Annotated in this window: 39 protein-coding genes, 1 pseudogene and 1 riboswitch; of the genes and pseudogenes, 18 read left to right on the forward strand and 22 right to left on the reverse strand. The window is 72.9% G+C overall.

Annotated elements, in window-relative coordinates:
* Positions 1-328: 328 nt before the first annotated feature.
* Both AB0E02_RS34270 and AB0E02_RS34275 read right to left on the reverse strand, forming a co-directional pair.
* Positions 329-826, reverse strand: coding sequence for a hypothetical protein (locus tag AB0E02_RS34270; protein WP_362147004.1), 498 nt, complete (start codon positions 824-826; stop codon positions 329-331).
* A 680-nt stretch (positions 827-1,506) separates the two neighbouring features.
* Positions 1,507-1,761, reverse strand: a complete 255-nt coding sequence (locus AB0E02_RS34275) for an acyl carrier protein (RefSeq protein WP_362147007.1) — start codon at positions 1,759-1,761, stop codon at positions 1,507-1,509.
* Between the two features lie 377 nt (positions 1,762-2,138).
* Between AB0E02_RS34275 and fabI the strand changes: the two genes are divergently transcribed.
* Genes fabI through AB0E02_RS34290 form a run of 3 tightly spaced genes read left to right on the forward strand, consistent with a single transcriptional unit; the run spans position 2,139 to position 5,311 of the window.
* Positions 2,139-2,909 carry an enoyl-ACP reductase FabI gene (fabI, locus tag AB0E02_RS34280; protein WP_362147010.1) on the forward strand — a complete coding sequence of 257 codons (771 nt, stop codon included), beginning with the start codon at positions 2,139-2,141 and terminating at the stop codon, positions 2,907-2,909.
* A 6-nt stretch (positions 2,910-2,915) separates the two neighbouring features.
* Entirely contained in the window at positions 2,916-3,758 is an 843-nt protein-coding gene (locus AB0E02_RS34285) for a MaoC family dehydratase (RefSeq protein ID WP_362147012.1), read from the forward strand.
* Positions 3,755-5,311: a class I adenylate-forming enzyme family protein gene (locus tag AB0E02_RS34290; protein WP_362147015.1), complete on the forward strand. Its 1,557-nt coding sequence runs from the start codon at positions 3,755-3,757 to the stop codon at positions 5,309-5,311. The genes AB0E02_RS34285 and AB0E02_RS34290 overlap by 4 nt, the downstream gene beginning before the upstream one ends.
* A 314-nt stretch (positions 5,312-5,625) precedes the next feature.
* On the opposite strand, the gene AB0E02_RS34295 is transcribed toward AB0E02_RS34290, so the two are convergent.
* From AB0E02_RS34295 to AB0E02_RS34305, 3 genes are all read right to left on the reverse strand, one after another.
* Positions 5,626-6,186, reverse strand: a complete 561-nt coding sequence (locus tag AB0E02_RS34295; RefSeq protein ID WP_362147017.1) for a DUF6344 domain-containing protein — start codon at positions 6,184-6,186, stop codon at positions 5,626-5,628.
* A gap of 474 nt (positions 6,187-6,660) precedes the next feature.
* The gene (locus AB0E02_RS34300) at positions 6,661-7,089 is read right to left on the reverse strand and encodes a DUF5994 family protein (protein ID WP_362147020.1); all 429 of its coding nucleotides are present in this window, start codon (positions 7,087-7,089) and stop codon (positions 6,661-6,663) included.
* Positions 7,086-7,322: a hypothetical protein gene (locus AB0E02_RS34305; protein WP_362147023.1), complete on the reverse strand. Its 237-nt coding sequence runs from the start codon at positions 7,320-7,322 to the stop codon at positions 7,086-7,088. Before AB0E02_RS34305 ends, AB0E02_RS34300 begins: the two co-directional genes overlap by 4 nt.
* A gap of 662 nt (positions 7,323-7,984) precedes the next feature.
* Between AB0E02_RS34305 and AB0E02_RS34310 the strand changes: the two genes are divergently transcribed.
* The gene (locus tag AB0E02_RS34310; RefSeq protein ID WP_362147098.1) at positions 7,985-8,461 is read left to right on the forward strand and encodes a BlaI/MecI/CopY family transcriptional regulator; all 477 of its coding nucleotides are present in this window, start codon (positions 7,985-7,987) and stop codon (positions 8,459-8,461) included.
* A 388-nt stretch (positions 8,462-8,849) separates the two neighbouring features.
* Here the strand turns inward: AB0E02_RS34310 and AB0E02_RS34315 are convergent, their stop codons facing one another.
* Positions 8,850-9,086 (reverse strand): hypothetical protein, encoded by a 237-nt coding sequence (locus AB0E02_RS34315; protein WP_362147025.1) that lies wholly within the window; start codon positions 9,084-9,086, stop codon positions 8,850-8,852.
* A 106-nt stretch (positions 9,087-9,192) separates the two neighbouring features.
* Here AB0E02_RS34315 and AB0E02_RS34320 point away from each other — a divergent pair, with 106 nt between their 5' ends.
* Positions 9,193-10,524, forward strand: coding sequence for an LCP family protein (locus AB0E02_RS34320; protein WP_362147028.1), 1,332 nt, complete (start codon positions 9,193-9,195; stop codon positions 10,522-10,524).
* Positions 10,525-10,747: 223 nt separating this feature from the next.
* Here the strand turns inward: AB0E02_RS34320 and AB0E02_RS34325 are convergent, their stop codons facing one another.
* Positions 10,748-11,020: a DUF1876 domain-containing protein gene (locus AB0E02_RS34325; RefSeq protein WP_199816264.1), complete on the reverse strand. Its 273-nt coding sequence runs from the start codon at positions 11,018-11,020 to the stop codon at positions 10,748-10,750.
* A 117-nt stretch (positions 11,021-11,137) separates the two neighbouring features.
* Between AB0E02_RS34325 and AB0E02_RS34330 the strand changes: the two genes are divergently transcribed.
* Positions 11,138-12,004 (forward strand): DUF4097 family beta strand repeat-containing protein, encoded by an 867-nt coding sequence (locus tag AB0E02_RS34330; RefSeq protein ID WP_362147030.1) that lies wholly within the window; start codon positions 11,138-11,140, stop codon positions 12,002-12,004.
* A gap of 47 nt (positions 12,005-12,051) precedes the next feature.
* Here AB0E02_RS34330 and cobN read toward each other — a convergent pair whose 3' ends face one another.
* The gene (cobN, locus tag AB0E02_RS34335) at positions 12,052-15,705 is read right to left on the reverse strand and encodes a cobaltochelatase subunit CobN (RefSeq protein WP_362147032.1); all 3,654 of its coding nucleotides are present in this window, start codon (positions 15,703-15,705) and stop codon (positions 12,052-12,054) included.
* A gap of 36 nt (positions 15,706-15,741) precedes the next feature.
* Positions 15,742-15,870: riboswitch (cobalamin riboswitch) on the reverse strand.
* Positions 15,871-16,085: 215 nt separating this feature from the next.
* Between cobN and cobG the strand changes: the two are divergent.
* From cobG to AB0E02_RS34350, 3 genes and pseudogenes are all read left to right on the forward strand, one after another.
* A pseudogene (cobG, locus tag AB0E02_RS34340) lies at positions 16,086-17,312 on the forward strand (precorrin-3B synthase); the annotation flags it as partial.
* A 180-nt stretch (positions 17,313-17,492) separates the two neighbouring features.
* Positions 17,493-18,125, forward strand: a complete 633-nt coding sequence (locus tag AB0E02_RS34345) for a precorrin-8X methylmutase (protein WP_362147101.1) — start codon at positions 17,493-17,495, stop codon at positions 18,123-18,125.
* A gap of 2 nt (positions 18,126-18,127) precedes the next feature.
* Positions 18,128-19,744, forward strand: coding sequence for a precorrin-2 C(20)-methyltransferase (locus AB0E02_RS34350; protein ID WP_362147035.1), 1,617 nt, complete (start codon positions 18,128-18,130; stop codon positions 19,742-19,744).
* A 38-nt stretch (positions 19,745-19,782) separates the two neighbouring features.
* Here AB0E02_RS34350 and AB0E02_RS34355 read toward each other — a convergent pair whose 3' ends face one another.
* Genes AB0E02_RS34355 through AB0E02_RS34375 form a run of 5 tightly spaced genes read right to left on the reverse strand, consistent with a single transcriptional unit; the run spans position 19,783 to position 21,743 of the window.
* Positions 19,783-20,319, reverse strand: coding sequence for a CchlQ (locus tag AB0E02_RS34355; RefSeq protein ID WP_362147038.1), 537 nt, complete (start codon positions 20,317-20,319; stop codon positions 19,783-19,785).
* Positions 20,289-20,519 carry a DUF397 domain-containing protein gene (locus tag AB0E02_RS34360; RefSeq protein WP_362147041.1) on the reverse strand — a complete coding sequence of 77 codons (231 nt, stop codon included), beginning with the start codon at positions 20,517-20,519 and terminating at the stop codon, positions 20,289-20,291. Before AB0E02_RS34360 ends, AB0E02_RS34355 begins: the two co-directional genes overlap by 31 nt.
* Entirely contained in the window at positions 20,516-20,722 is a 207-nt protein-coding gene (locus AB0E02_RS34365) for a DUF397 domain-containing protein (protein WP_362147044.1), read from the reverse strand. Before AB0E02_RS34365 ends, AB0E02_RS34360 begins: the two co-directional genes overlap by 4 nt.
* Positions 20,719-20,925 (reverse strand): DUF397 domain-containing protein, encoded by a 207-nt coding sequence (locus AB0E02_RS34370; protein ID WP_362147047.1) that lies wholly within the window; start codon positions 20,923-20,925, stop codon positions 20,719-20,721. Before AB0E02_RS34370 ends, AB0E02_RS34365 begins: the two co-directional genes overlap by 4 nt.
* Complete coding sequence (locus AB0E02_RS34375; protein ID WP_362147050.1) at positions 20,922-21,743, reverse strand: helix-turn-helix transcriptional regulator; 822 nt, start codon at positions 21,741-21,743, stop codon at positions 20,922-20,924. Before AB0E02_RS34375 ends, AB0E02_RS34370 begins: the two co-directional genes overlap by 4 nt.
* Before the next feature lie 136 nt (positions 21,744-21,879).
* Between AB0E02_RS34375 and AB0E02_RS34380 the strand changes: the two genes are divergently transcribed.
* Positions 21,880-22,101: a hypothetical protein gene (locus AB0E02_RS34380; protein ID WP_362147053.1), complete on the forward strand. Its 222-nt coding sequence runs from the start codon at positions 21,880-21,882 to the stop codon at positions 22,099-22,101.
* 129 nt (positions 22,102-22,230) lie between these two features.
* Here AB0E02_RS34380 and AB0E02_RS34385 read toward each other — a convergent pair whose 3' ends face one another.
* Complete coding sequence (locus AB0E02_RS34385; protein WP_362147055.1) at positions 22,231-23,013, reverse strand: cobalt-precorrin-6A reductase; 783 nt, start codon at positions 23,011-23,013, stop codon at positions 22,231-22,233.
* 170 nt (positions 23,014-23,183) lie between these two features.
* Between AB0E02_RS34385 and AB0E02_RS34390 the strand changes: the two genes are divergently transcribed.
* A complete protein-coding gene (locus tag AB0E02_RS34390) occupies positions 23,184-24,350 on the forward strand; it encodes a cobalt-precorrin-5B (C(1))-methyltransferase (RefSeq protein ID WP_362147104.1) in 1,167 nt (388 codons plus the stop codon).
* A 74-nt stretch (positions 24,351-24,424) separates the two neighbouring features.
* Here AB0E02_RS34390 and AB0E02_RS34395 read toward each other — a convergent pair whose 3' ends face one another.
* The 3 genes from AB0E02_RS34395 to cbiE all read right to left on the reverse strand — a co-directional run bounded on the left by AB0E02_RS34395 (position 24,425) and on the right by cbiE (position 27,199).
* Positions 24,425-24,838, reverse strand: a complete 414-nt coding sequence (locus AB0E02_RS34395; protein ID WP_362147058.1) for a hypothetical protein — start codon at positions 24,836-24,838, stop codon at positions 24,425-24,427.
* 176 nt (positions 24,839-25,014) lie between these two features.
* Positions 25,015-25,821, reverse strand: coding sequence for a precorrin-4 C(11)-methyltransferase (gene cobM, locus AB0E02_RS34400; protein WP_362147060.1), 807 nt, complete (start codon positions 25,819-25,821; stop codon positions 25,015-25,017).
* 109 nt (positions 25,822-25,930) lie between these two features.
* The gene (cbiE, locus tag AB0E02_RS34405) at positions 25,931-27,199 is read right to left on the reverse strand and encodes a precorrin-6y C5,15-methyltransferase (decarboxylating) subunit CbiE (RefSeq protein WP_362147062.1); all 1,269 of its coding nucleotides are present in this window, start codon (positions 27,197-27,199) and stop codon (positions 25,931-25,933) included.
* 283 nt (positions 27,200-27,482) lie between these two features.
* Between cbiE and AB0E02_RS34410 the strand changes: the two genes are divergently transcribed.
* From AB0E02_RS34410 to AB0E02_RS34420, 3 genes are all read left to right on the forward strand, one after another.
* Complete coding sequence (locus AB0E02_RS34410; protein ID WP_362147064.1) at positions 27,483-28,526, forward strand: cation diffusion facilitator family transporter; 1,044 nt, start codon at positions 27,483-27,485, stop codon at positions 28,524-28,526.
* A 125-nt stretch (positions 28,527-28,651) separates the two neighbouring features.
* Positions 28,652-29,287, forward strand: coding sequence for a hypothetical protein (locus tag AB0E02_RS34415; RefSeq protein ID WP_362147067.1), 636 nt, complete (start codon positions 28,652-28,654; stop codon positions 29,285-29,287).
* Between the two features lie 128 nt (positions 29,288-29,415).
* The gene (locus tag AB0E02_RS34420) at positions 29,416-30,393 is read left to right on the forward strand and encodes a hypothetical protein (RefSeq protein WP_362147070.1); all 978 of its coding nucleotides are present in this window, start codon (positions 29,416-29,418) and stop codon (positions 30,391-30,393) included.
* Between the two features lie 16 nt (positions 30,394-30,409).
* On the opposite strand, the gene AB0E02_RS34425 is transcribed toward AB0E02_RS34420, so the two are convergent.
* A complete protein-coding gene (locus tag AB0E02_RS34425) occupies positions 30,410-31,351 on the reverse strand; it encodes an NADP-dependent oxidoreductase (protein WP_362147073.1) in 942 nt (313 codons plus the stop codon).
* 225 nt (positions 31,352-31,576) lie between these two features.
* On the opposite strand from AB0E02_RS34425, the gene AB0E02_RS34430 reads away from it, so the two are divergent.
* On the forward strand, positions 31,577-32,263 hold the full coding sequence (locus AB0E02_RS34430) for a response regulator transcription factor (protein WP_362147076.1): 687 nt from the start codon (positions 31,577-31,579) through the stop codon (positions 32,261-32,263).
* A gap of 89 nt (positions 32,264-32,352) precedes the next feature.
* Positions 32,353-33,510: a betaine/proline/choline family ABC transporter ATP-binding protein gene (locus tag AB0E02_RS34435; protein WP_362147079.1), complete on the forward strand. Its 1,158-nt coding sequence runs from the start codon at positions 32,353-32,355 to the stop codon at positions 33,508-33,510.
* Between the two features lie 123 nt (positions 33,511-33,633).
* On the opposite strand, the gene AB0E02_RS34440 is transcribed toward AB0E02_RS34435, so the two are convergent.
* Genes AB0E02_RS34440 through AB0E02_RS34450 form a run of 3 tightly spaced genes read right to left on the reverse strand, consistent with a single transcriptional unit; the run spans position 33,634 to position 36,034 of the window.
* Complete coding sequence (locus AB0E02_RS34440) at positions 33,634-34,569, reverse strand: ABC transporter substrate-binding protein (RefSeq protein ID WP_362147107.1); 936 nt, start codon at positions 34,567-34,569, stop codon at positions 33,634-33,636.
* A gap of 23 nt (positions 34,570-34,592) precedes the next feature.
* Positions 34,593-35,270: an ABC transporter permease subunit gene (locus tag AB0E02_RS34445; RefSeq protein ID WP_362147083.1), complete on the reverse strand. Its 678-nt coding sequence runs from the start codon at positions 35,268-35,270 to the stop codon at positions 34,593-34,595.
* Complete coding sequence (locus AB0E02_RS34450; protein WP_362147086.1) at positions 35,267-36,034, reverse strand: ABC transporter permease; 768 nt, start codon at positions 36,032-36,034, stop codon at positions 35,267-35,269. The genes AB0E02_RS34445 and AB0E02_RS34450 overlap by 4 nt, the downstream gene beginning before the upstream one ends.
* Before the next feature lie 216 nt (positions 36,035-36,250).
* Between AB0E02_RS34450 and AB0E02_RS34455 the strand changes: the two genes are divergently transcribed.
* Positions 36,251-37,066 (forward strand): polysaccharide deacetylase family protein, encoded by an 816-nt coding sequence (locus AB0E02_RS34455; protein ID WP_362147089.1) that lies wholly within the window; start codon positions 36,251-36,253, stop codon positions 37,064-37,066.
* A gap of 128 nt (positions 37,067-37,194) precedes the next feature.
* On the opposite strand, the gene AB0E02_RS34460 is transcribed toward AB0E02_RS34455, so the two are convergent.
* Complete coding sequence (locus tag AB0E02_RS34460; protein WP_362147092.1) at positions 37,195-38,505, reverse strand: alpha/beta hydrolase-fold protein; 1,311 nt, start codon at positions 38,503-38,505, stop codon at positions 37,195-37,197.
* A 535-nt stretch (positions 38,506-39,040) separates the two neighbouring features.
* Here AB0E02_RS34460 and AB0E02_RS34465 point away from each other — a divergent pair.
* Positions 39,041-40,738 carry a VWA domain-containing protein gene (locus tag AB0E02_RS34465; RefSeq protein WP_362147095.1) on the forward strand — a complete coding sequence of 566 codons (1,698 nt, stop codon included), beginning with the start codon at positions 39,041-39,043 and terminating at the stop codon, positions 40,736-40,738.
* Positions 40,739-40,851: the final 113 nt, after the last annotated feature.

Genomic DNA, 40,851 nt, shown 5'->3' on the forward strand with positions numbered 1-40,851 from the left:
CCGCACCCAACACCCACCCAGCCCGCCGCAGGCGCAACGGCGAACAACACCCGCGGCGCAGCAGACAGCAACGTGCGGCGGCGCCGCAAAGCGCACAACGGCAACCCCCGCGGCGGGACAGACGGCTGCGTGCGCGGCGCCGCAAAGCGCAACGACGAGACGACCCGCGGCGCAGCAGACAGGTACGTGGGAGACGCCGCAAAGCGCGCAACGGCGAGCCCCGCGGCGCAGCAGACGGGTACTTGGGAGGCGCCGCAAAGCGCACAACGGCGAGCCCCGCGGCGCAGCAGACAGGTACGTGGGCGGCACCGCAAAGCGCAGCGGAACGTCAGTGCACACGCCACACGCGGAGGCCCGACGACGGGGCGGGCGTGGCCGCGGAGGCGACCGTGCGTGGGCCCGTGGGGAGGTCGCGCACGTACGCGGTGCCGCCGGGGTGGGCCGGGGACGCCGGGATGACGACCTTGCCGTCGCGGGCCTCGCTCAGCGCGTCGATCTCGTCGGCGAGGGCCAGCCCGCCGCGGCCGGTCAGCCGCAGGGCCGCCTCCTTACGGGTCCACAGCTGGGCCAGCCGGTGGGCCCGCCGGTCCTCCGGGGCCTCCTGGACGTAACGGCGTTCCAACAAGGTGAAGGGCAGCAGCAGTTCGCCGACCGGGCCGCGCGGCACGGTGTGGACGGAGAGCGCCACCGGGAGGTCCCTCGACACGGCGAGGAACTGGCGGCCGGGGTCGGTGGCGAGGCCGAGGCAGAGACGCGCGCCCGGAGGCCAGCCGGCCGCGACCGGGGGTGCGGCGGACACCGGGCGGCCGAACCCGTCGCGGGTCACCGGAATATCCCGTGGAGAACACTGGAGTAACCGGCCGAGAAATTCTGTCAAACAGTGGGGCTGCCGAATGTCTTCGCCGTCGGACCAGAATATGTGTAATGCGCCGTCGGCTAATTCTTCGGTGCGCTCCGGGTGCCAAATCCCCTCGTCAACAGGTACGTTGGACGTTTCGCCGGGGTCGGCAGGTCTGAGCGAATGGCCGCTCGGGTGCGTGTCACAGAAAGGCTCGTCCCCCCGCATACATCCCCTCGCACCATGTCTCCTTTCTGCGGACGGATGACGTCCACAGAAAGCAGTGCACTGAGTCGATTTGATTTACCGTTCGGAGATCCTCAAGGTAACCCTGGTCTATGCCTGCGTCAACAAGCGACGACCGAAAATCAACTCTGGTTTACTCATCGGCATTACCAGATTTCGCCAAGTTTGTGGCCGAGGTGGCGATGCCGGGCACTCCCCAGTCCTGCTCCGGCCAGGCCGGTCGGGGGTGGCTCGCGCGGCGCCTGGACCTGCAGGGTTAACACAACTGCCCTGCATACACTGCCAGTTGTGATGGCTGGCCGATATTCACCTTTGCCACCGTCGTGTGCGACGGCGGCGCGCTCCTGCCGGACGGGACCGCACGCCGGCAGGAGCGCGCGCCGGCCCAGGGAACCGCGTGGTGTACGCGTTCCGGGCGGGGCTCAGGACGCCAGCTGCTTCTCGATCCGGAGCACAATGTCCAAAACCCTACGCATGTCCTTCATTTCCTCTTCGGGCAGTGCGATCCCGAAGCGCTCCTCGGCGACCACGATCACCTCGGCCATGGCCAGCGAGTCCACGTCCAACTCCTCGACCAGGGACTTCTCTTCGGTCACCTCGGCCGGTACGACACCGGCCACCTCGTGCAGGATCTCGGCGAGCTGAGCAACGATCTCTTCTCTGGGCGGAACGGTCATGACGATCACCTCTCTGTCGGACACGGGCGGGGCATGGTTCTTCGACCGGATGGACGGCCGCAGGGGTGCCGGGCGTATGGCCCGAGCGCGGTCCGAGTGCGGCCCGGGCGGGTGGCCGGGCGCGCGGCTGGTTGCACGGCCGGGTGCGCGGCTGGATGCGTGGCGCCGCGCTGCCGTCCACGCGAAGTGACGGAGTGCGGCGGCGCCGGCGCGCATACGCGACGCAAGAGTCATGGTTTTGACTATGCTTGACTATTCTAGTCAACTGGAGGTCGGATAGGTTGTCAATGACGACCTATCAAGACCAAGGCCGGACATTGGCGTTGAGTTTTGTCCGGTGACTCTGAAGTCGAGGACGAGTCAGACGGAGGCACCGCATGAGCGGTCTGCTCGACGGAAAACAGCTGGTGATCACCGGTGTGATCACCGAAAGCTCGATCGCCTACGCGGTGGCCCGGCTCGCCCAGGAAGAGGGCGCCAAGATCGTCCTCACCGCGTACGGGCGGCCGAGTCTGGTGGCCCGGCTCGCCCGGCGGCTGCCGGTGGAACCCCCTGTCGTGGAGCTGGACGTCACCGACGAAGCCCAGCTCAGCACGCTCGCCGACCGGGTCGGCGAGCATCTGGACGGACTCGACGGCGTGCTGCACTCGGTCGCCCACGCCCCCGCCACCTGCCTGGACGGCGGGTTCCTGACCGCCCCGTGGCGCGATGTGTCCGCCGCGCTGCACACCTCCACTTACTCCCTGGTGGCGCTCACCATGGCCTGCCGGCCACTACTGCGCCCGGGCGCCTCCGTCGTCGGCGTGGATTTCGACGCCTCGCGGGCCTGGCCCGGCTACGACTGGATGGGCGTCGCCAAGGCGGGACTCGAAGCCTGTTCCCGCTATCTGGCGCGGGACCTCGGCGGCCACGGCATACGCGCCAACCTCGTCGCGGCCGGCCCGCTGCGCACCCTGGCCGCCAGGGGCATCGGCGGCGACGGCCCGTCCTTCGAGAAGAGCTGGTCGACGCGGGCCCCACTGGGCTGGGACCCGCAGGACGCGGAACCGGTCGCCCGTACCTGCCTGGCCCTGCTCTCGGACTGGCTGCCCGCCACCACCGGCGAGATCGTCCACGCGGACGGCGGCCACCACATGATCGGCGACTGACCCACCATGACGGTCAGAGCGACCTCCGGCCCGACCGGCCACCCGCCGCCCGCCACCCGCGCCGGTGCTGGTGCTGGTGCTGGTGCCAGCTCGGATGGCGGCACCGGCACCGGCACCAGCACCAGCACCGACATTGACTACTTAGGTGGCGGCACCTGTGCCGATACCAGCACAGGTACAGGCACCGGAACCGGCACCAGTACAGGCGCAGGCACCGAAAACTCCGGCACCGGCACCGGCACCGGCACCGGCACTGGCACCGGCACTGGCACCGGCACTGGCACCGGCACCGGCATTGACTCGGGTGGCGGGGCCGGGCGTACCGAGCCCGACGGCGGTGTCCGCACCACCGGCCGGGCGCCGGACGTCCCCCGCTGCGACGCACCGGACGTCCCCCGCTGCGGCGCGCCGGACGTCCTCCGCTGCGGCCCGTACGTCCTGGACCGGGCGCGGATCGCCGAGTTCGCTGCCGCAGTCGGGGACCCGCACCCCGCCTACACGGACCCGGTCGCCGCCCGCGCTCTCGGCCATCCCGACACGCTCGCCCCGCCCACCTACCTCGTCACCCTCGCGGCGCACGCCGAGGACCAACTGCTGCGCGCCCGGCCGGACATACCCGGTCTCGACGGTGCCGTGCACCGCGCCCAGAGCCTGCGGCACGCCCGCCCCGCCCACGCCGGCGACGTCCTCCACGCGACCGTCCGCCTCACCGACGTCGCGCACCTCGCCGGCCGTCGGCTCCTCACCCTCGATTGCGCCTTCCACGACGCGGACGGCCTGTGGGTGGCCACCACCACCTCCACCCTGCTGTGCCGCCCCCTCGACCCCACGGGATCGGAGCACCCATGACCGACACCATCGCCCCTCCGGTCGCCGCCGCCCGGCTCGTCGACGGCACCGCGGCCCCGCGCGGCGGCACCGGGAACCCGTCCGACGCCACCGGCGCCCTCGACGGACCGGCGCTCGGCCACCGGCTGGCGGCCACCGCGCACGCGCTGCACGGACTCGGCGTCCGCGCCGGCGACCGGGTCCTGGTCCAGGGCGACAACAGCATCGACTACGTCGTGACGCTGCTGGCCCTGATGCGGCTGGACACCTCACTCGTCCCGCTCGACCACCGGCTCTCCGCCGCCGACGCCGCCGCGGCCGCCCGCCAGGCCCGGGCCCGCTGGCTCGTCACCGCCGCGGACCGCACCACCGGCTTCCCCGGCATCCCCGACCACCGCATCGTCCACTATCCGCACCTCGCCCCCGTACTCCCCACCGCATCCGTGTCCCCATCCGAACCCCTATCCGCGTCCGCATCCGCATCCGCCCCGGCGCCCCTGGCGCCCCTGGCGCCCGGGGCCGACCCCCTCGATGCCTGGTTCCGCCGCCCGGACGCGCTCGTCCTGTGGTCCTCGGGCACCACGGGACGCCCCAAGGGCATCGTGAAACCCGGTCACGCCGTCCTCGACAACTCGCTGCGCACCATCCGGGCCATGGGCTACCGCGCGGACGACGTGCTCGCGCCGCTGCTGCCCTTCTCGCACCAGTACGGGCTCTCGGTCATCCTGCTGTGGTGGCTGGCCCGTTGCACCCTGCTGGTCACCCCGTACCAGCGGCTCGACGCGGCGGTCGGCCAGGCCGCCGCGCACGGCGCCACCGCCGTGGACGCCGCCCCGTCCACCTACCACTCGCTGCTCGGCGTGGTCCGCCGCCGCCCGGAAGTACGCGCCGGTCTCGCCGGCGTCCGCGTCTGGGGCGTGGGCGGCGCACCCCTGCCGGCCCCCCTGGCCGAGTCCTTCCGCACGACAATGGGCCGTCCGCTGCTGGACGGCTACGGCCTGACGGAACTCGGCAACGTCGCACTGGCCACGCCGGACGCACCGCACGGCTGCGGGCGCCCCCTGCCCGGCGTACGGCTGCGCGTGCTGCGCCCGGACGGCACCGTTGCCGCGCCCGGCGAACTCGGCGGCATCGAGGTGCGCTCCCCCGGCCTGATGGCCGGCTACCTCCGCGAGGACGGCTCACTCCGTCCCGTCGACCCGGACGCCTGGTACCCGACGGCCGATCTCGGCAGCGTCGACGCCGACGGCACCGTACGGGTGGCGGGCCGCAATCAGGCCGTGCACCGGCTGGGCTTCACGCTCTATCCCGAGAGCCTGGAGCGCCGTGCCGAGGCCTGCGGCCGCCCGGTCAAGGTCCTGGCGGTGGAAGACCAACGCCGCGGTAGCGCACTGCACTTCGTCGTCGCGGACCCGGAGGGCGGTGCCCCGCTCACCTGGCGCCGGCGCCTGGCCGAGCACCTCGCGGAGTACGAACAGCCCAATGCGGTCCATGTCGTCGACCACTTCCCCCTCACCGCCAACGGAAAGCCGGACACGCGCGCGTTGCGTGCTCAGCTGGGGCTGGGGTCCTGAGGGGGATGAATTCTCAAGTCTTTTAGAGTTGCGGGTTCTTCTTGGTCAGCTGTGAGGATGGTGCGTTGCGCTGACCACCGTGCTGCAGCTAAGAGTCTGCGTCTCGTCCTGCCTCGCGCTCGTCCTGCCTCGCGCTCGTCCTGCGCTTGTCTTGCCTTGCGCATGTCTTGCGCTCGTCTTGCCTTGTTTTGCTCTCGACTCGTCCTGTGCCTGCTCGTCTCGTCGGCGCGGAGCTGTCACGCACCGTCCCGCCCATGTCAGGGCCGGCGGGCCTGGCCGGTGGAAATGCTCGCGAAGACCTGCCGCCGCCGGGCTCAGACCGTACGGGCGGTGTGCGCACGGCGACGGGCCGCCGGGATGACCGCGGGGCGCGGGTTCACGGTGCCGGGGGTCTGCGGTGCGGCCCCGGCGTTGGCGGTGGGCAGCGGCTCGGTGCCACGGATGCAGCGGCTGCGCAGACCAGGAGAGGCACCGTGCGCCTCGGCGTGGATGCGCTGCTTGATGGTGGGCGGCAGCTCGGGCCGGGTGAGCAGCGGCCGGGCGGGTGTGGCGGCCTGGCCGCACCGCGTCACCGTGCGCGGTGCCGGCACCGTGGGTCCCTCGACGACCGGTGTCTCCAAGGCGGGCGGCTCCGCCGCGGGTGCCGGGGCAGCGGGTGCCGCCGCGACGGGTGTCCGTGGTGCCGGGGTATCCGGACCCGGACCGTCCGCGCCCCGCGGCTCGGTGCCCGCGTCCGCCTTGCCCAGCGTCCGCTCGTAGAGCGCGGCCTCCCGGCGCGCGGCCGATGCCGGCGCGGAGACACCCAGCGATGCCAGCAACTTGCCGAGTACGGCAAGGCACATCGCCCAGAACGTCATGACCTTGTTCGCAGCCATGGCTCCTCACTTCCCATCAGGATCTCCGTACGGGAGATCCGCTTGCTTCCCTCTGTACTTCGGTTGCACCGCCGCAGTTGCACCGCTCCGCTCGCATCGCTTACGTTGCGCCGCTTCTGTTGCGTTTTCTTATGATGAGTACGCAATGGGAGGATTCACGGACCGACGCCCCCGGGTCGGCGTTCTTCCGATGAACACCACCCGTACGCAGTAGCCGCCGCGGGTGCGCGCCACGGATTCCCGGGTTATGGCGGGTCGGAACAGCTCGGAACAGCTCCGGACAACTCGGGGCAGCTCGGGGCGGCGGCCCGCAGGGCGGAGCGCAGGCCGTCGTGGGGCCGGGCAGAGCGCGCAGGGCGGAGTGGGCCGGGCGGAGTGGGCCGGGCGGAGTGGGCCGGGCGGAGTGGGCCGTAGTTTCAGGCGCCGGGGTCAGGCGCCCGGGGGGGCAGGCACCGGGGGGTCAGGCGCCGCGGTTCAGGCCGGGGTGGCCGGGTGCAGTGCTCCCGTGCGGGCCATCTCGGCCATCATGCGGACGGCCTCGGGCTCCGGGGTGGTGGGCGGGATGATCAGCAGGTCCCAGCGGCCGTTGCCGGTGGAGACCAGGCAGAGGGTGTCCGGGGCGTGGTGGCCGGTGGTCCGGCGCAGGCGGACGACGTGCCCGTCGACGATGACCCGGGCCGGCAGGGCGGGCCAGGCATCGCCGTTCACGGTGGCGTGGGTGATCCGCGGCCAGTCGAAGGGCAACGCCATCAGCAGCGCGGGGAGTTCGGCCAGCAGGTCGGTCGAGTGCGGCCACCAGACACCGTCGATGCGCCGGACCGTCTCGCTGTGCGGGGCGATGGCGACCCGGGCGACGGGCGGCGGGGCGTGGTGCTGGTGCTGGTGCTGCCCGGCGGTGGTCACAGGTCGCCACCCGTCTTGCCGGAGGGCGGTGGTGCGGGTGGTGGGCCGGCCAGTGGTCCCGGCCGGGCGCCGTCACGCGGGCGCCTGCGGATCCGCTGCCGCATCGACTGCATCCGGTCCGCGTACCGGTGGGTGGCCATCCGTCCGGCCTGCTGGGCATTCATCCGGGCGATGAACAGCGCTCCCAGCGCGATCAGCGCCAGCAGTACGACCACGGTCAACAGAGTCTGCATGGTGCTCACCTCACTCGGGCGAACCGCGGCAGATCGGCGGACGGCGGACGGTCTGTGCGCGGCGGACGATCTCTGTCCGGCAACCGATCGGTGTCCGGCAACCGCTCAGTGTCGGCAACCGACCCGTGTCCGGCAGACGATCATCCGGGTATCGCAGACGGTCGGTGGATCGCGGCCGATCCTGGTGCGCCCGGTGTTGTGGGTCCCCGAGTCCCTTGGTGCTTTTACGGTACCCCGCACGGGCCCGTCGCATCCCTCCGTAGCAGGTGAAGGGCCCTGTGCTCTCGGTAGCGGGACGAGCCGGGCCGCCGGTCGTCGGCAGGCTCGGGCAAGGTGCACCGATCTCCTACGACGACTCCCGCACCAACTCCCGCCGACTCCTGCACCAACTCCCACGCCAACTTCTACAAGCCTGTAGATTTACTTCCCTAGGGCCTCGGCGGCCCTCAGGCGTCGGCAGGTGCCGGCGTCTAAGGTGCCCCGACGCCCCGGCCAGCGGGACACCCCGCGCGATGGGAGGCGACGGCATGGGCGGGAAGCCCTTCGGGACGGCGCCCGACGCCGGGGGAGCCGGCCGGGGGGATTCAGGGCACGGGAATCCGGGGGACGGGGACCTCGGCGCGGCGGGGCGGGGGCACGGCCGCCGGCGCGGGCAGGGTCAGCTGGAGTCCCAGGTGCTGGCCGCCCTGCAGCACGCACCGGGGCCGGTCACCGCCGCCTGGGTGCAGGAACGACTCGGTGGCGACCTCGCGTACACCACGGTGATGACGATCCTGTCGCGGCTGCACGCCAAGCAGGCCGTCTCCCGCGAGCGCTCCGGCCGCGCCTACGTATGGACCCCGGCCGCCGACGAGGCCGGGCTCGCCGCGCTGCGGATGCGCCGCGTCCTGGACGGCGAACCGGACCGGGACGCGGTCCTCACCCGCTTCGTCTCCGCCCTCTCGCCCCACGACGAGCAACTGCTGCGCAGCCTCCTCGATCGCGCCACGGACGACGCCCCCGGCCGGGACGCGACCACGAACGACGCCCCCGCCCAGGACGCGGCCACGGACCACGCCACCAGCCGGGACGCCGCCCCGGACGACGCGAGCAGCCGGGACGCGCCCTCGAACCATCGGCGTTCTTCTACACCCATGTAGAACTTGCCGGTAGAGTTCGCGTACACATGCGCAACGGGCGTGTCCGGCAGGGGAGATGGCGACGAGGTGCGGACTCCTGAGCCGGGACTGCGCGCCGCCGGAGGCGGAGGTGCGGTGGGACCACCAGCCGGTGGAGGTTCAACACCCGGACGACACTTGGGCCTTGGGCCGGATCGGCGGCTGATGGACGGATGCCGCCGGCGAGGTGTGGTGCCGGCTGCGGGCGCGGCCCGGCGGCGACGGCCCCCGCCGGTGCCCCTACGACCCGGAGTCCGTCCGGCCGTTGCCCAGCGCGGGCGTCTGACCCACCGCCCCCGCACCGGCCCGGCCGCCCCGGGCCGCGACTTTGGCGTCCTGTGCAACCTTCGGGGCGCCCCAACCATCTGCATCAGCAGACCGGCGCACTCCTCGTACCGAATGCGCCGGACCTGAGCAGTTTCGACCAGCACCATCCCCAGACCAGCAGAACCAGCAGCAGGACCGGCAGGACGAGCTTTCCCGGCAGGAACGGCTTCCCCGGCGGGTCCGGCGCGACCAGAAGAGCCAGAAGGGCCATCCGCGTGCACGACAGGCAGCCGCACCAGCAGACGGCCCGATGGGACGACGACGCGACCCCCGACGCCACACCCCGCTCCTCCTCCGACGGGCCCGGCCGCCGCTCCGGTGGCTCCCGCAGGGCGGGCAGGGCGAAACCGTCGGGCCGGAGGAACGCGTCGGAAGGGAAGGTCCGGATGACCCGTCGCGGCCGGATCGTGGCCTGGACCGGTGGTGTGCTCGGCGTCCTGATCCTCGGCACGGCCGGGGCGGGGGCGTGGGTCTACCAGCACCTGGACGGCAACATCCACGGCGTGGACATCGGCGTGGACGGCAAGCGGCCGGTCAACCTCAGCCCCGGCTCCAAGAACATCCTGGTCGTCGGGTCCGACAGCCGGGCCGGCGCCAACGCCAAATACGGCAAGGGCCTGACCACCATGCAGTCGGACACCCTGATGGTGCTGCACATCGCGGCCAACCATAAGTGGGCCACCGCGGTGTCGTTCCCCCGTGACTCATGGGTGCAGATCCCCGCCTGCACCCGCGGCAACGGCTCGAAGTCCTCCGTGCACCACTTCAAGATCAACGAGGCCTTCTCGATCGGCGGTGACTCCGGAAGCGTCACGAAGGCCGCCGCCTGCACCATCAAGACCGTCGAGAAGAACACCGGGCTGCGGATCGATCACTTCACCTCGATCGACTTCCAGGGCTTCAAGGGCATGGTCAACGCGCTCGGCGGCATCGAGGTCTGCCCCAAGCACGCCATCCACGACAAGAAGGCGCACCTGGACATGGACGCCGGCTGCCAGAACGTCCAGGACGAGAAGGCGCTCGGTTACGTCCGCACCCGCTACAGCGTCGGCGACGGCTCCGACCTCGGGCGGATCGGCCGCCAGCAGGAATTCATGAAGGCGCTGGCCGCGAAGGCGCAGTCCAAGCTGACCAGCCCGGGCGAGCTCTACGACTTCCTCGACTCGGCGACCAGATCCCTCACCACCGACAACGACCTGGCCGGCCTCAAGCAGCTCTACGACCTCGCCTCCACGGTCAAGGACATCCCCAGCGACCGCCTCACCTTCATGACCGTGCCCAACTACTACCGCGAGGCGGACGTCCCCACCGACCACGCCAATGTGATCTGGCAGTACCCGCAGGCCGGCGAGTTGTTCAGCGACCTCGCCCACGACCGGGAGATCGGTGCGGCCGGCAAGGCGAAGTTCGCCGAGGCCGCCAAGAACCCGATGACCGCGCGCTCCGTGCGGGTACGCGTCCTCAACGGCACCGGCACCTCCGGCCAGGCCGCCACCGCCGCGGAGCAGCTGCGGCGGCTCGGCTTCACGGTCATCGGCACCGGCAACGCCCCGGCGACGGACCGGACCACGGTGACCTACTCCGGTTCCCTCCAGCCGCAGAGCGAGGTCCTCGCCGCCCGCCTGCCGGGCCTGAAGCCCACCCGGTCCGCCGATGCGGCAGCGGGCGAGGTGACGCTGACCATCGGCCCGGACTTCACGGCGTTGATGGGCAGCTAGCCACGCGGCGGGCCGCGGCGGGCCTGCGTCCCCGCGCACCCGCCGGACGTACCCGCACACTCGCTGGACGGACCCGTGCAGCCCCGGACGCACTCGTACGCGCCCGGACGGCACGCCGTGCCACCAGCAGCACAGCGCGTCCCGGTCTCACCTTCCCCTGCGCCTTCGCCCAGGCCGGCGCCTCGGCCGTGCGCCTGCGCGCTGCGTCAGCCCGGTGTGTTCCTCACGCCTGCAGCCGCTCCACCGGCCGGGCGGTGTGCACCTCGATGTCGTGCGCCGCCCGCTGCAGCAGCTGGTGGCTGAGGTCCGACATCGCCCGGGCCACGGCCAACTCGTCGCCGATGGCCGGGACGTTCTCGTCCGCGGGGTTGCACCGCGCCGAGCCCTGGCCGACCATCTGGCCGCCTTCCTTGCCGCGCAGCCTGGCCTCCGCCCGGACCTCGCTGCCGGTCTCGGTGATGCTGATCTCGGCGTTCCATGTCTTCGTGGCAGTCACCGGAAGCCTCCTCATCCGCCCGTACGCAGCACATGAACCGCCCCCACGAAAATCCTCGCACCGGGGCCCGCGGGCCGCACCTGCAGTTTTCTGCACCCTCACTCTCGGGTTTTCCCCATGGTCCACGCCCCCGCCGCCGCCTTAGTCTCGTTCTTCGCGGCCGCCCGGCGGCCCGCCTCTTGTGACCACCAACTGCCGTTCGTCCCGGGGGATTTCATGCAGCACCGCCATCACCACCGCGCCCGCCTCCCCCGCCGCACCTTCGCGGCCGCCGCGGCGGCCGTCGTCGGGGTGTGCGGGATCGGTGCCTGCGGTCTGCTGCCGGGGGAGACGTTCGAGGACGACGCCGTGCTGTCGAAGAAGATCACGGCCGTCCGGCTGGACTCCGACTCGGGCGGCGTCACGGTCCGCGGCGGCGAGGGCGGCGGCAAGAACGGCGACGCGGTCTCGCTGCACCGCTCGGTGGAGTACCACGACGACCGCCCGGAGGGGGCGACGTACCGGGTCGAGGACGGTGTGCTGGTGCTCGGCGGCTGTGGCGACGCCTGCTCGGTGACGTACACGATCAAGCTTCCGGCGGGCATCCCGGTCAGCGGGCAGACCTCGAACGGGGCGGTGCAGCTGAGCCGGGTCGGCGCGGTGAAGGTGACCACCAGTTCCGGGGCCGTCGACCTCGACGGCGTCAGCGGCCCGGTCGACGTACGGACCAGCAACGGCGCGATCACCGGACGCGGCCTGTCCGGCGGGCACATCACCGCCGAGACGTCCAACGGCGCGATCGACCTGACCCCGGCCCGACCGCAGGACGTCCGCGCGAAGACCTCCAACGGCTCGGTCACCGTACGAATGCCCAAGGGCCGCTACGACATCTCCGCGTCCACCAGCAACGGCGCGAAGCACATCGGCCTGACCGACGACCCCTCGGGCCGCTACCGGCTGAGCCTGACCACCTCGAACGGGGACATCACCGCGAAGGCGGCGTGAGGCGTGACCTGCCGGTGCCCGGCCGACCGGCCGGGCACCCGTGCACGCTACTCCTCGCCGCCCTCCAGCTCGCCCTCGGTCTCCAGGAAGACGTCCCGCAGCGCGGCCAGGGTATCCGCGTCCGGCTTCTCCCACATGCCGCGGGACTCCGCTTCCAGGAGGCGTTCGGCGATGCCGTGCAGGGCCCAGGGGTTGGCGTCCTGGAGGAAGGCGCGGTTCTCGGCGTCGAGGACGTAGGTCTGCGCGAGCTTGTCGTACATCCAGTCGGCGACCACGCCCGTGGTGGCGTCGTAGCCGAACAGGTAGTCCACGGTGGCGGCGAGTTCGAAGGCGCCCTTGTAGCCGTGGCGGCGCATCGCCTCGATCCAGCGGGGGTTGACCACCCGGGCCCGGAAGACCCGGGAGGTCTCCTCGACCAGCGTGCGGGTGCGGACGGTCTCCGGGCGGGTGGAGTCGCCGATGTATGCGGCCGGCGCCTGGCCGCCGCGCAGGGCCTTCACCGTCGCCACCATGCCGCCGTGGTACTGGAAGTAGTCGTCCGAGTCGGCGATGTCGTGTTCGCGGGTGTCGGTGTTCTTGGCGGCGACCGCGATCCGCTTGTACGCGGCCTCCATCTCGTCCCGGGCCGGGCGCCCTTCCAGGCCGCGGCCGTACGCGTAGCCGCCCCAGACCGTGTAGACCTCGGCGAGATCGGCGTCGGTGCGCCAGTCGCGGGAGTCGATCAGCTGGAGCAGGCCGGCGCCGTAGGTGCCGGGGCGGGAGCCGAAGATGCGGGTGGTGGCGCGCCGTTCGTCGCCGTGGGCGGCCAGGTCGGCCTGGGTGTGGGCGCGGACGAAGTTGTCCTCGGCCGGTTCGTCCAGCCCGGCGGCGAGCCGTACCGCGTCGTCCAGCAGGCCGGTGACGTGCGGGAAGGCATCGCGGAAGAAGCCGGAGATGCGCAGCGTGACGTCGATGCGGGGGCGGCCGAGTTCGGCGAGCGGGACCGCTTCGAGGCCGGTGACGCGGCGGGAGGCGTCGTCCCATACGGGGCGGACGCCGAGCAGGGCCAGGGCCTCGGCCACGTCGTCGCCGCTGGTGCGCATGGCGCTGGTGCCCCACAGGGACAGGCCGACGGACTGCGGCCAGTCGCCGTTGTCGGTGCGGTAGCGCTCCAGCAGGGAGTCGGCGAGGGCCTGGCCGGTCTCCCAGGCCAGCCGGGAGGGCACGGCCTTGGGGTCCACGGAGTAGAAGTTGCGGCCCGTCGGCAGCACGTTGACCAGCCCGCGCAGCGGCGAGCCGGACGGGCCGGCCGGGACGAAACCGCCGTTCAGGGCGTGTACGGCGTGGTCGATCTCGTCGGTGGTGGCGGCCAGCCGCGGGACGACCTGGCGGGCGGCGAAGTCGAGGATGTCGGCGACCTGCGGGCCGTGGCCGGCGGCCACACCGGGCACCGCGGCCGGGTCCCAGCCGGCGTCCTCCATCGCCTGGACCAGGGCGCGGGCCCGGGCCTCGGCCTCGTCGGCGGTGGTGCGGGTCGCGGCGGACTCGTCGAGGCCGAGGGCCTCGCGCAGGCCGGGCAGGGCGGAGGTGCCGCCCCAGATCTGCCGGGCGCGGAGGATGGCCAGGACGAGGTTGACCCGGGCCTCACCGGACGGCGCGGCGCCCAGGACGTGCAGACCGTCGCGGATCTGGGCGTCCTTGACCTCGCACAGCCAGCCGTCGACGTGCAGCAGGAAGTCGTCGAAGCCGTCGTCGTCCGGGCGCTCCTCCAGACCGAGGTCGTGGTCGAGCTTGGCGGCCTGGATCAGCGTCCAGATCTGGGCGCGGATGGCGGGCAGCTTGGCCGGGTCCATGGCGGAGATCTGCGCGTACTCGTCGAGCAGCTGCTCCAGGCGCGCGATGTCGCCGTAGGAGTCGGCGCGGGCCATCGGCGGGACGAGGTGGTCGACGAGGGTGGCGTGCACCCGGCGCTTGGCCTGGGTGCCCTCGCCGGGGTCGTTCACCAGGAAGGGGTAGACCAGCGGGAGGTCGCCGAGGGCGGCGTCCGGGCCGCAGGCCGCGGACAGGCCGGCGTTCTTGCCGGGCAGCCACTCCAGGTTGCCGTGCTTGCCGAGGTGGACCATGGCGTCCGCGCCGAACCCGCCGTCCGCGCGGGACGCGGCGATCCAGCGGTAGGCGGCGAGGTAGTGGTGGGACGGCGGCAGATCGGGGTCGTGGTAGATCGCGATCGGGTTCTCGCCGAAGCCGCGCGGCGGCTGGATGAGGACCAGCAGATTGCCGCGGCGCAGCGCGGCGAGCACGATGTCGCCGTCGGGGTTGTGGGTGCGGTCCACGAACATCTCGCCCGGCGGCGGCCCCCAGTGCTCCTCCACCGAAGTGCGCAGCGCCTCCGGGAGGGTGGCGTACCAGCGCCTGTAGTCGGCGGCCGGGATGCGGACGGGGTTGCGGGCCAGCTGCTCCTCGGTGAGCCACTCCTGGTCGTGGCCGCCGGCCTCGATGAGGGCGTAGATCAGCTCGTCGCCGTCACCGGATTCGAGGCCGGGCACCGGCTCGGCACTCTCGTCGCCGAAGTCGTAGCCGTCCGCGCGCAGCCGCCGCAGCAGTTCGACGGCGGAGGCCGGGGTGTCCAGTCCGACGGCGTTGCCGATGCGGGAGTGCTTGGTCGGGTAGGCGGAGAGGACCAGCGCGAGGCGCTTCTCGGCATTGGGGAGGTGGCGCAGCCGGGCGTGGCGCAGTGCGATGCCGGCGACCCGGGCGGCGCGCTCGGGGTCGGCGACGTAGACCGGGAGGCCGTCCTCGTCGACCTCCTTGAAGGAGAACGGAACGGTGATCAGCCGGCCGTCGAACTCGGGCACGGCGATCTGCGAGGCGGCGTCGAGCGGCGAGAGGCCCTCGTCGTTCTCCTCCCAGGCGCTGCGCGGCCCGGTCAGGCACAGCGCCTGGAGGATCGGGACGTCGAGGGCGGCCAGCGCGCCCGCGTCCCAGGACTCGTCGTCGCCGCCGGCGCCGGCCTCGGCGGGCCTGGTGCCGCCGGCGGCGAGGACGGTGGTGACGATGGCGTCGGTGGTCCGCAGCGCGTCGATGAGTTCGGGCTCGGGGGCGCGGAGCGAGGCGACGTAGAGGGGGAGCGGGCGGCCGCCGGCCGTCTCGATCTGCGCGCACAGTTCGTGCACGAAGCCGGTGTTGCCGCTCATGTGGTGGGCGCGGTAGTAGAGCACGGCCACGACCGGGCCGGTGCCGTCGGCGGCCGGGCGCTCCAGCCGGCCCCAGGTCGGGGCGGGCACGGGCGGTTCGAAGCCGTGGCCGGTGAGCAGCACGGTGTCGGAGAGGAAGCGGGCGAGCTGTTCGAGGTTGCCCGGGCCGCCGTGCGCCAGGTAGGCGTGCGCCTCGGCCGCGATGCCGACCGGGACCGTGGACTGCTCCATGAGCTGGGCGTCCGGGGCCTGTTCGCCGGTGAGGACGACCACCGGCCGGTGCTGGTCCTCGGCGAGCAGCAGGTCGAGTCCCTCTTGCCAGGCGCGGATGCCGCCGAGGAGGCGTACGACGACGAGGTCGGTGCCGTCGAGCAGGTCGGGCAGCCCGGTGACGTCGAGGCGGGCGGGGTTGGCGAGCCGGTACGCCACCGGGCCGGTGGCCGCGCGGGCACTGAGCAGGTCGGTGTCGGAGGTCGACAGCAGCAGGATTCGGGGGGCCGCGGGGTGGTCCCCGGACGAATGCAGCATGCGAGCGCTGGCCTTCCTCGGGGTGTCCGCGCCCCGGGTGGTCGTAAGGACGGCGGGAGTTCCTGACTCACCCGGCACCGGCCGGGTTCACAGTGGCGGGACCGCGCCGGATTCTCACCGGGCTTCCTCCCTCGGGCCCAAGGGCCCGGCGCCGTCGCTGGCGTCCGACGGGTCAGCCGACCCGCCGACCTGCATAGTAAGGGCTGCGGGCGGAGGAGGTAAGCGGGCCTCGGCGGGGCCGGGGCGCCACCGCGGGTGGCGGCTTCCGCACGCCCGGGACGCGGGCCCCCGGGACCCGGGCCACGGTGGCCGGATTCGTCCGTTTCATGGCCTGATCCGCCCCGGATCGGTCGCGCACCGTCGTAGGTATGCTCGCCGCCATGCCGCCCTCCCCCTCACCACGGCCCCGACGGGCCGAGCCGCCCGTGCGGGCCCGCGGTGACGCCTGCCCGGGAGCACTGCGGCTGCATCCCGCCGCCGACGGCCATCTCGCCCGAGTACGCATCCCCGCCGGTGACTTGACGGTCCGTCAGGCGCACGCGCTGGCCGATGCCGCGGACCTGCTCGGTGACGGTCGGCTGTCCCTGACCTCGCGCGGCAACGTCGAGCTGCGCGGCCTGCCGGACGGCTGCGGCGGCCGCCTCGCCGAGCTGCTGCACGACGCCGGCCTGCTGCCGTCCGAACGCCACGAACGCATCCGCAACATCCTCGCCTCCCCGCTGGCCGGACTGGACCGGAACACCCCTGCTGACGTGCGGTGGTGGGCCCGCCGGCTGGACGAGCTGCTGTGCGCGAGCGACTCCGCGACCGCGCTGTCCGGCCGCTTCCTGTTCGTCCTGGACGACGGGCGGGGCGATGTGGCGGCGCTCGGCGGCGATGTGACCTTGGTCGCAGAATCGGGCATCACGGGTGACGGGACGGCCGGCGGCGGGGCGCTGCTGCGGGTCGGCGACGACCCGGCGACGCTGCGGATCGCCGGCCCGGACGCACCGCGCGCGGCACTGGCCGCCGCCGAGACGTTCCTGACCACCGCGCAGGCCGGCGACACCGGCGCCTGGCGGGTGCGCGAACTCCCCGAGGGCCACGCACTGTCGGCGCGGGACGTGGCGGAGCGGCTGCGCGCGGCGGGCATCGAGACGTCGTACGTGGCGGAGGGGGTAGGTGCGGCCGAGCCGGTGGTCCACCACGCGGACTCCTCCGCCCCCGGCATCATCGAGGGCCGCGACGGCCGCCGCGCGCTGTCCGTACTCGCGCCGCTCGGCAGGCTGTCGGTGGCCCAGTGGCGGCTGCTCGCCTCCCTCGCGGCCGACGACGGATCCGGCGAACTCCGCCTCACCCCGTGGCGCGGCATCGTCGTCCCCGGCCTGTTGGCCGCCGCGGCCGCGCCCCGCCTCCGCGAACTGGCCGCCGCCGGCCTGGTCACCGACCCGTCCTCGCCCTGGCACCGCATCGGCGCCTGCACCGGCCGACCGGGCTGCGCCAAGTCCCTTACCGACGTCCGCGCGGACGTGACGGCCGCGGTCGAGGCAGGCACACCTCTGCCGCCGGGCCTCCCCGCATCCGTCCCCGTGCCGGCGGCAGCCCCCCTCTACTGGTCCGGCTGCGAGCGCCGCTGCGGGCATCCGCACGGCACCTGGATCGACGTACTGGCGACGGAGGCGGGGTACCGGGTCGCGGTCGTCGGCCCGGACGCACCGCGGCCGACGCCGCCGGCGACAGCAACCGCAACCGCAACCGCAACCGACAGCACCACCCGCAACACCAGGAACGCCAGAAACGAGGCCAGAGTGACCGCGTTCGACTACGAGAAGGACGGTGCGGAGATCTACCGCCAGTCCTTCGCCACCATCCGCGCCGAGGCGGACCTCGCCGGCCTGCCCGCCGACGTCAGCCGGGTCGCGGTCCGGATGATCCACGCCTGCGGCATGGTCGACCTCGTACGCGATCTGGCCTTCACCCCCGGTGTGGTGACCGCCGCCCGCAAGGCGCTGCGCGACGGCGCGCCGATCCTCTGCGACGCCAACATGGTCGCCAGCGGCGTCACCCGCAAGCGGCTGCCGGCCGGCAACGAGGTGCTCTGCACGCTCGCCGACCCCGCGGTGCCGGACCTGGCCGCCCGGATGGGCACCACCCGCAGCGCCGCGGCCCTGGAACTGTGGCGGGACCGCATGGAGGGCGCCGTCGTCGCGTTCGGCAACGCCCCGACCGCCCTCTTCCGGTTCCTCGAAATGATCGAGGAGGGCGCTCCCCGCCCGGCCGCCGTGATCGGCATACCCGTCGGCTTCATCGGCGCGGCGGAGTCCAAGGACGCCCTCATCGCCCATCCGTCGGAGCTGGACCACATCGTGGTGCGCGGACGGCGCGGCGGCAGCGCCATGGCCGCGGCCGCCCTCAACGCCCTGGCTAGCGAGGAAGAGTGAGCGTGAGCGAGCAGCAGGAAACCGGCACCGGCACGGGCGCCCGCACCGGGACCACCGGTCGTCTCTACGGCGTGGGCCTCGGCCCCGGCGACCCGTCCCTGATGACCGTACGGGCCGTCGAGGTCATCGCCGAGGCCGACGTCATCGCCTACCACAGCGCCCGCCACGGCCGTTCGATCGCGCGCTCCATAGCGGCCCGGCACCTGCGCGCCGACCACATCGAGGAGGCGCTGGTCTACCCGGTCACCACCGAGTCGACCGACCACCCCGGCGGCTACCGCGGCGCGCTCGACGAGTTCTACGAGGAGGCCGCGGAGCGGCTGGCCGCGCACCTCGACGCCGGCCGCACGGTGGCGGTCATCTCCGAGGGCGACCCGCTCTTCTACGGCTCCTACCAGCACATGCACAAGCGGCTCGCGCACCGCTACCCGACCGAGGTGATCCCCGGCGTCACCTCGATCAGTGCCGCCGCGGCCCGCCTGGGCAAGCCGCTCGCGGAGGCCGACGAGGTCCTGACGATCCTCCCCGGCACGCTGCCCGAGGAGGAACTGACCGCCCGTCTGGCCTCCACGGACGCCGCCGTGGTCATGAAGCTGGGCCGCACCTTCCCGACCGTCCGCCGCGCCATGGAACGCGCCGGCCGCCTCCCCGAAGCCCACTACGTCGAACGCGCGACGATGCCCGGCGAGCGCACCGCCGACCTCGCCGCGATCGACTCCGACACCGTCCCCTACTTCTCCGTCACGGTCGTCCCCAGCCGCATCGCGGCCCGGTCGGCACCGCAGCCGTCCGAGACCCCGGCGTCCGAACGGGGAGCGGGCGAGGTCGGTGAGGCGCGCGAGCTGGGCGAAGTGGGCAAGCTGGACGAGCTGGGCGAAGTGGTCGTCGTGGGCACCGGCCCGGCGGGCCCCCTCTGGCTCACCCCCGAGTCCCGCGGCGCCCTCGCCGCCGCCGAGGACCTGGTCGGCTACACCACCTACCTGGACCGCGTCCCGGTGCGCCCCGGCCAGCGCCGCCACGCCTCCGACAACAAGGTCGAGTCCGAACGCGCCGAACTCGCCCTGGACCTGGCCCGCCGCGGCCGCCGGGTGGCCGTGGTCTCCGGCGGCGACCCGGGCATCTTCGCGATGGCGACAGCAGTCCTGGAAGTCGCCTCGCAGGACCCGTACCGCTCGATCCCGGTCCGCGTCCTCCCCGGCGTCACCGCCGCCAACGCGGCCGCCGCCCGCGCCGGAGCCCCCCTCGGCCACGACTACGCGGTCATCTCCCTCTCCGACCGCCTCAAGCCGTGGGAGGTCATCGCCGAACGCCTCCACGCCGCCGCCTCCGCCGACCTGGCCCTCGCCCTCTACAACCCCGGCTCCCGCAGCCGCACCTGGCAGGTGGCCAAGGCCCGCGAACTCCTCCTGGAACACCGCGCCCCGGACACCCCGGTCATCCTCGCCCGCGACATCGGCGGCCCCGAGGAATCCGTCCGCACCGTCCCCCTCGCCGACCTCGACCCCACCCAGGTCGACATGCGCACCCTCCTGATCATCGGCTCGTCCCAGACGCAGAAGGTACGACGCGACGACGGCACGGAGATCGTGTGGACGCCGCGGCGGTATCCGGAGAAGTAACACGCAGATGGGTGGGCCCCCGGGAACGAGCCCGGGGGTCACGCCCCTTGCCGGCAAACCTGGCACCGGTCCGTGGCGTCCCACTCCTCCCACCCGAAGGCGGTGGGCGCAAAGGGACGTCCCTCCAGTTCCTCGCGCACGGCCACGCGGTAGGCCCAGACCGCTTCGAGGTAGGGGTGATAGACGTCGTGGAAGGCGCGCGAGTTCTGCCGCGCCCCTTCCGCAACGGCACGCTGCAGCGCCCGCAGCCGCTCGAACATGGCCTGTCCAGCACCGGCGACGGCGATACTCGCGTCGATGAACAGCCGCTCCCGCACCTCGTGTATCGCAGCGTCGGTCAGCGCCGCACGCACAGCGGCAACAGGGTCCGCCTCGGCATCAGGCTCCTGCGCGATCCGCCGGAGCCGCGCGTGGCACACCCCGGCGGCGGAGATGAACTCGATGTAGACCGCCCGCCGCCGCTCCGCACTGCTACGGGCTTTCTCATGCCGCTGCTTGAGCTGATCCGCAAGCACGGTCCCGGAAATGGCGATCAGACCACCACTCACGGTCGCGACCAGCGTCCCCCAGTCCACGCGTCCCCCTTCACGGCAGCTATGAACGACGACCAGGCGGTGGCGGGGATGCGCAGCGCCGGGCCGTCGGGGTTCTTGCTGTCGCGTACGGGCACGGTATGCGAGGGCCCGTCGGCTACCTCCACGCAGTTGTCGTCTCCGCCGTCGCTGTAGCTGCTCTTGCGCCACACCGTGCCGCCCCGGCCAGGCAACGCCGTCATAGCCGCCCGTCCTTCACCGTCTCTATGAAAGAGGTCCAAGCGCCAGCGGGGACGCACAGCACCGGACCGTCGGGGACCTTGCTGTCGCGGACGGGCACGGTGTCGGCGAAACCGTCGGCAACCTCGATGCAGTTGTTGTCTCCGCCGTCGCTGTAGCTGCTCTTACGCCACACCGTGCCGCTCCGGCCAGGCAACGCCGTCATAGCCGCCCGTCCTTCACCGTCTCTATGAATGAGGCCCAGGCGCCAGCGGGGACGCACAGCACCGGACCATCGGGAACCTTGCTGTCACGGACGGGGACGACGTCGGCGAAACCATCGGCTACCTCGACGCAGTTGTCCTCTCCCCCGTCGCTGTAGCTGCTCTTGCGCCAGGCTGCACCCACAAGGTTCGAGGTCGTCTTCATGGCTTGCTTTCCTCCATCAACTGCCGGATGAATGCTGCTGAGTCGGACGGCGAAAGTGCCGCGTCTCGGAGCCGATCGTAGGACAGGCGGTATCGCGTGATTTCGTCTGGCTCTTCGATCAGTTCGCTTGACGTGTTGCCTTCCAAGTGGGCAACAGCGCTCCCGTCCGCCATCCAGAGGATCGACAGGGAGCCACCCATCAGGTTATGCACGCCGGTGGCGAACGGAAGCACCTGGATGGCCATATGAGGCGCCTCCGCAGCCTCGGCAAGCCGCGCTAGTTGGCCGTGCCACACGACCGGGTCGGAGGCCGGGCGCCGTAGTGCCGACTCGTCGAGGATGATGCGAATGCTCGGTGGCCGATCCCGTTGGAGGAGTTCCTGCCTGCCCAGGCGGGCCGCGACGGCTTCTTCGAGTTCGTCGGGGCTTATGGGCGTCGGCGACGAGGACAGCACCAGCCGGGCGAAGTCCTCCGTCTGCAACAGACCGGGGACGACCACCGAGTACTTGTGAATGATCACGGCCTTCGCCTCGTACTGCATGAACAACCGGTACCTGTCCTTGAACGCATCCAGCCGCGCCAACCTCCACAGCCGGACGAGCAGTTCCCCCGTCCCGTGGACCCGGTCGAGGGCCTCCATGACCGGTAGCTTCGAGAGGCGTTCGCCGGTTTCCAGGCGGTGCAGGTACGTGCGGTCGTAGTTGGTTTCCTCGGCCAGCTGGGCCAGGGATTTTCCGGCGACCTCGCGTAACCGGCGGAGTTCGCAGGCCAGAACCCAGCGGGCGGAGTCCTCGTTCTCGGAATTCTTTTCGACCATCCCCACTCCCCTTGTTGCCCATTCCCATGGCAACGCCCGCCTGCTTTGCAAGCAGCGTCGCATCCACAACTCTAGGGATCCGCAAGGGCGTTGGCGTCACCCGCCAGGATCCGAACTTAGAGAAGGGAAGAAATAGATGGTGGAGCGCAGTCGGGCGGCCGCGACGATCAAGGATGCAGAGGATGCACGGGACGAGTTGCGTGTGGCATTGAAGGGGGCGGGCGTGACCTTGCCCTCGTTGACGCTGGATGGGGTTTCGCTGGCGGGGGATTTCCCGCGGCCCCTCCTCGACCTGGGGCGTTGTACGCCGCAGACCGCGCGGCGGCTGGCCGGGGCGTTGCGAGGCGAGGTGGGGTGAATGGTTCGGTGAGTGACGAAGAGAAAGAGCCCGAACCTACCCGTGAGACGGGCCGCGAGGAGCGGAATGCGGAAGTCGCGCGGCGGCGCATAGGAGAATTGATGGAACGGGTGCGGGAAGCGAATCGGTTCAGCGCCCTCCGGCCCCGGTGAAAAGGCGACGACGGAGCCATTCCGCCGCATCGGCCGGAGTGGCTGCCTCCGGAATTCCGGTCGGCGTCGGAGGGCGGCGTACGACCACGACCGGAATTCCCGCCTCGCGGGCCGCGGTCAATTTGGGGGCGGTGGCCGCCGCGCCGCTGTCCTTGGTGACGAGGACGTCGATGCGGTGGGTGTGGAGCAGTTCGCGCTCGCCCTCCAGGGTGAAGGGGCCGCGGTCGAGGAGCACCTCCATCCGGGGCGGGTGCGGGGGCTCGGGGGCGTCGACGGAGCGGACGAGGAACCAGAGGTCCGTGAGGTGGGAGAAGTGGGCCAGGCCCATGCGGCCGGTGGTGAGGAAGATGCGGGAGCCGAGGGTGGGGAGGAGCATGGCGGCGTCCTCCAGGGAGGGGACCTGGTGCCAGGTGTCGTCGGGGGCGGGTACCCAGCCGGGACGGCGGAGCGCCAGCAGGGGAACATGAGTGGTGGCGGCCGCCTGGGCCGCGTGGAAACTGATCGTGCCGGCGAAAGGATGGGTGGCGTCGATGAGCGCGTCCACCGCGTGCTCGCGCAGCCAGCGGGCGAGGCCGTCGGGGCCGCCGAAGCCGCCGATGCGGACCTCCCCGTCGGGCAGGCGCGGCGCCGCCACCCGGCCGGCCAGCGAGGTCGTCACACGCAGAGCCGGCTCGGCGGCCAGGGCGGCGGCCAGGCGGCGGGCCTCCGTGGTACCGCCGAGGATGAGTACGTGGCGTGGCGGGCGGGCTGCGTCGGGCATGGGATGTGGGTTCCTCCGTGGGTGAAGCGCAACGGCGGCAGGGTACGGGGCGGTCGGATGGCGGGACGCCCGAGGGCGGGCAGCAACCGGCCGCGAGCGGCAAGCAGGCCGCCGGGGGAGGGCAGCAGGCCGCCGCGGGAGGGCGGAGTGCGCAGCTTGCGCACACCGGGCTGCGGCCCGGGTGGACGACCGGTGCGTGTGCGACGGCGGCGAGCACGGCCGCGTACACCGCGCTGCTGACCGGCGAGTTCCCGGACCCGGTGACGATCACCCTGCCGAAGGGGCAGACGCCGTCGTTCGCGCTGGCGGTGGAGGAACTGGACGCCGGGGCCGGCAGCGCCATGGCCGGGGTGGTCAAGGACGCGGGGGACGATCCGGACGTGACGCACGGGGCGTTGGTCCGGGCGCGGGTGCGGGTGCTGTCGCCCGGGTCCGGCGTGGTGTTCAAGGCCGGGCCGGGCGTGGGGACCGTGACCCGTCCCGGGCTGCCGCTGGACGTCGGCGAGCCGGCGATCAACCCCGTACCGCGGCAGATGATGCGGGAGCACCTGACCGAGGTGGCCCGTCGGTACGGCGGCACCGCGGAACCCGGTGCGGAGCCCGGTTCGGGGTCCGGTTCGGGGTCCGGTGCGGAGCCCGGTGGGGAGCCCGACATCGAAGTTGAGATTTCCGTCGATCACGGGGAGGAGATCGCCCGTAGTACGTGGAACCCGCGGCTCGGCATCCTGGGCGGGCTGTCGATCCTGGGGACCACCGGGATCGTGGTCCCGTATTCGTGCTCGGCGTGGATCGATTCCATCCGGCGTGGGGTGGATGTGGCGCGTGCGGCGGGACGTACGCATGTGGCGGGGTGTACGGGATCGACGTCGGAGAAGGTCGCGGTCGCGCTGCACCACCTGCCCGAGGACGCCCTGCTGGACATGGGGGACTTCGCGGGGGCGGTGCTCAAGTACGTGCGGCGGCACCCGGTGGACCGGCTCACGATCTGCGGCGGGTTCGCCAAGCTGTCGAAACTGGCGGCCGGGCACCTGGATCTGCACTCGGCACGGTCCCAGGTGGACAAGGGGTTCCTCGCGGAGCTGGCCCGGCAGGGCGGGGCCGACGAGGCGCTGGCGGAGGCGGTGGCCGGGGCCAACACCGGCCTGGGCGCGCTGCAGTTGTGTACGGCGGCCGGGGTGCCACTGGGCGATCTGGTGGCGGCGAGGGCGCGGGACGAGTCGCTGGCCGTGCTGCGCGGGGCGCCGGTGGCCGTCGACGTGATCTGCATCGACCGGGCGGGGATGGTGGTGGGCCGGGCGGAGCCACGGGGGCCCGGGGGCAGCGGCCGGCGCCGCTGACGCCGGCCGGGGCCCGGGCCGGCGGCAGGCGCCGCTGACGGCGGACGGGGCCCCGCGGCACGCGCCCGTGAGCTTCAGTGCCTGGCGCGGAGGACGTCCTTGCGCCCCGCCTGGGCGGCGTCGCGGAAGCGGTAGCCCATGCGGTCCCCCACGCAGTCGGGGCCGTTGGTCAGGCTGCCCAGGGCCGTGCCGAGGGCGCAGGTGGCGAGGCGCAGCGGGCTGTCGCGCATCCAGTCCGTGCGGTACTGGCGCTCGCTGGTCCGGCGGCCGTTGGTCCGGCTGTAGTCGCGCAGGCCCGAGGTGTCGTGCGTCCGGGCCGCCGTGTCGGTGCTGCCGCCCACCGGTGCGGGGTCGGTCTTCGGCCGGGCGCCTGCCTGGTGGGCCGGGGTGTCGGCGACGGCGACGGTGCCGCCGGCGAGGGTGAGCAGGGCTGCGGCGGCGACGGATCCGGCGGCCAGTCTCGTGCGGGTGCGGGTGCGGGTGCGCATCGTGGGTGCTCCTTTGCTCGGGTGCCGCGGGCTTCCCTTGGTCCGCGCGTGTCCACGTTCCTTACCGGCCCCCGAGCGGCCGGTAACGGACATTCACCCCGATGCGGTCATATGATCAGTCAGACGCCCGAGTGGCCGGGGGCCTGACGCCTGATCAGCCGGCGTCGACGTCTGACTCAGCCTGCGTCGGAGGCCGTACGCCCGCCCGGGGCGGCCCCCGGCCCGCCGTCGCACGGCCCGTGCGGGCGTTCGCGATCCGCCGAGTACAGGTGGCTGTCGCGGAACTGCTCGGCGCCCAGCGTGCGGCCGACCATGATGACCGCCGTACGGACCACGCCCGCGGCCTTCACCTGATCCGCGATGTCGGCGAGGGTGCCGCGCAGGACGAGTTCGTCGGGGCGGGAGGCCATCGCGACGACCGCGGCCGGGCAGTCGGCGCCGTAGTGCGGCAGGAGTTCGGCGACGACCCGGTCGACGTACATCGCCGCGAGGTGGAGCACCAGCAGGGCACCGCTGCGCCCGAGGGTGGCGAGGTCCTCGCCCTCGGGCATCGGGGTGGCGCGCTGGGCGACGCGGGTGAGGATGACGGTCTGGCCGACGGTGGGCACGGTCAGTTCGCGCTTGAGCGCGGCGGCCGCGGCGGCGAACGCGGGGACGCCCGGCACCACCTCGTACGGCACGCCGGCCGCGTCCAGGCGGCGCATCTGCTCGGCGACGGCGCTGAAGACGGACGGGTCGCCGGAGTGCAGCCGGGCGACGTCGTGGCCCTCCTCGTGGGCGCGGACCATCTCGGCGGTGATGGTGTCGAGGTCCAGCTGCGCGGTGTCGATGAGGCGGGCGCCGGGCGGGCACTCGGCGAGCAGTTCGCGCGGCACCAGGCTGCCGGCGTAGAGACAGACCCCGCAGGAGGCGAGCGTGCGGGCGCCGCGGACGGTGATCAGGTCGGCGGCGCCGGGGCCGGCACCGATGAAGTGGACGGTCATGGTCGTTCGGTCTCCTGGGAGGCGGCGATACGGGGCGGCGGACGCTACGGGGGCGGGGGCGATACGGGGAGGGGGGCGATACGGGAGCGGGTGGCACCGGAGGGCGGGGTTACGGCCGGTCCTCCGGTGGTTTGACCGCCGACCACTGGGTCACCGGCATCGCCTGCCGCCAGCCCGTGAAGCCGCCGACCGGGGCGGCGTGGGCGACCGCCAGCCGGACCAGTTCGCCGCCGTGCCGCCGGTACCGGTCGGCGAGCAGCGCCTCGGACTCCAGCGTCACGGTGTTCGCGACGATCCGGCCGCCCGGTGGCAGCGCCTCCCAGCAGGCGTCCAACAGGCCGGGGGCGGTCAGCCCGCCGCCGATGAACACCGCGTCCGGGGTGGGGAGGCCGGCCAGCGCGGCGGGCGCGGGGCCCTGGACGACGCGCAGGGCCGGGACGCCGAGGGTGCGCGCGTTGCGGCCGATCCGCTCGGCCCGTACGGGGTCGCGTTCGACGCTGACGGCGCGGCAACTACGGTGCGCGCGCAGCCACTCGACGGCGATGGAGCCGGATCCGCCGCCGATGTCCCAGAGGAGTTCGCCGGGGGCGGGGGCCAGCGCGGCCAGGGTGGCGGCGCGGACGTGGCGCTTGGTGAGCTGGCCGTCGTGCTCGTAGGCGGTGTCGGGGAGGCCGGGGACGGTGGAGAGCGGCACGGTGCCGGGTTCCCGGGCGCAGTCGAGGGCGATGACGTTGAGCGGATCGCCGGGCGGTCGGTCCCAGTCGGCGGCCCGGCCCTCGGTCATCTGCTCCCGCTCGCCGCCGAGTTGCTCCAGTACGCGCATCCGGGTCGGCCCGAAACCGTGCGCGCGCAGGAGGGCGGCGACCTCGGCGGGGGTGCCGGCGCCGGCGGACAGGACGAGCAGCCGGTGGCCGTCGTACAGCGCGCGGGCCAGGTTCTCGACGGGCCGCCCGACGAGCGTGACGACCTCGGTGTCCTCGACCGGCCAGCCGAGGCGGGCGCACGCGTAGGAGACGGAGGAGGGGTGGGGCAGCACCCGGAGCCGGTGCCCTGCGCCGCTCTCCGCCAGGACCTCGGTCAGCGTCCGCCCGATCCCGTAGAACATCGGGTCACCGCTGGCCAGGACGCACACCCGGCGTCCGGCGTGCGCGGCGAGCAGCCCGGGGACGGCGGGGCGCAGCGGCGAGGGCCAGCTGACGCGCTCACCGGGGCACTCCCCTTCGGGCAGCAGCGCGAGCTGACGGGCGCCGCCGATGAGGACCTCGGCCGCCCGCAGCACCTGCTGCGCGGCCCCGGACAGGCCCGCCCAGCCGTCGGCTCCGACGCCGACGACGGTGAGGTGCTCGGAACCGGCCGGTGCGGATGGTGCGGGGCTCACTGCCGATTACCTCTTGCCTCTCGCCTCGGGACCTCAAGCGCGTGTCGTACGGGAGCGGAAACTCTACTGACCGGGGTGGGGCGGGCATGGGGCCGGGCCGGGCGGGCGGTCGGACCGGACGGTCGGCGTCCGTCGGCGCGGTCTCGCCAGCTGGCCGCCCCACCGCCCTGACCAGGCACGATACGCCGTTCGACGGTAATGACAACGGTCACCGGTGCAGCCTTTGGATCTTTTGTCGAAGTGCTGTTTGCTTCGCAAGGAGGGGACCGGAGGAAGGAGCGCCATGAGTGGTGACGCGCACAGCCACGGGCACGGCCACGGGCACGGGCACAGCCATGCGCACGGGGTGGCGCCGGACGCCGACCGGCGGTGGCTGCGGGCGGCGCTCGGGCTGCTCACCGCGTACATGGCGGTCGAGGTCGTCATCGGTGTGCTGGCCGGGTCGCTGGCGCTGATCTCGGACGCCGCCCACATGCTCACCGACGCGGTCTCGATCCTGCTGGCCCTGATCGCGATGCGGCTGGCGGCGCGGCCGGCGCGCGGCGGGTACACCTACGGGCTCAAGCGCGCCGAGATCCTGTCCGCGCAGGCCAACGGCATCACCCTGCTCCTGCTGTCGGTCTGGCTGGCGTACGAGGCGGTGCAGCGGCTGATCTCGCCGCCCGCGGTGGGCGGGGCGATGGTCCTGTGGACCGCGCTGTCCGGGATCGTGGTCAATCTGATCTGCACCTGGCTGCTGTCCAGGGCCAACCGCTCCAGCCTGAACGTCGAGGGCGCCTACCAGCACATCCTCACCGACCTGTTCGGCTTCGTGGCCACCGCGCTCTCCGGTCTCGTCGTCCTGACCACGGGCTTCGAGCGGGCCGACGCGATCGCCACGCTCGTCGTCGTGGCGCTGATGCTGCGGGCCGGTACGGGGCTGGTGCGGGAGTCCGGGCGGATCTTCATGGAGGCCGCGCCGGCCGGGCTGGACCCGGACGCGCTGGGCGACCGGCTGGTCTCCCAGGACGAGGTCGTCGAGGTGCATGACCTGCACATCTGGCAGATCACCTCCGGGCAGCCGGCGCTCTCCGCGCACATCCTGGTGGCCCCCGGCGGCGACTGCCACAAGGTGCGCCGCGGTCTGCAGGAGCTGCTGAGCGGCGAGTACCGCATCACGCACGCCACGCTCCAGGTCGATCACGTCGGGGAGCAGGCCGAAGCGGGCGAGGTGCTGACACTCGGCCCGCGGCCCGGCACCGGGTCACCGGCCGAGCCGCCCGCCGCCCCCGACCACTGCGCGGACGCCCACGGGCCGGTGCACCGGCCCGGGCCGCACCGGCACTGAAGCCCCCAGGTACCGCAGGCCCGCGGTCGCGCTGCGCCCTCACTCGGGTGAACCCGGAGCGGTGGCGGGCCGCATGACACCGGTCGCGGGCGGCGCGATGCTCCGATGGCGGCATGAGAACCGGCATGAGAACCGGCACGAGGGCCGCCGTCGTCTGCGCGCTGCTGTGCGCCGCCACGCTCCCCGGCCCGTCCGCCCTCGCGTACGCCCCGCAGGTCGCGCAGGCGCCGCCGGCCGTCTCCGTCACGGTCGCGGTGACGGACGGGACCGACGACGCCGAGGCCGGGCGGCGGCTCGACTACCGCGTGACCGTGCACAACCTGGGCACCGACGACGTCCACGGGGTCCGGATCGAGCAGCGGATGCCCGCGACCACGACCGCCGTGACCGCTCCCGACGGCGTCGTCGAGGGGCGCGGGACGGAGGAGCGGAAGGTCACCTGGCGCGCCGATCTGCCGGCGCACGACATCCAGGTGTTCACCGCCGAGGCCGTGCTCGGTGACCGTCCCGCCGGCGCCGCCACCGCCGCGCCCGGGACCCTGCGGGCCGCCGCCACCGCCTGTGTGTACCTGGGCGGTTCCTACGCGCCGGTGGCCTGCTCGGGCGATGTGGACGACCTGCCGGAGTCCCGGGCCGAGGACGCGGACGGCGGTGGCTGGGCGTGGTGGGCGATGGCCGCCGCAGTCGCGGCGCTGCTCGCGCCGGGGGCGGTGCGGGCGGTGCGCCGCCGGCGGGCGGCCGGCCCGGGCGCCACCGGCTGACCCACCCCGACGGCCGGGCCCCCGGCCGGGCTCACCCATTGGCACCGGTCCCGGTCGCGGGCGCCGGGCGTTCGCACTTGCCTGGAAGGTGGTCGCCGTGATCGCCGGGCAGGAAAGGACAGGACGCAATGCCAGCGAGCGCACCCGTACGCCTGGGCGGGCGGGTGACGGAGGGGGACGGGCCGCCGGCCGGAGCGCGGTGGCCGGGGCGGGCGCTGGCCGGCGGGGTGCTGCTGGTCGTGGGGGCGCTGCTGCTGCCGTTGAGCCTGGCCGCCACCTGGGCGCGGTACCGGCTGACCGAGACCGACGGCTATGTGGCGGCGGTGGCGCCGCTGGCCGGGAACGCCGCCGTGCAGCAGGCCGTGGTCGACGACGTGACGCACTCGGTGATGGCGCACGTCCGGATCGACGGGCTGCTGAAGGCCGTCAGCCCCGCCCGGCGGCCCGCGGTGCGCCGGCATTTCACCCGCGGCATCCGGGAGTTCGTGGCCAAGCAGGTGCGGCAGGTGGTCACCGGGCGCGGCTTCCCGGCGATGTGGAAGGGCGTGCACCGGTCCGCGCACCGGACGCTGGACGGCAGCCTCGCCGCGTCCGGCGACCCCCGTGCCCCGGTCACCCTCGATCTGACCCCCGTCGTCGAACGGGTCCGCCGCCAGGTGGCGCACAACGGCATGGGGCTGGACCTGCTCCGCCGGGTGCCGCGGTCCGGGGTGGAGATCGTGCTGCTCAAGGCCGCCGACGTACCGCGGATCCGGGCCGGCTACGAGGTCGCCCGCAGGGGGGCGCTGCTGCTGCCGCCGGCCGCCGCGCTGTGTCTGGGCGGCGGCCTGCTGCTGGTGCGGCGCCGGCGGCGGGCGCTGGTCTGTGCCGGTGCGGGCTGCGCGGCGGCCGCGGCCCTGCTGGCCGTGGCGCTGGCGCTGGTGCGCGGCCGCACGCTGGCGGCCCTGCCCGCGATGATCTCCCGGCCGGCCGCCGGCGCGTACGCCGATGCGCTCACCGGACCGCTGCGTACCGGGGTCTGGCTGCTGGTCGGCGCGGGGGCGCTCACCGCGGTGCTGGCCGCGGCGGGGCCGCCGGCGGTCCGGGCCTGGCGGAACCGGAGCTGATGCCCGGCCGGGTCGCTCAGACCGTCAGGACGGTCTTGCCCTGGGCGCGGCCGGTGCGGCTGGTCTCCAGGGCTTCGGGGGCCTCTTCGAGCGGGACCTCGCGGCCGACCAGGACCGTCAGCCGGCCCGCGTCCACGTGCCCGGCCAGGATCTCCAGGAGCTGCGGCGAGGGGCGGTTGACGAAGTTGAAACCGCGCAGGTTCTGTTCGGTCAGCTCGTCCGCGTCCGCCGAGCCGATCAGCGAGACGGCGGTGCCCCCGTCGCGTACGGTCCGGGTCAGCTCGGCGAACTCGGCGGGGCCGCCGGTCATGTCGATCAGCACGTCCACGCCGTCCGGGTGGGCCGCGAGGACCTGGTCGGCGACCGGGTCCGCGGTGTGGTCGACGGTCTCCGCGGCACCCAGCGTGCGCATCAGCTCCGCCTTGGCCGGGCGGGCGGTGGCGATCACCTCCGCGCCGCGGCCGGCCGCCAGCTGGGTGGCGAAGGTGCCGACGCCACCGGTCGCACCGACGATGAGGACCCGCTTGCCCTCGCTGATCCGGGTCTCCTCGACGAGGTTGTACGCGGTCATGCCGGCCGTCGGCAGCGCCGCGGAGGTCGCGTAGGTGACGCTGCGGGCGGCGTGCGCGATGCGGTTCTCGTCGGCGAGGGCCAGTTCGCAGTACGAGCCACCGCCCCGCTCCGGCCGCTGGAACTGGCCGAACACCGCGTCGCCGACGGTGAACCGCCGGACCCCGGTGCCGATCGCGAGCACCTCGCCGGCCCCGTCCGTGCCCAGCACCAGGGGGAAGGCCACCGGAACGGCGTCGCCGAACATGCCGTCGGCGATCTTCCAGTCGACGGGGTTGAGTCCGGCGGCGGCCAGCCGCACCAAGACCTCGCCCGGCCCTGGTTCGGGCTGCGGCAGATCCATGAGCTGCGGCTGTTCACCGAATGCGCTGACTGCTACGGCTCTCATCGTGGCGTTCCCTTCCACCCTTTCGACCGGTGGCCGGAGTGGATCGTAAGCACGCCGGTGCGGCCGGACGCGGCAGGAGGAGAGGCGGTGCGGCGGAAGCAACTCGTACGGCCCCCGGGCCATGCGCCCAGCCGGGCCGGGGCATGCCGCCAGCCGGGGATGGGCGGCGTTGCGGCGAAGGGCGTTCCCCTCGGAGGAAGGTGCCCCTCGGGTACACATGACGCCATGCGTGTTCTGGTGGTGGCGGCCGAGGGATATCTCGCGGAGATGATCGTGGCCGGCCTGCGCCGCGACGCGATCGCCGTGGACATCGCCCACGACGGCCGGGAGGCGCTGGCCAAGATGCGGCTCGGCGGGTACGACGTGGTCGTCCTGGACCACGAGCTGCCCGGTCTGCACGGTCTGCCCGGCGACGACATCTGCCGCTACGTCGTGGAACGGGGCCGACCGACCCGGATGCTGGTGCTCACCGCGTCCGGCACGGTCCACGACTGGGTGGAGGGCCGGGTGGAGGGTCTGGGCCTGGGCGCCGACGACTACCTCGGCAAGCCGTTCGGGCACGAGGAGTTGCTCGCCCGGGTGCTGGCGCTGGGCCGACGGGCCCGGCCCGCGCCGCCGCCGGTCATCATCGAGCGGGCCGGCGTCACCGTCGACACCGCCCGCCGGCTCGCGCTGCGCGACGGACGGCCGCTGCCGCTGTCCCGCCAGGAGTTCGGCGTGCTGGAGGTGCTGCTGCGCGCCCAGGGCACGGTGGTCAGCGGGGACGATCTGATCGAGGAGGTGTGGGAGGAGCACACCAGCTACCGCACCAACGCGGTCCAGGTCACGCTCAGCACGCTGCGCGCCAAGCTCGGCGACCCCCCGGTGATCGAAACCGTGCCGGGCGCCGGCTACCGACTGCGCGACCGGTGAAGCTGCCCGGCTGCCCGGCGGAGCACGGAGGCATGACCCGATTGCCCGCATGACGCGAAGGGGTGCGGGCAGCGGGATTCAATGGGCCAATGATCCGGTTCGAGTCCGTCACCAAGCAGTATCCCGACGGCACCACCGCCGTGGACGAGCTGTCCTTCGAGGTCGCGGAGGGCGAGCTGGTGACCCTCGTGGGGCCGTCCGGCTGCGGCAAGACCACGACCATGATGATGGTCAACCGGCTCATCGATCCCACCCGCGGACGGATCTTCGTCGACGGTGCGGACATCGCCGGCGTCGACCCCGTCCGGTTGCGCCGCCGGATCGGCTACGTCATCCAGCAGACCGGCCTCTTCCCACACCGCACCGTCCTCGACAACACCGCCACCGTGCCCTTCCTGACCGGCTGGAAGAAGGCCAAGGCACGGGCCCGGGCCGCCGAACTCCTGGACCTGGTGGGGCTGGACCCGGACGTCTACGGCCCGCGCTACCCCGACCAGCTCTCCGGCGGCCAGCGCCAGCGCGTCGGGGTGGCCCGGGCCCTCGCCGCCGATCCGCCCGTCCTGCTGATGGACGAGCCGTTCGGGGCGGTCGATCCGGTCGTCCGCGAGCGCCTCCAGAAGGAGTTCCTGCGGCTGCAGGCCACCATGCACAAGACGGTGCTGCTGGTCACCCACGACATCGAGGAGGCCATCCGGCTCGGCGACCGGATCGCGGTCTACGGGGCCGGCCGGATCGAGCAGTACGACACCCCCGCGAGCGTCCTGGGCGCCCCCGCCACCCCCTACGTCGCCGAATTCGTCGGCACCGACCGGGCGTTGAAGCAGCTGTCGGTCACCGGGATCGACCGCAGCGACCTCGAACGCCCGCCGTTCGCCCGCCTCGGTGAACCGGCGTCCGAGGCGGCGCGGCGGCTACGGGCCGAGGGCGCCCGGTGGGCGGTGGTGCTGGACGAGGACGGTGAACTGCACGGCTGGGTGGGCACCGAGGAACTGGCCGGCGCCGGGGGCACGGTCGCCGGGCACGCCCGGCGGATGGAGGCATGGGTGCCGTTCACCGGCACGTTGAAGGCCGCGTTCAGCGAGATGCTCAAGCACGATGCCGGCTGGATCGCGGTCCTGGACGGCCACCGCTTCCTCGGCGTCCTCACCCCGACCAAATTGCACGAAGCGCTGCGCCGCACCATCGACTCGGACGAGCGGGGGGTGCCGCGGGACCGGGCGCGGGTGGACTCGGTACCGACGCAGTGAGGCACGATCACGAGCGTTCCCGGCCGGCTGTTTCACGTGAAACGCCGCGGTCGCGAAGAGGGCGCTGGTTTCACGTGAAACACACAGCCATTACCGGCCGCTGCCCATCGCCCACCGCCCGCCTCAGCCCTTCGGCAGCAGCCCCTTCTCCCGCAGGTAGTTGCGCGCCACATCCGCCGGCAACCGTCGCCAGCTGTCCACCTGCTCATTGAGATGCGCCAGGTCAGCCGTGGTCAGGACCGTGTTGAGGCGGTTGAGCGCGGCGGCCGGCCGGGCGCTGCCCGCGCGGGCCCGGTTGACGACGGGCAGCACGTAATCGGCGTTCTGCAGCTTCTTGTCGTCGGCGAGCAGCACCAGCCCGAACTGGCCCAGGGTCGCATCGGTGGTGGTGGTCAGCACCATCTGGTCCTGCCCGTTCTGCACGGCCTGCTTGGCGGGGGTGGTGCCGACGCCCTTGGGGTCGATGGCGGTGAGGTTGATCCCGTACGTCTTCCGCAACCCCGGGGCGCAGAACGGCCGTTGTACGCATTCCTCGCCCGCCGCGAGGCGCACCGGCAGTTTGGCGCGGCCCAGGTCGCTGAGGGTCTTGAGGTGGTGGGTGCGGGCGTACGCGGCGCTCACCGCGAACGCGTTCTGGTCCACGGCCCGGCCGGGCGGCAGCACGGTCAGCCCGCGGGGCCCGGCCAGCCGGCGCAGCGCCCGCAGCGTCGCACCGAGGTCGGGAGAGGCGACCGGGGGCGCCGCGGAGCCGCGCTCCTTGGCGTTGAGCCAGTCCGCGAAGGTGGCCGCGTACTCGGGCACCACGTCGATCTGCCCGGCCTCCAGCGCCGGTTCGTACAGTTCGCGGTTGCCGACGGTGAGGACGTGGGTGCGGTATCCGGCGTGGTCGAGCAGCGCGGCGTACATCTGGGCGAGCAGCTCGCTCTCGGTGAAGCCGGCCGAGCCGATCGCCAGATCGCGGCTGTCCCCGGGCGGGGCGGTGATCCGGGAACGGGTCTCCAGTGAGGGGCCGGTGCCGCAGCCGGCGAGCACCGGCAGCGCGATCAGGCCCAGCGCCACGAGGGCGGCGGCCGCCCCGGCCCTCACCGGCCCCGCCCCCGCGCCCAGCCGCCCGGCGCATACCGTTCGACCAGCTCGAACCCGGCCTCCATCAGCAGGGCGAACACCGCGACCAGCACCGCACCGGCGACCACCTGCGGGGTGCTGGCGAGGCTGAACCCGGCGGTGATGATCCGGCCGAGGCCGCCGCCGCCCACCAACGCGGCGAGCGTGGCGGTCGCGACGAGCTGGACCGCGGCGATCCGCACGCCGGTCAGGACGAGCGGGAAGGCGAGCGGCACCTCGACCCGCCACACCAGCTGCGCCCCGGTCATCCCCATGCCTCGCGCGGCCCGCACCACGTCCCGGTCCACGTCGCGCATTCCGACGTACGCATTGGTCAGCAGCGGCGGAACGGCGAACAGCACCAGCGCGATGATCGTCGGCCACTGCCCGTGCCGGCCGACGGGAGTGAGCAGCAACAGGACCAGCACGGCGAAGGTCGGGACGGCGCGGCCGACGTTGGCGAGATTGACGGCCAGCGCCCCGCCGCGCCCGAGATGACCGAGGGTCAGCGCGACCGGCAGCGCGATCAGCGCGCTGATGAACAGGCAGGAGACGGTGAGGACGAGATGCTGGACGAGGCGGTGCCAGACGCCGTTCTCCCCGGCCCAGTTGGCGCCGGTGGTCAGCCAGTCCCAGACCGCGGAGAGTGTGCTCATGCCCGCCGCCCCGATGCCGCCGCGACCGGCTGCTCGCGCCCGACGGCGGGGCGGCCCCGCCACCGTGCCCGCCGTCCCCGCGCCGTACGGCTCGCCCGCCGCCAGGGCGTGAGCAGCCGCTCCGCGCCGAGCAGCAGCAGGTCGAAGACGATCGCGATGAGGACGCACAGCACGGACGCGGTGAGCACCTGCGCCTTGAAGAAGGAGTTCATCCCGGCGTAGATGAGGTTGCCCAGCCCGCCGTAGCCGACGATCGCGCCGACGGTGGTGAGCGCCACCGCCGAGACCGTCGCGATCCGCAGCCCGGCCATCGCCGCGGGGACGGCCAGCGGCAGTTCGACGGTGAGCAGTTGGCGCAGCGGACCGTAGCCCATGCCGCGGGCGGCGTCCCTGGCCTCGGCCGGTACGCCGTTCAGCCCGGCCAGGAGGTTCCGCACGAGCAGGGTGAGCGAGTACAGGGCCAGCCCAACCACGACGAGCGTGGCGGACAGCCCGTAGACCGGCAGCAGCAACGAGAACATCGCCAGCGACGGGATCGTGTAGAGGACCGTGGTCACCCCGAGGACCGGCCCGACCGTCCAGCGCCAGCGCCGGGCCAGCAGCGCCAGCGGCACCGCGAGCAGCAGCCCGAGCGCCACCGAGACGACGGTCAACTGGACGTGCTGGAGGACCGCGTCGAGCAGGATCTGCCGGCGGGTGGACAGGTAGTCGCCGCAGATCCACTCGTTACGGGCCAGACAGTCGTCCGGCGGCGGTGCGGTCACGGTAGAAGTCCACCCCGGCGGGGTCGGGGTGTCGCGGCGGACGCGTCCGATCGTGCCCTGCTCTTGCCCTGGGGGCCGTACCCGCGCCTCTCTCCACCCCATGTATACATCGAGTGTGTACTGCGTGTGTATAGTCCGGGAGGTGCGGCGGCCCCCGCAACCGGGCTGCCCCGTACGCCCCCCGTCCGCAGCACGAGCACCCCGAGAGAGCCCCGTATGCCGAAGCACTTCCGCACCACCGGCCGCAGGCGCCGCACCTCCATAGCCGGGCTGCTGACGGCGGCCTCCCTGGCCCTCGCCGTCAGCGGCTGCGCCTCGTACGACGTGACCGCCCCGGCCGACGCCCGCGCCGACGCGACGGGCAGCGCGACCGGGGCGAAGAACGGGAAGGGAAAGGCCCAGGAGGGCGCCGGCCAGGACGTCGACTGCCGTAAGGCCAAGTGCGTCGCGCTCACCTTCGACGCGGGCCCCAGCGAGAACACCAACCGCCTGCTGGACATCCTGAAGAAGGAGAAGGTGCACGCGACCTTCTTCATGCTCGGCAAGAACCACATCGCGAAGCGCCCCGCCGAGGTACGGCGGATCGACGCCGAGGGCCACGAACTGGCCAACCACACCTGGTCGCACCAGATCCTCACCGAGATCGAGCCCACCGAGGCCAAGCGCGAGCTCTCCCGGGTCCAGGACGCGGTCCGCAAGATCACCGGAAAGACGCCCACGCTGATGCGCCCGCCGCAGGGCCGCACCGACGACAAGGTCTCCGAGATCAGCAAGGGACTCGGACTGGCCCAGGTCCTCTGGAGCGTGACCGCCAAGGACTACGAGACCAACGACTCGGCGCTGATCACCAAGCGGGTGCTGGAACAGACCGAACGCGACGGCATCATCCTGCTGCACGACATCTACCGGGGCACGGTCCCGGCCGTCCCGGGCATCCTCAAGGAGCTCAAGAAGCGCGGCTACACGATCGTCACGGTCTCCCAGCTGCTCTCCCCGGCGAAGCCGGAGCCGGGGATGGTGTACCGGCCGTAGTGGCAAAGGCCGTTACCGGCGCGGGGGCGCCGGCCCGCCCGGGAACGCCGTGAGCCCGGCCCCGAGGAGGGGCCGGGCTCACGGCTACAGCTCTGACCACCCGCGTTGTCCGGCGGGTCCGGGCTCGCTCAGCCCTGCGGCCGCTCGGCCTCCACCCGCCGACGGCCCTTGTCATCGGCCGCCCCAGGGGCCTTGGCCGGCCCGGTCGGCTTCGCCGGGGCGCCGCCCTGGCCCACCTTGGCGCCCGGCTTGCGCTGCGCCGGCAGCGGCACGGTGTCCTGCGGGAACGTCAGCTGCTGGCTCTGCCACTCAAGGGCCGGGACCACCTCGCGCCGCCAGGTCGTGAACTGGTGGCTGCCCTGCGGCAGGATGATCGAGTCCACCGTCATCGGGGCCTTGACCGCGTGGATGAACTGCATGGTGGCGCCGTAATCGGCCTCGCCCTTACGGCTGCTGGCGACCAGCGTGGAGACCTGCGGCGCGGGCAGGTTCTTCAGCCGCCACAGCAGATCGTGCTCGCGCTCGCGCTGGGCACCTTCCGGGCCGGCGCCGAACAGGCTGCCGGTGGTCAGGTCGTCCTTGATCGCGTAGTCGCCCGAGAGCGAGACCGCCGAGGTGTACACCTTCGGGTTGCGCATCGCCAGCTGCAGCGAGCACGTACCACCCGACGAGTACCCGAACGCGCCCCAGGCGCTGGGGTCATGACCCACCCGGTACGTCGCCTTCATCGCGTCCGGCAGGTCCTTGGTGAAGAACGTCTCCGCCTGCGGCCCGCCCGGCACGTCCACGCACTCGGTGTCGCGCGGCGGTGCGATCGTCGGCCGCACCATCACGATCACGGTCGGCTGCATCCGTCCCTGCGCGATCAGCCGGCCGGCGTTCTGCGGAACCTGCAGATGCTGCGCGAGGTTCATGATCCCGCCCGGGTAGCCGCTGATGACGACCATGACGGGGAACCGCTGCCGGCGGTACTGCTGCTGGAAGTACTGCGGCGGCAGATAGACGAAGCCGGGGTTGATGGCCCGCGTACGGCGGCCGATGATCCGCACGGACTCGATCTTGCCGACCCGGTTGGCGGGCCCCTTGGGCAGGCCGGTCACCCGGTCCAGCCCCTGGGGGCCGGCCGGCTGGATCAGCCCGCCCTTCATGTTCCCGACCGACGCGTACTGCCCGCCGCCCTGGCTCACGGCCACCGGCGGCGCCTTCTCGTTGTTGCCCAGCAACTCGTCCCAGTTGCCGTAGAACTCGAAGTTCGTATTCACGGCGAGCGCGAGCGCGCACACGATGGACACCTGGGTGACCACGATGGCGCCCAGCCGGCCCAGGACGGGTCCGATCCCGCGCCGCGACAGCCGGGGCCACAGCCACACCGTGGCGGCCACGCAGGCAACCGCCAGCACGATCACCGTGTATTCGAGCGACTGACTGGTCAGCCCCATGCGCCCACATCTCCCGTCACCCTCGGAAGGGTTCTTGCCTTCTTACGGCCGCCTAAGGCACAACGGGCGGCTCCGGACAATGGTCACCGGAGAAGACGGGCACACCTGCGCATCGGATACCTGAACGACTCAGTTCTTACTTACCTCTTGCCACATCGTTTCCGCGGCGTGATGTGCGAGCGCCCCCGAAGGGCTCCCGGAACCCCTCACACCCGCACAGGTCCAGACCAACTCCACAACTCCCCTTCCCACGCGGCCTCCACGCTCCGTCCCCGAGACCTGCCGTCACGGATGTGATATCCCGGCGCCGTGCCCCCGCGATGTCACGCCGGCCCCGGCCGAAACCCGACCCGACACCGGATCGCCCTGGATGGCCCCCGGATAGCCCACGGATGGCCCACCACACGAGCCGCGGGGTCCCACGATGAGGCCGCTCCCGGCCGCTACGCTTACGTATCCGTCCTGGTCAGGGACATGTCCGTGCTTCACGGACATACGCCGCACCGCACCCACCACACGCAAGAGAGGTTCGCCGATGGGCATTCGGAGTCTGCTGCGCAACGCTTTCGGTCGCTCCAAGGCGACCCGTGAAGAAACCGGCGCGGCACAGAACAGCGCCGCCCCGGAATCCGCGACCATCCCCGAGGCCCGCGAGGAGTCCACCCCGGCCGCGCCCGCCACGTCCCCCAAGCCGTCCGACAAGCCGGCCGGTAAGCCTGCCGAGGCCGAGGTCCCGGCCGCCCGCACGGCACCCGGGGAGCACCCGAGCCCCGAGCCGGCCCCGACGCCCACCCTGCCCGCCCAGGGCTCCCCGGTGGACCGCGCGGAGGCGCCCGTACGGGAGAACGAGGCAGCGCCCCGGGCCGAGGACGACGACAAGGCCGAGGCGCACGCCCCCGAGGCGGACGCCACCGCGCCCGACACCGCCGCCTCCGACCTCGTGAGCCAGGCTTTCGACAACCCGACCCCGGCCACCAAGCCGGAGCCGCAGGCGACCTCTGAGGCCGAGGACACCCCTGAGGTGGAGGCCACCGCTGAGGCGGAGGTGATCGCTGAGGCGGAGGTGATCGCTGAGGCGAAGGCGACCCCTGAGGTGGAGGCGATCGCCGAACCGGTGGCCTCGGTGGACGCCGGGACCGTGGCGTCCGAGGCGGAGGCCGACGAGCCGGCGGAGGCGGAGGCTGAGGCCAAGTCCGAGGCGGAGGCTGAGGCCGAGCCGACGACCAAGGCCGAGCCGGAGCCGGTGAGCGAGGTGACGCCGGAGCCGGTGCAGGACGCGACGCCGGAGCCGGCAGCCGAAACCCCGGCAGTCGAGCCCGACCCCGAGGCCAAGCCCGTCCCCGAGGCCGAGGCCACCCCGAAGGCGGAGGACGCGACGGAGGCGGAGGACGCGACCGACGTCGAGCCCGCCCCCAAGGCAGAGGACGCCCCGGAGGCCGAAGCGGCGCCCGAGGCCGAAGCGGCACCGAAGGCTGAAGCTGCGCCGGAGCCGGAGGCCGCGACCGTTCCGGAGGCGAAGGGAGTTCCGGAGGCGAAGGGAGTTCCCGCCGGCCTCCGCCCCCTCCACGCCGCCGCCGGCGCCACCCTGGAGAAGCACGGCCTCACCGCCCAGCGCGCCGTCGTCTACCTCGTCCTCGACCGCTCCGGCTCGATGCGCAACTACTACAAGGACGGCACGGTCCAGAACCTCGCCGAACAGGCCCTCGCCCTCTCCGCGCACTTCGACGACGAGCCCACCGTGCCCGTCGTCTTCTTCTCCACCGACATCGACGGCACCGCCGATCTGGACCTCACCAACTACGAGGGCCGCATCGAGGAACTGCACGCCGGCCTCGGCCACATGGGGCGTACGAACTACCACTGGGCCGTCAACGCCGTCGTCGACCACTACAAGAAGTCCGGTACCACCGCCCCGGCCTTCGTCATCTTCCAGACCGACGGCGCCCCGACCTCCAAGCCGGCCGCCGAAAAGGCACTCTGCGAAGCGGCGAAGCTGCCCATCTTCTGGCAGTTCATCGGCTTCGGCGACCCGGAGGCCAAGGGCTTCGACTTCCTCCGCAAGCTCGACGACCTGACCGTTCCGGAAAAGCGCGCGGTCGACAACGCTGGCTTCTTCCACGCCGGCCGCGACCCCCGCAGCCTCTCCCACGACGAGCTCTACCAGCAGCTGATGGTCGAGTTCCCCGAGTGGCTCACCGAGGCCCGTACCGCCAAGGTCCTCAAGGACGACTGACCCGTCCCTGTCCCCGTCCCCCTCACCCCCTCCGGCCCTGTTCCAGAAGCTCACCCACCGCTCCCGGGTCCTTACGGGCGGGGTGAAGCCGCGCGACGAGCGGGTGTCGTCGG

The sequence above is a fragment of the Streptomyces sp. NPDC048196 genome (assembly GCF_040652715.1).
GTDB classification, from domain to species: Bacteria; Actinomycetota; Actinomycetes; order Streptomycetales; family Streptomycetaceae; genus Streptomyces; species Streptomyces siderophoricus.

What these genes read in the sequence shown, in the direction of transcription:
- AB0E02_RS34455 (WP_362147089.1), top strand. Translation starts at nt 36,251, where the DNA reads ATGCCGAAGCACTTCCGCACCACCGGCCGCAGGCGCCGCACCTCCATA.
- AB0E02_RS34445 (WP_362147083.1), bottom strand. Translation starts at nt 35,270, where the DNA reads ATGAGCACACTCTCCGCGGTCTGGGACTGGCTGACCACCGGCGCCAAC.
- AB0E02_RS34320 (WP_362147028.1), top strand. Translation starts at nt 9,193, where the DNA reads ATGACCCGTCGCGGCCGGATCGTGGCCTGGACCGGTGGTGTGCTCGGC.
- AB0E02_RS34365 (WP_362147044.1), bottom strand. Translation starts at nt 20,722, where the DNA reads ATGACGGCGTTGCCTGGCCGGAGCGGCACGGTGTGGCGTAAGAGCAGC.
- AB0E02_RS34330 (WP_362147030.1), top strand. Translation starts at nt 11,138, where the DNA reads ATGGTCCACGCCCCCGCCGCCGCCTTAGTCTCGTTCTTCGCGGCCGCC.
- AB0E02_RS34305 (WP_362147023.1), bottom strand. Translation starts at nt 7,322, where the DNA reads ATGCAGACTCTGTTGACCGTGGTCGTACTGCTGGCGCTGATCGCGCTG.
- AB0E02_RS34420 (WP_362147070.1), top strand. Translation starts at nt 29,416, where the DNA reads ATGCCAGCGAGCGCACCCGTACGCCTGGGCGGGCGGGTGACGGAGGGG.
- AB0E02_RS34415 (WP_362147067.1), top strand. Translation starts at nt 28,652, where the DNA reads ATGAGAACCGGCACGAGGGCCGCCGTCGTCTGCGCGCTGCTGTGCGCC.
- AB0E02_RS34275 (WP_362147007.1), bottom strand. Translation starts at nt 1,761, where the DNA reads ATGACCGTTCCGCCCAGAGAAGAGATCGTTGCTCAGCTCGCCGAGATC.
- AB0E02_RS34285 (WP_362147012.1), top strand. Translation starts at nt 2,916, where the DNA reads ATGACGGTCAGAGCGACCTCCGGCCCGACCGGCCACCCGCCGCCCGCC.
- AB0E02_RS34410 (WP_362147064.1), top strand. Translation starts at nt 27,483, where the DNA reads ATGAGTGGTGACGCGCACAGCCACGGGCACGGCCACGGGCACGGGCAC.
- AB0E02_RS34435 (WP_362147079.1), top strand. Translation starts at nt 32,353, where the DNA reads ATGATCCGGTTCGAGTCCGTCACCAAGCAGTATCCCGACGGCACCACC.
- AB0E02_RS34290 (WP_362147015.1), top strand. Translation starts at nt 3,755, where the DNA reads ATGACCGACACCATCGCCCCTCCGGTCGCCGCCGCCCGGCTCGTCGAC.
- cobN (WP_362147032.1), bottom strand. Translation starts at nt 15,705, where the DNA reads ATGCTGCATTCGTCCGGGGACCACCCCGCGGCCCCCCGAATCCTGCTG.
- AB0E02_RS34360 (WP_362147041.1), bottom strand. Translation starts at nt 20,519, where the DNA reads ATGACGGCGTTGCCTGGCCGGGGCGGCACGGTGTGGCGCAAGAGCAGC.
- AB0E02_RS34385 (WP_362147055.1), bottom strand. Translation starts at nt 23,013, where the DNA reads ATGCCCGACGCAGCCCGCCCGCCACGCCACGTACTCATCCTCGGCGGT.
- AB0E02_RS34395 (WP_362147058.1), bottom strand. Translation starts at nt 24,838, where the DNA reads ATGCGCACCCGCACCCGCACCCGCACGAGACTGGCCGCCGGATCCGTC.
- AB0E02_RS34430 (WP_362147076.1), top strand. Translation starts at nt 31,577, where the DNA reads ATGCGTGTTCTGGTGGTGGCGGCCGAGGGATATCTCGCGGAGATGATC.
- AB0E02_RS34375 (WP_362147050.1), bottom strand. Translation starts at nt 21,743, where the DNA reads ATGGTCGAAAAGAATTCCGAGAACGAGGACTCCGCCCGCTGGGTTCTG.
- AB0E02_RS34370 (WP_362147047.1), bottom strand. Translation starts at nt 20,925, where the DNA reads ATGAAGACGACCTCGAACCTTGTGGGTGCAGCCTGGCGCAAGAGCAGC.
- AB0E02_RS34460 (WP_362147092.1), bottom strand. Translation starts at nt 38,505, where the DNA reads ATGGGGCTGACCAGTCAGTCGCTCGAATACACGGTGATCGTGCTGGCG.
- AB0E02_RS34425 (WP_362147073.1), bottom strand. Translation starts at nt 31,351, where the DNA reads ATGAGAGCCGTAGCAGTCAGCGCATTCGGTGAACAGCCGCAGCTCATG.
- cobM (WP_362147060.1), bottom strand. Translation starts at nt 25,821, where the DNA reads ATGACCGTCCACTTCATCGGTGCCGGCCCCGGCGCCGCCGACCTGATC.
- AB0E02_RS34295 (WP_362147017.1), bottom strand. Translation starts at nt 6,186, where the DNA reads ATGGCTGCGAACAAGGTCATGACGTTCTGGGCGATGTGCCTTGCCGTA.
- fabI (WP_362147010.1), top strand. Translation starts at nt 2,139, where the DNA reads ATGAGCGGTCTGCTCGACGGAAAACAGCTGGTGATCACCGGTGTGATC.
- AB0E02_RS34380 (WP_362147053.1), top strand. Translation starts at nt 21,880, where the DNA reads ATGGTGGAGCGCAGTCGGGCGGCCGCGACGATCAAGGATGCAGAGGAT.
- AB0E02_RS34465 (WP_362147095.1), top strand. Translation starts at nt 39,041, where the DNA reads ATGGGCATTCGGAGTCTGCTGCGCAACGCTTTCGGTCGCTCCAAGGCG.